Raw genomic sequence first — 55,016 nt, 5'->3', positions numbered from 1 at the left:
TGCCCACCACGCTGCCGAGGTTGCTGAAGGCCCAGGCCGCGGCGTCGGTCGACATCGGCGGCGGCAGCTTGACCGCGGCGGGCGCGGGCGCCGGTGCCGCGGGACTGGGCGCAGGCGCCGGAGCCGGCGCAGGAGTCGGCGCTGGAGCTGGTGCGGGCGCCGGTGCGCCGCCGCCTCCGCCGCCCTTGCCGGACTCGATGTGCGCGGTGGTCGACATGCCGATCTCCGGGCGCGGCATGTCGGACTGCGGCTCTCCGCCGCCGCAACCAACGAGTGACAGCAGTGCCAGTGTCGTGGCGATGGACGATTTCATCGGGCCTCCTGAATCCGTGGCATCGACGCGAGGGCGCGCGCGGGTTCGATGCCGAGGGCCCGTCGCGTGCTGGATCCGCGTGGATGCCGCGCGATGCGCGTGCGGTTCAGGTCAAGCTAGGGGCCGTGGACTAAGCGAGTGTCCAGTCGACGGCCCGCGCGCCGCCGATGTTGGCGCCGGTGGACGTGGCCTTCGGATGATGGTCGACCAGCGTCGCCATCAGCGGCGTCCCCTTCGCGAGCGCCTCGCGAACCTGGGCCGACGTGATGTTGAACAGCGGCAGCTTGAGCCGCTGCGCGAAACCCCCGGCGGTATTGGCCCAGCCGAGGTAGAGGAAGCGCTCGGCGGGGCTGCCGTGCGCGAAGTCGCCAGTCAGCACGGCGATCTCCGAGTCCAGCGACTTCACCTGCAGCGTGAAGTCGAAGACGACGGCGCCGGCCGCGGCCGCCTTGCCCACGTGCAGCGCGCCGGCCTTGTCCTGCAGGCCGAAGGCGCCGGGCGCGGGCGTCCAGAGGGCCGGGCCCTTGCCGTCGTAGATCAGCTGCAGGGTGATGGCGTGCACCGCAGCCTCCGGCTCAGGCCTTCTTGCCTTGCGCGGCGACGGCCGCGGCGGCCCTGGCGGCGGCCTCGGCGTCGCCGAGGTAGTAGCTCTTGATCGGCTTGAGGTCGGCGTCGAGCTCGTAGACCAGCGGGATGCCGTTGGGGATGTTGACGCCCACGATGTCGGCGTCGCCGATGTTGTCGAGGTACTTCACCAGCGCGCGGATCGAGTTGCCGTGCGCGGCGACGACGATGCGCTGGCCCGACCTGATCGCCGGCGCCAGCACCTCGTTCCAGCACGGCAGCACGCGGGCGACGGTGTCCTTCAGGCATTCGGTGAGCGGGATCTGCGCCGGGTCGAGCCTGGCGTAGCGCAGGTCGTGGCGCTGGCCGCGCGGGTCGTCGGCCTCGAGCGCGGGCGGCGGCGTGTCGTAGCTGCGGCGCCAGATCAGCACCTGCTCGTCGCCGTACTCCTTGGCCATGTCGGCCTTGTTCAGGCCCTGCAGGCCGCCGTAGTGACGTTCGTTCAGCCGCCAGTCGTTGACGATGGGCAGCCAGGTGCGGTCCATCGTGTCCAGGCAGTGCCACAGCGTCCAGATCGCGCGCTTGAGCACCGAGGTGTAGGCGACGTCGAACTCGTAGCCGGCTTCCTTCAGCAGCTCGCCCGCGGTGCGCGCCTGCGCGACGCCCGTGGCGGTGAGCTCGACATCGGTCCAGCCGGTGAAGCGGTTCTCGAGGTTCCAGGTGGATTCGCCGTGGCGGATCAGGACGAGCTTGTACATGGATGAAGGCCTCGCGCCGTGTGGCGCATTCAGTCGTGTCGGATGAGCGGTGAATTCTATAATCGCGTCTTTCCCCCGAACCTCCTGCGAACGGCGACCCGTGACCTTCTTTTCCGATCCCACCGTCTGGCTCCTGATCCTGGCCGTCCTCGTCGCCGGCGGCCTGCTGCTGTGGCCGACGATCAACGGGGCGCGCAACGCGGGCGTCTCGCCGACCGAGGCGGTGCGCCTGATGAATCGCGAGAAGGCCAGCGTGATCGACGTCAGCGAGCCGGGCGAGTTCGCCGCCGGCCACATCGTCGGCTCGAGGAACATCCCGATCGGCCGCCTCGAGGTCGCGCCCGAGCTGCCGAAGAACAAGACGCTGCCGGTCGTCCTGGTGTGCGCGAGCGGCAAGCGCGCCGCGAAGGCGGCCAAGGCGCTGGAGGCCAAGGGCTATGCCAAGCCGGTCGTGCTGGCCGGCGGGTTGACCGCCTGGAAGGCCGCGAACATGCCCATCGAGACCTCGGCCGCGCCGACTTGACCCGCTCAACCGCGCGATTCCGTCACGCGGATCGCCACGGACTTGTCACCTGGCCATGCAAGGTTGAACGCGCTGCGCGAAAATCGGGCACATCAGCAGTTCTTCCTCGATCGCCGAGGCGCACGTCCCCATGAATCCGGTCCGCATGTTCACCACCCAGGTCTGCCCGTACTGCATCCGCGCGAAGCAGTTGCTCAAGCAGCGCGGCGTCGAGGCGATCGACGAGATCCGAGTCGACCTGAACCCGTCGCAGCGCGACGAGATGATCGCCAGGACGGGCCGCCGCACGGTGCCGCAGATCTTCATCGGCGAGACGTGGGTGGGCGGCTGCGACGACCTGATCGCGCTCGACCAGAAAGGCGGCCTGGTTCCGCTGCTCAACGGCTGAGGACTATTCCTCACCGGCTCGTCACGAGCCCTGCGACATAATGCGCGCTGCAGCCCGCACCGTCCCGGTTTGCGGGCTTCGTTTTTTTCGAGACATCCATGGCTGAACAAGACCAATCCCCCGTTTTCCAGATCCAGCGCATCTACCTGAAGGATCTGTCGCTCGAGCAACCGAACTCGCCGCAGGTGCTGCTCGAGCAGACGCAGCCGGCGGTCGACATCCAGCTGAGCATGTCGGCCGAGGCCGTCGCCCAGAGCCTGTTCGAGGTCACGGTCACCGCCACGGTCACGACCAAGGTCGGCGAGCGCGTGCTGTTCCTGGTCGAGGCCAAGCAGGCCGGCATCTTCGAGATCCGCAACGTGCCGGCCGAGCAGCAGCAGGGCATCCTGGGCGTCGTCTGCCCGCAGATGCTCTACCCGTACCTGCGCGCCATCGTCTCCGACGTCTGCACGCGCGCCGGCTTCCCGCCGATCCTGCTGGCCGAAGTCAACTTCCAGGCGATGTTCGAGGCGCAGCAGCAGGCCCAGCTCGCGCAGGCCGCGTCGGCCAACGGCGCACCGAACTGAGGTCGACCCGGCACGGGGCCTGCTCCGTGCCGATTGATCCGTCTTCCTGCCGAGACCCGCTCCCATGCGCATCTCCGTCATTGGCGCCGGTGCCTGGGGCACCGCCCTCGCGATCGCCGCGGCGCGGCGCCATCGCGTGCTGCTGTGGGCGCGCGACGCCGCGCAGGCGCAGCAGATGGCGGCCGAGCGCCGCAACGCGCGCTACCTGCCGCACGCCGTGTGGCCGGACCAGTTGGCCGTCACGTCCGACCACGCCGCGGCGCTCGCGCATGCCGAGGGCGGCCTGGTGATCGTCGCGACGCCGATGGCCTCGCTGCGCGAGCGGCTGGCCGCGCTGCCGGGCCACGCCTGCGTGTTCTGGCTCTGCAAGGGTGTCGAATCCGCCACCGGATCGCTGGGCCACCAGATCGCGGCCAGCGTGCTCCCGCGGGCGTCGGTGGGCGTGCTGTCGGGCCCCAGCTTCGCGCAGGAAGTGGCCGGCGGCAGCCCGACGGCGCTCGTCGCCGCCAGCGGCGACCCGGCCTTGTGCGACCTCGCTGTCAACGCGTTCCACAGCGAGACGCTGCGTATCTATCGCTCGACCGACGTCGTCGGCGTGGAAGTGGGCGGTGCCGTCAAGAACGTGCTCGCCATCGCCACCGGCATCGCCGATGGCCTGAACCTGGGCCTCAACGCGCGCGCCGCGCTGATCACGCGCGGGCTGGCCGAGATGACGCGGCTGGGTGTCGCGCTGGGCGCGCATGCCGACACCTTCATGGGCCTGTCCGGCCTCGGCGACCTGGTGCTCACCGCCACCGGCGACCTGTCGCGCAATCGCAAGGTCGGGCTGATGCTGGCGCAGGGCCTGGCGCTGAAGGACATCCTCGAACGCCTGGGCCACGTGGCCGAAGGCGTCTACTGCGCCGAGACCGTCACGCGGCTCGCGCACGACAACGGCGTGGCGATGCCGATCGCCGACATGGTGTCGGCCGTGATCCACCGGCGCATCGCGGCGCGGGACGCGGTGTCGTCGCTGATGCGGCGCGATTCCCGCGACGAGGGGCTGTAGGGCGGGTTACGCCTGCGGCTAACCCGCCCTACACGCTTCCGGCGTAGCCGTTGACGCGCCACGCCTCGAACACCGCCACCGCCACGGCGTTGCTCAGGTTGAGGCTGCGCTGGCCCGGCAGCAGCGGCAGGCGAACCAGTCGCTCAGGCGGAAACTGCTCGCGCAGCGCGGGCGGCAGTCCGGCCGATTCGCTGCCGAAGACCAGGCTGTCGCCGGCCTTCCAGTCGACGCTCGCCAGCGTGCCGGTGCCGCGCGTGGAGAACGCGAAGCAGCGCGACGGGTCGACGGTGGCGGCGTAGTCCTCCCAGCGCGCGTGGCGGCGGACGTCGGCGAACTCGTGATAGTCGAGGCCGGCGCGGCGCAGCAGCTTGTCCTCCATCGAGAAGCCCAGCGGCTCGATCAGGTGCAGCTCGCAGCCGGTGTTGGCCGCGAGGCGGATCACGTTGCCGGTGTTGGGCGGGATCTCGGGATGGACGAGGACGATCTTGAACATGGCCACATTGTCCGCTGGCTCAGGACTCCGGCGTGCGCGCGACCACCCACACGTGCACCTCGCGGGCGCCCGCCGCGCGCAGCGTGCGCGTGGCTGCCTGCGCGGTGGCGCCGGTGGTGAGCACGTCGTCGACCAGCGCGATGCGCGCGCCGCGCACCCAGGCCGCGTGGCGCGGCGTGACGACGAAGGCGCCCTGCAGGTTCCTCGCGCGCTCCGACCGGTGCAGGCCCAGCTGGTGGCCGGTGTCGCGCACGCGAAACAGCGCGTCGGCGCGCGCGTCGAGCGACAGCGCGCGGGCGAGGCGGCGCGCGAGCTCCCACGACTGGTTGTAGCCGCGTTCGCGCAGGCGTTCGCGCGACAGCGGCACGCAGGCGACGCGCACGTCGCTGCCGCGTAGGTCGTCCAGCCGTGCCAGCAGCGGCCGCAGCAGCGCGTCCGCGGGTTCGAGGCGCTGGTGGAACTTGAGGTCGGCGAGCGGGCGATCCCACGGATAGCCGTAGTCGACGCCGGTCACCACGCGCGACCACGGCGGCGGCGCCAGGCGGCAGCGGACGCAGCGCGCGTTGTCGCCATCCGTCGGCGGGACCACGAACGGCAGCCCGCAGCCGTCGCAGCGCTCGCGGGCGAACGCGAAGCGCGCGTCGCAGTGGCGGCACAGCCCGCCGTCGCACCAGCCGCGGCACACCAGGCAGCGGCCGCCGGCCGCGGCGCGCCAGCGGGCCAGCAGGTTGCGGGCGTTCGTCAAGCGGGGCGCGCTTGGCCCGGCGCCGCCTGCGGCCATGGCGGAGGGGTCGGGCCGCGAAGTCATCGGCTCAATATACTGCCGCATGGCTGCGTCACCCATCGTCGAATCCCGCCCGGAACGCCTCGATCCGCGCGCGCTGGACCGCGCGTGGGCCCGGCTCGCCGCGCAGTCGGCGCCGCCGTGGCTGCACGGGGAGATCGCGCGCCGGCTGGCCGAGCGGCTGTCCATCGTCAAGCAGGTGCCGCACCACGTGTTCGACTGGTGGAGCGAACTGGGCGCCGGCGCGGCGCAGCTGGCGCAGGCCTATCCGAAGGCGACGGTCACCGGCGTGCTGCGGCCGGAGGCTGCGACGGCGTCCGCGCCGGCCGGCTCGGCCACGATCGCCGCGACGCCCGCGTGGCGGCGCTGGCTTGGCCTGGGCGCGAGCGGCCCGCGCGCGATCGCGCAGTCGGCGGTGCCGCCGGCGCAGGCGCAGCTCGTCTGGTCGAACATGAGCCTGCACTGGGCGCAAGACGCTCCCACGCTGATGCGCGAGTGGCAGCGCGCGCTGGTGGTCGACGGCTTCCTGATGTTCACGACGCTGGGCCCCGGCACGCTGGTCGCCCTGCGCGACCTCTATCGCACCCACGGATGGGGCACGCCGTATGCGCCCTGGACCGACATGCACGACCTCGGCGACATGCTGGTCGAGGCCGGCTTCGCCGATCCCGTCATGGACCAGGAGACGCTGCGGCTGACCTGGAGCAGCCCGCAGGCCGCGCTGGAGGAATTGCGCAGCCTCGGCGCGAACAACGACGCCGCGCGCTTCGCGGGCCTGCGCACGCCGCGCTGGCGCGACCGCCTGCTCGCGGCGCTCGGCGCGCACGTCGACGCGCAGGGCCGCGTGGTGCTCGAGTTCGAGATCGTCTATGGCCACGCGTTCAAGCCGGGGCCGCGCGCGAAGCTGTCCGAGCAGACGCAGGTGGGCCTCGACGACATGAAGGCCATGCTGAGCCGAGGCCGTCAACCTCGTTGAACCGAGGCGTGGGGCAGGGCTTACGCTGAGTCCCCCAGGCACTTTTTTGGCATGAACAGGCCCTAGAATCGATTGGGTCTTGTGTCTGAAGTGCACCTCTCCTGTGCGCGCCCTTCCGGAAGGGGCTTGCACGCGACCTCTGATCAAGCCGAACTCGGGCCACGCATAGGCCCAGGCCCGACAAGAAGGATCGAACTACGTGACGACGATGATGACGATTCGCAAGCTGGGACACCGCGCGGCGCACGCCGCCCTGGCGCTGTCCGCATTGGCGACCACCAGCGCGGCGCTGGCCTTCGGTGACAAATCGGTGACCGACCTTCCCGGCGGCCCCAAGGTGCTGGGCCTCGACTTCCAGCCCGCCGTCACCGAGATCGCGCGCCAGCAGAAGGAACTGCACTATTGGATGCTCATCGTCTGCACGATCATCTTCGTGGTCGTGTTCGGCTTCATGTTCTATTCGATCATCAAGCATCGCAAGAGCGTGGGCCACAAGGCGGCCAACTTCCACGAAAGCACCGCGGTCGAGATCGCCTGGACGGTGGTGCCGTTCATCATCGTCATCCTGATGGGCGCGTTCGCGACGCGCACCGTCGTCGCGATGAAGGACACGACGGGCGCCGACCTCACGATCAAGGCCACGGGCTACCAGTGGAAGTGGGGCTACGACTACGTCAAGGGCGAGGGCGAGGGCCTGGCCTTCATCTCCACGCTCGACACCGCGCAGCGCAACCTGTCCGAGGAAGGACAGCCGGCCGGCAACGACTACCTGCTCAAGGTCGACAACCCGCTGGTGGTGCCCGTCAACAAGAAGGTGCGCGTCATCACCACCGCCGACGACGTGATCCACTCGTGGAGCGTGCCGGCCTTCGGCGTCAAGCAGGACGCGATCCCCGGCTTCGTGCGCGACACCTGGTTCCTGGCCGACAAGGTCGGCACCTACTACGGCATGTGCTCGGAGCTGTGCGGCAAGGAGCATGCGTTCATGCCGATCCGCGTCGACGTGCTGTCCGCCGCCGACTACACGGCCTGGGTCGACAAGCAGAAGAAGGCGCTGGCCGCCGCGGCCGACGATCCGAAGAAGGTCTGGGAGATGGCCCCGCTGATGGCCCGCGGCGAGAAGGTCTACCTCGCCAACTGCGCCGTCTGCCACAAGCCGGACGGCACGGGCGCCGGCCCGGTCAAGCCGCTGGACAAGTCGCCCACGGTGCTCGATGCCGACAAGAACGCGCAGATCCTCACCGTGCTGCACGGCCGCCTGAACGGCGCCATGCCGGCGTGGCAGGGCAAGCTGTCGGAGACCGACATCGCCGCCGCGATCACGTACACGAAGAACTCGTGGAGCAACCACACGGGCCAGCTCGTCGAGCCGTCCGACGTGGTGGCTGCCGAAGCCAAGTAAGCCGCCGTTCGATCACGCCATCGACCGACTCAAGCGTTCGCTGAAGGATTTCCTCTCATGAGTGCTGTTCTGCCCCATCCGATCGACCACGGCCACGATCACGATCATGACCACGCGCACGGCCACCCGGTGGGCTGGCGCCGCTGGGTGTTCGCGACCAACCACAAGGACATCGGCACGCTGTACCTGCTGTTCGCGTTCACGATGTTCCTCGTGGGCGGCACGCTGGCACTGCTGATCCGCCTCGAGCTGTTCCAGCCCGGCCTGCAGTTCTTCAACCCCGAGCTGTTCAACCAGTTCACCACGATGCACGGCCTGATCATGGTGTTCGGCGCGATCATGCCGGCGTTCGTCGGCTTCGCGAACTGGATGATCCCGATGCAGATCGGCGCGGCCGACATGGCGTTCGCGCGCATGAACAACCTCAGCTTCTGGCTGCTGATCCCGGCGGCGCTGATGCTCGTGGGCTCGTTCTTCCTGCCCGGCGGCGCGCCCGCCGCGGGCTGGACGCTCTACGCGCCGCTGACGCTGCAGATGGGCCCGTCGATGGACGGCGGCATCTTCGCGATGCACCTGATGGGCGCCAGCTCCATCATGGGCTCGATCAACATCATCGTCACCATCCTCAACATGCGCGCCCCGGGCATGACGCTGATGAAGATGCCGATGTTCGTCTGGACCTGGCTGATCACGGCCTACCTGCTGATCGCCGTGATGCCCGTGCTCGCCGGCGCCATCACGATGACGCTGACCGACCGCCACTTCCACACCAGCTTCTTCAACCCGGCCGGCGGCGGCGACCCGGTGATGTACCAGCACGTGTTCTGGTTCTTCGGTCACCCCGAGGTCTACATCATGATCCTGCCGGCCTTCGGCATCGTCAGCCAGGTCGTGCCGGCGTTCTCGCGCAAGCGCCTGTTCGGCTACACGTCGATGGTCTACGCGACGTCGTCGATCGCCATCCTGTCGTTCATCGTGTGGGCGCACCACATGTACACGACGGGCATGCCGGTCACCGGCCAGCTGTTCTTCATGTATGCCACGATGCTGATCTCCGTGCCCACGGGCGTGAAGGTCTTCAACTGGCTGGCCACGATGTGGCGCGGCTCGATGACCTTCGAGGCCCCGATGCTGTGGGCCGTCGGCTTCATCTTCGTGTTCACGATGGGCGGCTTCACGGGCCTGATCTGCTCGATGGCGCCGATCGACATCCAGCTGCAGGACACCTACTACGTCGTCGCGCACTTCCACTACGTGCTCGTGGCCGGCTCGCTGTTCGGCATGTTCTCCGGCTACTACTACTGGGCGCCGAAGTGGACGGGCGTGATGTACAGCGAGACGCGCGGCAAGTTCCACTTCTGGTCGTCGCTGGTGTTCTTCAACATCACCTTCTTCCCGATGCACTTCCTGGGCCTGGCCGGCATGCCGCGCCGCGTGGCCGACTACCCGATGCAGTTCGCCGACTTCAACGCCGTCGCCTCCATCGGCGCGCTGGGCTTCGGCCTGACGCAGGTCTACTTCCTGCTGTTCGTCGTCGTCCCTGGGATGCGCGGCAAGGGCGAGCCGGCGCCGCAGCGTCCGTGGGAAGGCGCCGAGGGCCTCGAGTGGGAAGTGCCGTCGCCGGCGCCGTGGCACACCTACGAAACGCCGCCCAAGCTCGATCGCACGGCCACCAAGGTCATCGGTTGAAGCCCGCCGCGCAGGTTCCCATGGCTCAGTCTCCCGAGCAACGCCGCAAGAACGCGCGCCTGGGCATCGTGCTGTTCACGGTGGCGCTGGCATTCGGCCTGGGCTTCTTCGCCAAGGCCATGCTGTTCGGACTATGAGCGACGACCTCAACGACGAGCGCGACTCGCGGCGCAAGAAGAAGCAGAAGCGGCTCAACCGCGACATGCTCTTCAAGCTGACGCTGGTCGTCTTCGTCATGGGCGGCTTCGCCTACGCCATGGTGCCGCTGTACAAGTCGATCTGCGAAGCGCTGAACATCAACGTGATCGCGCGCACCGACCTCGGCGCGGCGCCCGGTGAGAAGAGCGCGCCGATCAACTCGCAGGTCGACCTGACTCGCAGCGTCACGGTGGAATTCGACGCCAACGTGCACGGGGGCCCGTGGGAATTCCACCCGGCGCAGAACGCCGTCACCGTGCATCCGGGCGAGATGACGACCGTGATGTACGAGTTCAGGAACACGCAGTCGCGAACGATGACGGCGCAGGCGATCCCGAGCTACGCGCCGGGCGTCGCGCAGTCGCACTTCACGAAGGTGGAATGCTTCTGCTTCACGCAGCACACGCTGGCGCCGGGCGAGTCCAAGACCTGGCCCGTGGTCTTCTACGTCGACGACAAGCTGCCCAGGGACGTCAAGACGATCACGCTGTCTTACACCTTCTTCGAGGTCGGCGGCACGACGCCGCCGGCGCCGGTCGGCCAGCTCGAAGCCAAGCCGCATGTCTGAGCTCGTCATGACCGCGCCCACCGACCCGCGCGACGAGCCGTCGCCGACCGCCCGCAAGGCGCGTTTCGGCCAGACGTTGCGCGCCGTGGCCTGGTCCTTCTTCGGCATCCGCAAGTCCGCCGATCACGAGCAGGACGTCAAGAACCTGAACCCGATCCACGTGGTGATCGCCGCCGTCATCGGCGCCGCGGTCTTCGTCGTCTTCCTGGTGGTGCTGGTGCATTTCGTCATCGGCTTCGCTACAAGTCACTGAGTCTGGAGAACTGAAACCATGTCCGCCGCCGCGACTCCCCACGGAACCACCCCGCATTACTTCATCCCCGCGCCGTCCCGTTATCCGGTGTGCGTGGCGATCGGCCTGTTCCTGATGATCATCGGCGGCAGCCAGTGGGTCAACGGACACGAATGGGGCTCGTGGTGCGTGCTCACCGGCGTCGTCGTGTGGCTGGCCACGTTGGCGCAATGGTTCACCACGGCCATCGGCGAAAGCGAGGGCGGGCTGTACTCCGATCACGTCGATGTGTCCTTCCGGTGGAGCATGAGCTGGTTCATCTTCTCGGAGGTGATGTTCTTCGCGTCGTTCTTCGGCGCGCTGTTCTGGGCCCGCTCGATCGCGCTGCCGATGCTGGGCAACCTCGACCACCAGTTGCTGTGGCCCGACTTCCACGCGATCTGGCCCAGCGCGCAGGCCGGCATCACCGGCTCGCCGGCCGACACCATCGCCCCGTTCCGCACGATGGGCCCGTGGCCGATCCCGACCTTCAACACGGCCATCCTGCTGACCTCGGGCGTCACGCTGACGATCGCGCACCACGCGCTGATCGCCGACCATCGCTCGAAGGCGATCCTGTGGATGTGGATCACCGTGGCGCTGGGCCTGAGCTTCATCTGCTGCCAGGCCTACGAATACCACGAGGCCTATACCGAGATGAACCTGAAGCTGTCCTCGGGCATCTACGGCTCGACCTTCTTCATGCTCACCGGCTTCCACGGCTTCCACGTGTTCGTCGGCATGCTGATGCTGTTCTTCATCACGCTGCGCATCCAGAAGGGCCACTTCACGCCGCAGCGCCACTTCGGCTTCGAGGGCGCGGCCTGGTACTGGCACTTCGTCGACGTCGTCTGGCTGGGCCTCTACGTCGTGGTGTATTGGCTTTGACGGACGAGGCGAGCATCGAGCTCGCCGCCTGAAAGCAGCAACGCCGCCTCGAACTTCGGGCGGCGTTGTCGCTTGAAGTGGAACCGCGCGACGCTCGCCGCATCGAACTTCAGGTGCCGACGGGGATGCCGGACGGGTGGATCCAGCCGAGACTCCAGGCCAGGAGGATCAGCAGGAACAGCGTGACCGACAATCCGACGCGAACCGCCAGCGTGCGGGCCATGCGCTTGTCCGCCGAGCCGTCGTCGGGCCCGCGGCGCAGCATGAAGAAGCCGGCGCCCGCGAGCGCGGCCAGCACGAGCACCAGGAACGCGACGATCACGATTTTCATGAAGAACGATTATTCCACCGACCCCGCGGCAGCGTCCGCGGGTTCCTCCCCTCCCGACGGCGAGCGGCGCCGTGGCGCGGGGTCGACGCGTTCGCGTGTCGTCTGGTTTGTCGTCGCCCTCGGCTGCGCCTTGCTGACGGCGCGCTTCGGCGTCTGGCAGCTGTCGCGGGCCCACACCAAGCTGGCCAACGAGGCCATGATCGCCGAGCGCGGCGCGATGCCCGCGCTCGCCGCCGGCGAGCTCGCGCGCGACCCGGCGACGGCTCAGCAGCAGTGGCAGCGCCACATCGACGTGACGGGCGAATGGGACGCGGCGCACACCGTGTACCTGATGAACCGCACGATGGACGAGCGCTCGGGCTTCTACGTGATGACGCCGCTGCGGCTGCCGGACGGCGGCGCGGTCGTCGTGCAGCGCGGCTGGATCGCGCGCGACGACGCCGACCCGATGAAGGCGCCGCCGGTGGCCATGCCCATCGGAACCGTGAAGCTTCATGGCCACGTCGCGCCGTGGCCCTCGCACTGGATCGACATCGGCCATGGCGCCGGCGGCCCGGTGCGGCAGAATATCGAGCTGGAGGCGCTCGCGGCGGAGAGCGGCCTGGCCCTGCGTCCGGAGACGGTCGTCGAGGACGCCACTGCCGACAATGCGCACGACGGCCTGCGCCGCGACTGGCCGCCGCCCACCGGCGGGGTCAGCGTCACCACCAACTACGGCTACGCGGTGCAATGGTTCGCGATGAGCATCGCGTTCCTCGGCTTGTACGTGTGGCTGCAGTTCATCCGTCCGCGCAGGCTGGCGCCGGCCGATTCCGAATCCCCGCTCGACGACCGCGTCGACGACAACGCTTCCCGATGAAACCGACTCCGTCCGACGACCCCAAGGCCACCGGCCCGGAATCCCTGACCTTCACGCTGCACGACACGCCGGCGCCGATGCGCGACTACTCGGCCGCGCAGAGCCGGCGCGGCCGCATCACGATGCTGGTGATCCTGTTCGCGTGCGCGCTGCCGGTGATCGCGTCGTACTTCACCTATTACGTGATCCGTCCGGGCGGCCGCACCAACTACGCGACGCTGATCGAGCCGCAGCGCCCGCTGCCGTCGCTGGACGCCGTGCCCGCGCAGGACATGAACGGCCACTCGGTGCCGCTGACCACGTTGAAGGGGCAGTGGCTGATGATCGTCGTGGCGCCGGCGGGCTGCGGCAAGCTGTGCGAGAGCAACCTGTTCCTGCAGCGCCAGCTGCGCGAGATGATGGGCGCGGAGCGCGACCGCATCCAGAAGGTCTGGCTCGTCGACAGCTCCGAGGCGGTCGAGCCGGCGCTCGCCGCGGCCGTCGCGGCACCGCCGGCCGTGGCGACCTACCGCGTCGAGCGGTCCGCGCTCGCGGGCTGGCTCGAGCCCGAGGCTCATCACCAGCTCGAGGAGTCGCTCTACATCGTCGACCCGCTGGGCAACTGGATGATGCGCACGCCGGCCAATCCGGATCCGGTCAAGCTGAAGAAGGACGTCGACAAGCTGTTGCGCGCATCGGCGTGGTGGAACCGCGCCAAGGACACGCCGTGACTTCCGGCGTGGCGTATGACTGGACATCGCTGACCGGCCTCGCGCTGATCGCGCTGGCCATCGTGTCGGTCGTGCTGATGATCGCGTGGTGGCGCGGCGGGCTGCGCCGGAAGTCGCGCACGCAGCGCGTCGCCGCGCTCGCGGTGCTGACGCTGTTCCTGTGCTTCGACCTCGTCGTGTTCGGCGCCTACACGCGGCTGAGCGACTCGGGGCTGGGCTGTCCGGACTGGCCGGGCTGCTATGCGACCGCGAGCCCGGTGGCTGCATCGCAGGACATCGCGCAGGCGCAGGCGCTCGCGCCCGAGGGGCCGGTCAGCGAGCGCAAGGCGTGGATCGAGATGATCCACCGCTACTTCGCGATGGCGCTCGGTACGCTGATCATCCTGATGCTCGCGGCCGCCGCGCACGCGCGTGACGCGCGCGCGGGGGCGCTCGCGGGCGTGACGCTCGCGTGGGTCATCGCGCAGGGCGTGTTCGGCGCGCTGACGGTCACGTGGAAGCTCTATCCGGCGATCGTCACCGGGCACCTGCTGGGCGGCATGGGACTGCTCGCGCTGCTGTCGCTGCAGGCGCCCGCGCGCGCGGGCGACGCGCCGCGCGGCGCGCGCGACCGCTGGGCGCTGGCCCTGGCCGCGCTCGCGCTGCTGCTGCAGCTCGCGCTCGGCGGCTGGGTCTCGACCAACTACGCCGTGCTCGCCTGCACCGGCTTTCCGCAATGCAACGGCCAGTGGTGGCCGGCGATGAACTGGTCGGAAGGTTTCACGTTCGCGCGCGAGCTGGGCAAGCGGGCCGACGGCGCGCCGATCGCCATGACCGCGCTGGTGGCGATCCAATGGACGCACCGGCTGTTCGCGCTCGTGTTCGCCGCCGCGATGGGCTGGCTCGTCGCACGGCTTTGGCGCCGCGGCGAGGCGGCGCGGCGGCGAGCTGTCATCATCGGCGGCCTGGTGGTGATCCAATTGGCGACCGGGCTGTCCAACGTCGTGCTCGGCTGGCCGCTGGTGGCCGCGCTGGCGCACACTGCCGGGGCCGCGGCGCTGGTGATCTGCATCGGCTTCGAGGCCGCCGCCGCCCTGAATTCCAGAAATCGAGTCCTCTCGTCATGAGCTCCGCTGTCCCCGTTCCCTCGCCCGCGTCGGCGCAGCCGTCGCGCTGGCGCCAGTACTACGCGCTCACCAAGCCGCGCGTCGTGCAGCTCATCGTGTTCTGCGCGGTGATCGGCATGTTCCTGGCCGTGCCGGGCTGGCCGCCGCTGGTGCCCACGCTGGCCGCCACCGCGGGCATCTGGCTCGTGGCGGCCGCGGCCGCCGCGTTCAACTGCCTGGTCGAGCAGCAGATCGACAAGCGCATGACGCGCACCGCCTGGCGCCCGACCGCCAAGGGCGAGCTGACGAACACGCAGGCGCTGTTGTTCTCGATGGTGCTGTGCGCGATCGGCGCGGCCGTGCTGCTGACCTGGGTCAACGCGATCACGCTGTGGCTGACGCTGGCCACCTTCATCGGCTACGCCGTGATCTACACGCTGATCCTCAAGCCGATGACGCCGCAGAACATCGTCATCGGCGGCGCCTCGGGCGCGATGCCGCCCGTGCTGGGCTGGGCCGCGATGACCGGCAGCGCCGACGCCGACGCCTGGCTGCTGTGCCTGATCATCTTCCTGTGGACGCCGCCGCACTTCTGGGCGCTGGCGCTTTACCGCACCGAGGACTACCGCAAGGCCGGACTGCCGATGCTGCCCGTCACGCACGGTCCCGACTTCACCAAGCTGCACGTGTTCCTCTACACGCTGGTGCTGTTCGCGGGCACGCTGCTGCCCTTCGTCAGCGGCCTCAGCGGCTGGTTCTACCTCGCCTGCGCCGTGGTGCTGGGCTTCCTGTTCTGCGCCTACGCGTTCAGGCTCTGGCGCCACTACAGCGACGAGCTGGCGCGCCGCACGTTCCGCTTCTCGATCCTGTACCTGTCGCTGCTGTTCGCGGCGCTGCTGATCGACCACTACATCCGCTGATGACGACCCGCCGATTCCTTCTCTCGCTGGCCGCCGTCGGCGCGCTGGCCCTCGCCGGCTGCGACCGCGCCGCCCCGCCGCACCACTTCAACGCCATCGACCTGACCGGCGCCAGCTACGCGCACGGCTTCAGCCTGCCCGACTTCGACGGCAAGCCGCGCACGCTGGCCGATTTCGCGGGCAAGGTGACGGTCGTCTTCTTCGGCTACACGCAATGCCCCGACGCCTGCCCGACGACGATGGCCGAGCTGAGCGGCATCCTCAAGACGCTGGGCCCCGATGCGAAGCGGGTGCAGGTCGTCTTCATCACGGTCGACCCGTCGCGCGACACGCCCGCGCTGCTGAAGAACTACGTCACCAACTTCCGCCCCGACTTCCTGGCGCTGCGCGGCGACGAAGCGCAGACGCAGGCGATCATCAAGGACTTCAAGCTGGTGGTCGAGAAGGTGCCGGGCAAGACGGCCGACAGCTACACGATCGACCACACCGCGGGCACCTACATCTTCGACCCGCAGGGCCGCATCCGGCTGTTCGCGTCGCAGAGCCTGGATCCGACGCTGCTGACGGCCGACCTGCAGGCGCTGCTCGCCGAGAAGGCGACCTGAGTCAGCGCGCGGCCGACTGTTCGGCCAGGCGCGCAGCGAGCCAGTCGCGCAGGCGCGGCTCGACGGTCAAGGCCAGCGCGCGCCCGTAGGCCGCCGCCGCATCGGCGTGCGCCCCGTCCATCGCCAGCAGGTGCGCCCGCGCCGCCCACCAAGGCTGGTGCGACGCGACGCGTTCTGCCTCGATGTCGTCGAGCAGCCGCAGCCCCGCGCGCGCGTCACGCGCGTGCGCGACCGCGACCGCGTGCGCGATGCGCGCGCCGACCGTCGGCGCGATGGCCAGCAGCTGTTCGTAGAGTCCGGCGATGCCTTCCCACGGCACCTCGCCCTCGATTCGGCCGTGCACGTGCGCCGCCTGGATCGCGGCCTCGAGCTGGTACGGGCCCGTCGAGCGATGGGACGCCGCGCGCAGCAAGGCGTCGTTGGCGCGGGCGATGAGCGCGGCGTCCCAGCGCCGCGCGTCCTGTTCGTGCAGCGGCTGGAAGACCTCGCTGCGCGCCGGACGCCGTGCCTCGCACAGCGACAGCAGCGCGAGCAGCCCCAGCGCCTCGGGCTCGTCGGGCAGGTGGGCCGCGACGAGTTCGGCGAGGAACATCGCCTCGGCGGCGAGCTCGCCCGCCACGGCATCGTCGACCTGGCCCCAGTGCAGCGTGTAGGCGCCGTAGATCGCCTCCAGCACGGACGCGAGGCGCTCCGGCAGCTCGCGCGGCTCGGGCTCCTCGAAGCGCAGGCCGGTGGCGCGGATCCTGGACTTGGCGCGCACCAGGCGCTTGGTCATCGCCTCCGGCTTGACGAGGAAGGCGCTGGCGATGCGGGCGGCGTCCAGGCCCAGCACGGTCTGCAGCATCAGCGCGCTGTGCACGCCGGCGTCGATCGCCGGGTGGGCGCAGACGAACATCAGGCGCAGCCGCGTGTCGGGCAGCGCGGTCGCCTCGGGCGCGGGGGCGTGCTCGTCCGGCCACAGCACCGTCAGCGTCGGGTCGTCGGCCAGGCGCTGTCGGCGCGCGGCGACCAGCAGCTGGCGGCGCGCGGCGGTCAGCAGCCAGGCTTCGGGCGACGCCGGCACGCCGTCGCGCGGCCAGCGGGCCAGCGCGCTGGCGAAGGCCTCGGCCAGCGCGTCCTCGGCGGCCGCGACGTCGCGCCATTGCCAGGCCAGCCACGCGAGCAGCCGGCCGTAGCTGCGCCGCGCGGCGGTCTCGGCTGCCGCCGCGGCGTCGATCACTTCGGCTCGGGCATCGGGCGCACGGGCCACGCGAAGGTCGTGCCCACGGCCGAGCCAGGGCAGCGCTCGGCCCACTTGAGCGCCTCGTCGAGCGAGTCGACCTCGATCAGCGCATAGCCGCCCAGCAGCTCCTTGGTGTCGGCGAACGGGCCGTCCTGCACGTGGCGCTTGCCGTTGCGCACGCTGACCGCGGTGCCGCCGTCGTGCTCCAGCCGTTTCGCGCCGCGCAGCACGCCGGCCGCGGCCATCGCTTCCATGTAGAGCTTCCAGGCCTGCATCGGGGCGACGCCGCGCACGGGGTCGTCGTTGACCTCGAAGACTTCGGCGGGCTGGTGGAAGGTGAGGACGAATTCCATGAAGGTCTCCTGCGCCATCGCGGCGCTCAGGGTGCAGCACCGCGCCGCACCTGAGCATAGATGCGCGAGCGCGCCGCGAACGGACAGCGGCGCCAAAAAAAACGGACGCCGAGGCGTCCGCTTCTTGAGGAGGCAGGGCGTTTACACGCGCTGCGGTTCCAGGGTCTTGCGCATCTTCTTCAGCGCGGCGACCTCGATCTGGCGGATGCGCTCGGCGCTGACGCCGTATTCGGCCGCCAGCTCGTGCAGCGTCATGCCGCCGGACGAGTCGTCGTTGACCTTCAGGTAGCGCTCCTCGACGATGCGGCGGCTGCGCGGATCGAGCGTCTCCAGCGCCTCGCCGATGCCGACGCCGGCCAGGCGGTCGTGCGCGGCGTTCTCGATGACGCGGGTGGGCTCGTCGCGGTCGTCGGCCAGGTAGGCGATCGGCGCGTAGGCTTCCTCGCCGTCGTCGTTCTGGGACTCCATCGCGACGTCGCCGCCGGACATGCGCGTCTCCATCTCGAGGACTTCTTCCGGCTTGACGTTGAGGTCGCGCGCGACGCGCTCGACCTGGTCGCGGGTCAGCGTGTTGCGGTGGACGTCGGTGTCGGCGGCTTCTTCCTTGAGCCTGGACTTCATCGAGCGCAGGTTGAAGAACAGCTTGCGCTGGGACTTGGTCGTCGCGACCTTGACCATGCGCCAGTTCTTCAGGATGTACTCGTGGATCTCGGCCTTGATCCAGTGCATCGCGTAGCTGACGAGACGCACGCCCTGGGTCGGGTCGAAGCGCTTGACGGCCTTCATCAGGCCGATGTTGCCTTCCTGGATCAGGTCGCCGTGCGGCAGGCCGTAGCCAAGATAATTGCGGGAGACGGACACGACGAGACGCAGGTGCGACATCACGAGCGCGCTGGCGGCCTTCAGGTCGTCATGCTCGCGCAGCTGGGTCGCCAGGCGCGTCTCTTCCTCCTGCGTGAGCAGGGGCAGGCGGTTGATGGACGAGATGTAGGCGTCGAGGTTGCCCAGCGGGGGAACCAGACTCCACGGATCACGGACGGACAGTGCGTTGGTTGCGGTAGTGGTCATGTGCTCAGTCTGATCGGGATTCGATCGTTCGGTTCCGCGAATATTAGCACTCTCGTCAAGGGAGTGCTGATCCCCTCCGTCGAGTGCGTGGATCCCAAGATCGTCCATGAGGTAGGCCTTTTCAGGGTAGCGAACGCTCACATTCGTTGTTGTTGCGTATCGCTCGCTATGAAAATATTTCGACTTGCTCGGGCAAAGCGCGCACCTGGACTCTGATACAAGGATGGGTTGCCCGCCAGACGACTGTTCAGCCGCCGGTCGCTACCCTGTCCTACGCGACTCGATCCTCATGTTGAGTTACGCTGCTCCACCTTCAAGGGGTTACCGCATGAAACAAGAGAACACGGCTTTCGACCAGGTGCTGCGGGCAGCGCCCGACGAGTTCCTGAAATCCTGGCTGGACGAAGTGTCCGGCAGCGGCGGCGCCAGTTCGTCGACCGCGCAGCACGACGCCCGCGAGCTGCTGGGCGCGCTGCAGGACGCCGTCACGTCGGACGCCGACCTGACGCAGGCCGATGGCCCCGCCTGGGCCCGCACGCGCTCGGTGCTGGCCGCGTTGTCGCAGTCGCGCGCCGCCCAGGGCGCGTCGGCGGGCGATACCAGCCAGTTCGTCATGGCCATCAAGAAGCCGCTGTTCACGGGCCTGCAGAAGCTGCTGGCCGGCGATCCCAAGGTCGCGTTCGACGCCGCCTGGACGGCCTCGACGCTGGTCGACAAGCTGGCCCAGTTCACGGTGACCACCTACCAGCGCACGCGCGAGGAAGTCATCAATCGCCAGCAGCAGGAGCTGCTCGAGCTGTCGACGCCGGTCGTCAAGCTGTGGGAAGGCGTGCTGGCGGTGCCGATGATCGGCACGCTGGATTCGAGCCGCACGCAGCTGGTGATGGAGTCGCTGCTGACGCGCATCGTCGAGACCGGCTCCGAGCTCGCGATCATCGACATCACCGGCGTGCCGACCGTCGACACGCTGGTGGCGCAGCATTTGCTCAAGACTGTCACGGCGATCCGCCTGATGGGCGCCGACTGCATCATCAGCGGCATCCGCCCGCAGATCGCGCAGACCATCGTGCACCTGGGCATCGACCTGCAGGGCATCACCACCAAGGCGTCCCTGGCCGATGCGTTGTCGCTGGCGATGAAGAAGGCGGGCTGGACGATCTCGCGCAACAAGGCCTGAGCCCGCGCCATGGAACGCATTCCTATCCTCAAGATGGGCAAGGTGCTGCTGGTGACCATCCAGGTCGACCTGCAGGACCAGGTGGCGCTCGCGCTGCAGGACGACCTCTCCGCCCAGATCGAGAAGACGGGCGCCCACGGCGTGCTGATCGACATCTCGGCGCTCGAGATCGTCGACTCGTTCGTCGGCCGCATGCTGGCCGGCATCTCGGGCATCGCCAGCGTGCTCGACGCCACGACGGTGGTGGTGGGCATGCAGCCTGCCGTGGCCATCACGCTCGTGGAACTCGGGCTGTCGCTCGAAGGCGTGCGCACCGCCCTCAACGTCGAACGCGGCATGGCCCTGCTGGCCGCGGACGATCGGAACCAAATTGACGACTGAACCCACCACCGGTTCGATGCCGCTGCTCGGCGAGCGCGACATCGTCATGAGCCGCCAGATGGTGCGCAAGCTGACGCAGCAGATCAAGCTGACGCTGGTCGACCAGACCAAGATGATCACCGCGGCCAGCGAGCTCTCGCGCAACACCGTCGTCTATGGCGGCGGCGGCGAGATGCGCTGGGAGATCGTCTCGCAAGGCATCAAGACCGGCCTCCGGCTGTGGTTCGAGGACAAGGGCCCCGGCATCCCCGACGTCGACCTCGCGCTGACCGACGGCTGGACCTCGGGCTCCGGCATGGGCGTGGGCCTGTCGGGCAGCAAGCGGCTCGTCAACGAGTTCGAGATCCGCACGGTCGTCGGCGAGGGCACCTGCGTCACCGTCACGCGCTGGAAGTAGCGCGTGATCCCGCACATCGACGTCCCGGTCTCCGAGCAGTCGCAGGTCGGAGAGGCGCGCCGCGCGGCGAACCGGCTCGCCACCGACCATGACCTCGACGAGACCGTGCGCGGCCGCGTCGCGATCGTCGTCACCGAGCTCGGCAACAACCTCTGGCGCCACGCGCAGAAGGGCCGCCTGCTGATCGGCTGCCGCAGGAGCGACGAGGGCTGCCAGCTGGAGGTGATCGCCATCGACAGCGGCCCGGGCATGGCCGACGTCGCGCGCTGCCTGCGCGACGGCTACTCGAGCGGCGGCACGCCCGGCACCGGCCTCGGCGCGGTTCAGCGGCTGTCGACCGACTTCTCGGTGTTCTCGAGCCCGGGCAAGGGCACCGCCATCCTCTCGCGCACCTGGGTGCCATCGCCCGGCACGCCGGCTTCGCCATCTTTTCGCGCGCGTTTCGCGCACGCGGGGATCTGCCTGGCCGCGCCCGGCGAGGTGATCAGCGGCGATGCCTGGGACGTCCGCATCGACGGCGACGGCAAGGCGACGGTGATCGTCGCCGACGGCCTGGGCCACGGACCGGTCGCGGCCGAGGCGGCGGCCGAGGCGCTGAAGGCCTTCGGCACGCTGCGCGGCTCGCCGGCCACCGTGCTCGAGCGCGCGCATCCGGCGCTGCGTTCGACGCGGGGCGCGGCGGTCTCCATCGTCGAGCTCGATGCCAACGCCGGCACCGTCGTCTACGCGGGGGCCGGCAACATCAGCGGCCGCATGATCTCGGGCATCGAGGATCGCTCTCTGATGTCGCAGCACGGCACGCTGGGCCTGGCGATCCGCAAGCTGCAGGACGTCAGCTATTCCTGGCCGGACCATTCGATCGTCGTGCTGCACTCCGACGGGCTGATCACGCGCTGGACTCTGAAGGACGTGGGCGGCCTGCTGCAATGCGACCCGGCCGTCATCGCCGGCTGGCTGCTGCGCGACTTCACGCGCGGCCATGACGATGTCACCATCGTCGTCCTGAAACGAGGCTGAGATGGCGCAAGACGAATCCGCAGCGAACGCCCGCATCGCCGAGCTGACCGAGCAGATCGAGGCGATGCAGATCGAGCTCGACGAGACCAACCGGGGCGTCGTCGCGCTGTATGCCGAGCTCGACACCCAGGCGCAGCAACTGCAGCGCGCCACCGACCTGAAGAGCCGCTTCCTGGCCTACATGAGCCATGAGTTCCGCACCCCGATCTCGGCGCTGCGCAGCCTGGCCCGGCTGCTGCTGGATCGCGTCGACGGCCCGCTGACGCCCGAGCAGGAAAAGCAGGTGCGCTTCATCGAGTCGACGGCCGAGGAGTTCGCCGAGATGGTCAACGACCTGCTCGACCTCGCCAAGGTGGAGGCCGGCCGCGTCGACATCTCGCCGGCGTGGTTCGAGATGGTGGACCTGTTCTCCGCGCTGCGCGGCATGTTCCGGCCGGTGCTGACCAATCCCGACGTGTCGCTGGTCTTCGAGGAGCCGCAGCGCTCGTCGCGGCTCTACACCGACAACAAGATGCTGTCGCAGATCCTGCGCAACTTCATCTCCAACGCGCTGAAGTTCACCGTCAAGGGCGAGGTGCGCGTGTCCGCGACGCAGAACAGCGACGAGACGATCACGTTCGCCGTCGCCGACAACGGCATCGGCATCGACCCGAAGTTCCACGCGGCGATGTTCCGCGACTTCACGCAGGTCGACTCGCCGATCCAGAAGCGGCTGCGCGGCACCGGGCTCGGTCTGTCGTTGAGCCGCCAGCTCGCCGAACTGCTGGGCGGCAAGGTAGGATTGACCAGCGAACTGGGCAGCGGCTCGACCTTCTTCGTCACCATTCCGCTGCACCTGCCGTCCGCAAGCGACGCCGCCCTCGAGGAAACGCCTGGCGAATGACTGACGCGAAGCCCGAATTCCGGCCGATCGATCGATCCGAGCACGAGCTGCTGATCATCGACGACAACCCGGCCACGCGCTATGCGACGGCGCGCCAGCTGCGCAGCGCGGGCTTCCGCACGCGCGAGGCGGCCACCGGCGCCGATGGCCTGGCCGCCGCCGACAATTCGATCTCCGCCGTCGTGCTGGACGTCCACCTGCCCGACATCGACGGCTTCGACCTGTGCGCGATGCTGCGCTCGCGCCCCGGCACCGCGCGCCTGCCCGTGCTGCACCTGACCGCGGCCTACGTCACCGACGAGGACAAGGTGCGCGGCCTCGATTCCGGCGCCGATGCCTATCTCACGCGCCCGGTCGAGCCCGCCGTGCTCGTGGCCACCGTGCAGGCGCTGGTGCGCACGCGCGTGGCCGAGGAGGCGATGCGGCGCAGCGAGTCCAAGTTCCGCGCGATCTACGCGCAGGCGCAGGCCGGCATCGCGCTGCTCGACGACCAGGGCCGCCTGGTCGACGCCAATCCGGCGATGCTGAAGATGATGGCGCGCGGCGATGGCGAGGTGATCGGCCATGCGCTGAGCGAATTCGCGCCGCGCGAATGGGCGCACAAGATCGTCAGTTCCTCGGTGGCCGCGGACGCGCCCTCGAGCTCGCTCGAGCTGCCGATGCAGCGGCCCGACGGCTCGCTGATCTACGTCGAGTGGAGCTTCTCGCCGCACATCGAGCCGGGCGTGACGATGGCCATCGCCACCGATGTCTCGCAGCGCGTCGCGCTCGAGCACCAGCGCCAGCAGCTGCTCGATCGCGAGCGCATCGCGCGCAGCGAGGCCGAGCAGGTGAGCCGCATGAAGGACGACTTCATCGCGGTGCTCTCGCACGAGCTGCGCACGCCGCTGAACGCGATCATGAGCTGGACCCACGTGCTGCGCCAGCGCGGCGGCTCCGCCGAGACGATGCGCGGGCTGGCCGCCATCGAGCGCAACGGCACGACGCAGGCGCGCATGATCTCCGACCTGCTGGACATGTCGCGCCTGAACCTCGGCAAGCTGCCGCTGACCTTCGTGACGATCGATCCGGTCGACGAGATCGTCGCCTCGGTCAACGCGATGCGGCCGGCCGACGGCGGCGGCCCGGTCATCGACGTGCAGGCGAGCCCGCCGTACCGGCCGATCCGCGTCGACGCGTCGCGGCTGCAGCAGGTGATCTGGAACCTGCTGAGCAACGCGATCAAGTTCTCGCCGCCGGGCGGCCGCATCGTCGTCGCGCTCGAACAGGACGAGCGTGGCCTGCGCATCCGCGTGGCCGACGAGGGCCAGGGCATCGCGCCCGAGTTCCTGCCCTTCGTGTTCGACCGCTTCGCGCAGAGCGACGCCGCGAGCAACCGCCAGCGCGGCGGGCTCGGGCTGGGGCTGTCCATCGTCAAGCAGCTGGTGGAGGCGCACGGCGGCACGGTGTCGGCGGCGAGCGCCGGGGTCGGGCGCGGCGCGACCTTCGAGGTCTGGCTGCCGGCCGATCCCGTGCACGCCGACAATCCCGACTACCCCGATTCCAGCCACGGCAGCGAGGCGCTCGACATGTCGCCGGCGTCGCTCGACGGCGTGCAGCTGCTGGTGGTCGACGACGATCCCGAGGCGAGCGCGATGCTGCGCATCATTCTGAGCGACCGGGGTGCCGTCGTGCACATGGCCCACGACGTGTCGTCGGCGCTGCAACTGCTGTCGGCGCGCGCCTTCGACGCGCTGATCAGCGACATCGGCATGGCCGGCCAGGACGGCTACGACCTGATCCGCGAAGTCCGCCACCAGGAGGCCACGCAGCCGACTCGGCGCCCGCGCCTGCCGGCGATCGCGCTGACCTCGTTCACACGCACGCAGGATCGCGACCAGGCGCTGGCCGCGGGCTTCGACCTGCATTGCGGCAAGCCGCTGCGGCCGCTGAACCTGTTGCAGCAGATCCGCTCGCTGCTCGACCTGCGCCACTGAGCCAGGCGGCCTGGCGCCCGATACAGTGGCGTCCATGAACGACCGCCACCCCGATCCCGACGACCTGCTCGCGGGCGACGACGCGGGTCGCGCGCGCGACTGGCGGGCGTATGCGAAAAGCGTCGCGGTGTGCGCGGCCGTCGTCCTCGGCACCGCGCCGCTGCTGCACGTTCTGGAGCCGTCCAGCGTCGTCATGCTGCTTCTGCTGGCGGTGGTGTTCTCGGCACTGCGCTACGGCCGCGGCCCGGCGGTGCTCGCGGCCTTCGTCAGCGTCGCCGCGTTCGACTTCTTCGACGTCGCGCCGCGCTTCACGTTCGTGGTGGCGGACGTGCAGTATCTCGTCACCTTCGTGGTGATGCTGATCGTGGCGCTGGTGGTCGGCCAGCTGACGGCCGGCCTCACCGCGCAGGCCCGCGTGGCCACGCTGCGCGAGGGTCGCGTGCGGGCGCTGTACGAGCTGTCGCGCGATCTCGCCGCCGCGCTGATGCCGGGGCAGATCGTCGAGATCGGCACGCGCATGCTGCAGGCCGAGTTCGAGGCGCGCGCGGTCTTCCTGCTGCTCGATGGCAACGACGGCCTCGTCGTGCCCGAGGCGAGCGGCGTCGATGCCGGGCTCGCGCACTGGACGCTCGCCCACGCCGAGGCCGCGGGGCAGGGCACCGCGACCGCGCCCGCCAGCGCGATGCGCTACGTGCCGCTCAAGGCGCCCATGCGCGTGCGCGGCGTCGTCGCGCTGGCCCTGCGCGATCCGCGGCGGCTGGAACTGCCGGAGCAGCGCCGGCTGCTCGACACCTTCGCCTCGCTGCTGGCGATCGCGCTGGAGCGCATCCACTATGTCGACGTCGCGCAGCACACGACGGTGCAGGTGGAGACCGAGCGGCTGCGCAACGCGCTGCTGGGCGCGATCTCGCACGACCTGCGCACGCCGCTGGCGGCGCTCGCCGGCATGGCCGATTCGCTGCAGCTCACGCCGCCCGCGCTCGCGCCGGCGCAGGCCGAGATCGCGCAGTCGCTGCGCGAGGCCGCCGTGCGCATGAACGCGCTGGTCAGCAACCTGCTGGACATGGCCCGCCTCGAGTCGGGCCGCATCGCGCTGAACCTGCAGTGGCAGCCGCTCGAGGAGGTGGTCGGCAGCGCGCTGCGCAGCCTCGGCGCGCTGTTCGCCGGCCGCCATCCGATCCGCGTCGCGCTGCCGCCCGGGCTGCCGCTGCTGCGTTTCGACGCCGTGCTGATCGAGCGCGTGCTGGCCAACCTGCTGGAGAACGCCGCCAAGTACACGCCCGCCGGCAGCGCGGTCAGCGTGGGCGCGGCGACAGCGGGTGACGTGGTGCAGGTGTGGGTGGCCGACGAGGGCCCGGGCCTGCCGCCCGGCCGCGAGGCCTTGATGTTCGAGAAGTTCGAGCGCGGCCGCCGCGAGAGCGCGACCCCGGGCGTCGGGCTGGGGCTGGCGATCTGCCGCGCCATCGTCGCCGCGCATGGCGGCACGATCAGGGGCGAGACGCGGCCGGAGGGCGGCGCGCGCTTCGCCTTCACGTTGCCGCGCGGAGAGCCCCCGCGCATCGACGAGCCGGCCGACGACGTCGACAATGCCGGCATGGACGTGAAGCAATGAGCGCGAGCGAGACCCCGGGCCGGGTGCTGGTCGTCGAGGACGAGGCCGAGATCCGCCGCTTCATCCGGCTGTCGCTGCAGGCCGAGTCGCTGGAGGTCGCCGAGGCCGACGGCGTGCAGCGCGGGCTGATCGAGGCCGGCACGCGGCGGCCGGACCTCGTGGTGCTCGATCTCGGGCTGCCGGACGGCGACGGCATCGACTTCATCCGCGGGCTGCGCGCGTGGTCGGAGATCCCGATCATCGTGCTGTCGGCGCGCACGATGGAGGCCGACAAGATCGCCGCGCTCGATGCCGGCGCCGACGACTACCTCGTCAAGCCCTTCGGCACCGGCGAGCTGCTCGCCCGCGTGCGCGCCCAGCTGCGCCGGCACCCGCGCGCGAGCGCCGAGGCCGCCAGCGTGCTGGAGTTCGGCGACGTGCGCATCGACCTGGCGCACCGCACGGTGGAACGCGCCGGCGCCGCGCTGCACCTGACGCCCATCGAATACCGCCTGCTGACGCACCTGGCCTCGCATCCGAACCGAGTGCTCACTCACCCGCAACTCCTTCGCGCCGTATGGGGGCCGTCCCATTCACAGGACACGCACTACGTGCGCATCTACATGGGCCACCTGCGCGCGAAGCTGGAGGCCGACCCGTCGCAGCCGCAGCACCTGATCACCGAGCTCGGTGTCGGCTATAGGTTCGTTCCCTGAGTCATTCCCCCTAGAGACAGCTCATCGGTGCACCGATAATTGCGGGTTCCGGCGCGGCGCCGGTCAGGGAGTGTCCAAGGTGATTGCAGTTCGACGTCTCGCCCTCGCGGCGATGGCCGGCGCGGCCTTCGTGCTGTCCGGTTGCGCGAGCCCCGCCCGCGAATCGGCACCGGCGCCCGCTCGGGAACAGCACTACACCGAGACGATCTCGTCGGTGCTGGTGTCGGGCGACGACAAGCGCATCGCCGCGATCGGCAGCGGCCACCACTACATCTTCACCGCGCCCGAGGTGCTGGTGAAGGCGTTGCGCTCGCCGGTGCATCCGCAGCTGACAGCCACGTTCACCACCTTCCACATCGACCAGCGCGGCATCGTCACCGGCGACTGGCTGCTGACGCTGGTCCCGGACGCCTCGCCCGCGGCCCGGGCGCAGGCGAGCGAGGTCGGCCTCGTTGCCGGGCCGGACGGCGTGATGGCCGCCGGCGGCATCCTCAAGGGCCAGCGCTTCACGGGCTGGACCTACGCGCTGCGCGGCCCGCATGACAAGCTGAACAAGCCCACCACCATCGACATCACGATCGATGCCAGCACCGCCGACAACGCCGTCGACGAGGCGGCCACGCCGATCCGCATGGCCGCCGACGGCGTGCAGCTGATCTACTGGGCGCCGCTCGCGCCGGTCATCGTGCCGGTGCTGTTCCTGGGCCGCGCGAAGGATCATTGAACCCGCGCTGCCCGCCATGTCCGCCGCCGAAATCGACCACCTGGCGCTGACCGCGCTGCGCCTGTTGCCCGACGAGCCCGATCGCGCGATGCGCCTCTGGGACGAGGCCTGGGCGCGCGCGAGCGCCGGCGGCCTGGAGCGCACGCAGCTGCGGCTGCGCATCGTCAGGATGCACCACCAGGCGCGCTTCGGCGACCGCGAGGCGCTCGGCTCGCCGATGCTCGCGGCCACGGCCGAGGCGCGTGCGCACGGCTGGCGCGTGGAGTCGCTGCTGGTCGACCTGCTGGAGGTGTTCCTCGCGACGCTGCGCACGAATCCGGACGACGGCATGGGCGACGTCGAGGCGATCCGCGAGGAGGCCGAGGCCCATCTCGACCCGATCGAGCTGAGCTGGATGGAGCTGATGGCCGGCCATTTCCGCGGCTACATGCTGGGCTGGGCGCAGGAGCCCGAGCGCACCTACCGCGCGCTGAACCGGCTGGTCGCGAGCGCCGACGCGCCGGCGGGGCTGATCGCCAACGTGCAGATGAACATCGGCCACAGCCACCTGCTGGTGGGCAACGTCGACCTCGCCTCCACCTACCTGCAGGAGGCCTGGCGCCTCTACCAGCCGCTGCCGCTGACGCCGCGCAAGCTCGGCGCGGCGCGCGCCTGGGCGCAGTGCCTGCTGGCCAAGAACGAGGTCCGGCGCGCCGACGCCGTGCTGCAGGCGGCGCTCGACGCGCGCGCGGAGCTCGCCTCGCCGCTGTTCCTCGCCGGCGCGCTGCTGGTCGCGGCGGAGGCCCGGCTGAAGCTGGGCGACGCCGCCGGCGCCGCGGCGCTGCTGGAGGACGCCGCCGCCCACGCCGACGCCGGCTCCGAGCCCGGCGTGCTGGTGCACGTGGCCTACGTGCGCGCGCTGCTGCTGGCCGAGCAGGGCGACATCCCGTCGGCGGCGCAGGTCGGCGAGGCCGGCTGCCGCCAGATCCCGCGCAACACGCACAAGCTGGGCGTGCAGGCCTGCCTCGACCTGACGGCGCGGCTGCAGGCGCAGGTCGGCAACTACCAGCGCGCCTACGAGCTGCAGTGCCAGGTCGTGTCGATGCGCAACGACCTCGCCAAGAAGTCGGCCGAGGTGCGCCACATCGACCTGCACGTCGACCACCAGACGCACCTGGCGCGCATGGAGATCGAGCACGCGCGCCGCGAGCGCACCCTCGCCGAGAATGCCGAGGCGGCCATCGCGCAGAAGAACCAGCTGCTGGAGCAGCGGCTGCGCGAGGTCGAGCGGCTGCAGGAATCGCTGCGCGAGCTCGCCAACCGCGATGCGTTGACCGGCCTCTACAACCGGCGCTATCTCGGCGAGGCGCTGCCGGGGTTGGTGTCGATGGCCTCGCGCCGCGGCGACCGCATCGTCGTGATCCTGATCGACCTCGACCACTTCAAGAAGGTCAACGACGCCTACGGCCACCAGATGGGCGACCTCGTGCTCGAGGGCTTCGCCGACCTGGTGCGCGACGCCTTCCGCGCGCACGACCTGTGCTGCCGCTACGGCGGCGAGGAGTTCTGCGTCGTGATGGCCGACACCGACGACATCGCCGCGCACGAGCGCGTCGAGGAGCTGCAGGAACGGCTGGGCGCGCGCGTGTTCAGGAGCGGCGAGCACGAGCTCACGCGCGTGGGCTTCTCGGCCGGGATCGTCACGTTCATGGCCGATCCGCGCATGGATCTCGACCTGGTGTTCCGCCGCGCCGACCAGGCGCTCTACGCGTCCAAGGACGCCGGCCGGCGCCGGATTTCCGCGCTCGAGCTGGCCTGATCCGCCGGCACCGGGGCGACACGGACCGCCGCGCGGCGTGACGGATTTCGCGCGCGGGTGTCCACGCGTCACCAGGCGCTTCAGCGCGCGACCGCTTCTGCCGATACCCTGGCAGCACGACTCCGCCTCGCGTCGCCCGGACGCGGCCGGCGTGCGCAACCCTGGAACCGCTGCCAATGTTCGCCCGTCTCGCGTTGATCGTTGCCCTGTCGTCCGCCGCTGTCGCGCAGGCCGCCGGCGTGAGCATCGTCGTGACGGATCCGGCCGGCCACGCGCTCGCCGATGCGGTGGTGATGCTGGAGCCGGTGGGCGCGCCGCTGCCGGTCAAGCCGATGGCCGGGGCCCAGATCGCCCAGAAGGATCTCGAGTTCCACCCGGCCGTGACGGTCGTGACCGTGGGCACGCCCGTGCTGTTCCCGAACCAGGACACCGTCAAGCACCACGTCTATTCCTACTCCGCGGCCAAGACCTTCCAGATCAAGCTCTATGCCGGCGTGCCGCACACGCCGATCGTGTTCGACAAGCCTGGCGTCGCCGTGCTCGGCTGCAACATCCACGACGGCATGATCGCGTGGGTCGTCGTCACCGACACGCCGCTGTGGGCCCGCAGCGCGGCCTCCGGCGCCGCCAGGGTGCTCGACGTGCCGCCCGGCAACTACCAGATGCACGTGTGGCATTCCTCGCTGGCCGAGACGACGCCGCCGCAGCTGCTGCCGCTGACCGTGGCGGCCGGCGACGTCGAGCAGCGCATCAGGCTGGGCACGGGTGGATTGATCAAGTGAACGCGCAGGACCGCTCCTGGCGGAAATCCCTCGGCGCCCGCATCATCGGGCTGTTCCTGGCGCTGCTGCTGGCGGTGCAGCTCGTCAGCTTCGCCTCGCTGCGCATCAGTCTGTCGCGCCACGCGCACAGCGAGCTGCCGGCTCGCCTGGTCGAGGGCGAACAGCTGCTGCAGACGCTGCTCGAGCGCCGGGTGCACGCGGTGTCCGACGTGGCCGAGGTGACGGCCGCCGACTTCGGCTTCCGCACGACGCTGTTCGAGGGCGACGAGAACACCATCGTCTCGGCGCTGGACAACCTGCGCCGCCGCGTCGGTGCGACGGAGGTCGGCTACCTGGGGCTTGACGGCACGGTGCTGCACCGCGCGTCCGCCCGCAGCGGCACCGACATCGCGCCGGTCGCCGCGCACCTCAAGTCGCAGAACCCGGCCAGCTCGGCCAGCGAGATCATGCTGGTCGGCGGCCAGCCCTACCAGGCCGTGCTGGTGCCGGTGAAGGCGCCGCGCCTGATCGGCTGGATCCTGATCGCGTTCCCGCTGGACGACGCGCTCAAGACCGACATGAAGCGCCTGTCCGGCCTCGACCTGACGCTGCTGTCGCGCGCCACCGGGCGCGAGCCCTGGGCGGTCAGCATGACGGCGTTGACGAAGTCCAGCGCCATCGATCTCGCCGAGAGCGCGTGGGGTGCCGGCGCGCCGGGCGACACGATGGTTTCGGTGCCGACCCAGGGCGACGAGCTCGGCGTGCACGCCGTGCCGCTCAGCGCCGACCACAGCCTGTCCGCGGGCGTGCTCGCGCTGATCTCGCTGTCGGTGGGCGACGCCGTGCGGCTGCCGGCCGACCTGCAATGGCGGCTGATCCTCATCACGCTGACGGCCATCGGCGTCTTCGCGATCGGCAGCGTGCTGACCGCGCGCCGCGTGACCACGCCGCTGCGCGGCCTCGCCGACGCCGCCGAGCGCCTGGGCGCCGGCGACTACGCGACGCCGATGCGCGGGCTCAACCGCGAGGACGAGATCGGCGCGCTGTCGCACTCGTTCGAGCGCATGCGCGTGAGCATCGCCGAGAACCAGGCGCAGATCCTGCGGCTGGCCTACTGGGACGGGCTCACCGCGCTGCCCAACCGCGCGCGCTTCCGCGAGCTGGCGGGCACGGCGATCCGCGATGCGGGCGACGCGCTGCTGGCACACGGCATCGAGACGTCGGTGGCCGTGCTGATGCTGGACCTGACGCGCTTCAAGCACGTCAACGACGTGCTGGGCTACGGCGTCGGCGACCAGGTGCTGGTGTCGGTCGCCGAACGCCTCGGCCGCGCGCTTGCGCGCGACGGCGACGTCGTCGCGCGCCTGAGCGGCGACGAGTTCGGCGTCCTGCTGCGCCGGGCCGATGCGGCACAGGCGCACGCCGTCGCCCTGCGCATCGAGCAGGCGCTGGAGCAGCCGCTGACGCTGGGCGAGCACAAGGTCGACATCGGCGCGAGCATCGGCGTGGCGTGCTGGCCGCAGCATGCCGACACCGCCGACGCGCTGCTGGTGCGCGCCGAGATGGCGATGCATGCCGCCAAGCAGCGCGGCAACGGCCCCGCGACCTACGACCCGTCGATCGACGCCACCAGCGCGCAGACGCTGACGCTGATCTCCGAGCTGCGCCAGGCCGTCGACCGCAACGAGCTGCGCCTGTACCTGCAGCCCAAGCTGGCGCTGGAGGACCGCGCCGTCGTCGGCGCCGAGGCGCTGGTGCGTTGGCAGCATCCGCAGCGCGGCCTCGTGCCGCCGGTCCAGTTCATCCCGTTCGCCGAGCAGACCGGCTTCATCCGCCACCTGACGATGTGGGTGTTCGAGGAGGCCGCGCGCCACTGGCAGACGCTCGCCGACGAGGGGCTGCAGCTGCGGCTGTCGGTCAACCTGTCCACGCGCGACCTGCTGGACATGGACCTGCCGCAGAAGTTCGGCGCGCTGCTGGTCAGGCACGGCGTGCCGGCCGCGGCGTTCTGCCTCGAGATCACCGAGAGCGCGATCATGGACGACCCGCAGCGCGCGCTCGCCACGCTGGACGCGCTGAACGCGATGGGCTTCAAGTTGTCGATCGACGACTTCGGCACCGGCTACTCGTCGCTGGCCTACCTCAAGCGCCTGCCCGTCGACGAACTCAAGATCGACCAGTCCTTCGTGCGCAACATGCAGAGCGACCGCGACGACGAGATGATCGTGCGCTCGACGATCGACCTGGCGCACAACCTGGGCATTACCGTCGTCGCCGAGGGCGTCGAGACCGCCGAGGCGTGGAACCTGCTGCGCGAGCTCAAGTGCGACCAGGCGCAGGGCTATCACATGGGCCGCCCGATGCCGGTCGGCGAGTTCTCGGCCTGGTCGACGAGCTGGGGCATGCGCCGCGCGGCCGGCGAGACCGACAGCCTGCACCTGCTGCACTGACCCCGATCAGAACTCGTGCTCGAGGCGCAGCCGGATCGTGTTGCGCGGCGAGCCGTCGCCGATGCCGAACAGCCACGCCGCGTCGACGCGGATCGGGCCGCCGAACGCGTTGGTCTTGAGGAAGATCGCGGGGCCGACGCTGTGCTGCTGTCCGGACGCCGGCGACCAGTGGTTCCACGTGCCGAACGAGCCGAAGCCCTGCGCACCCAGCTCGACGCCCTGCGCGACCATGCCCTTGACCTGCCACTGGTAGCCGAGCGCGAGCTTCTCGGGCTCCTCGGCGCCGATGTGCTTGCCCAGCAGCGGATTGACGTTGACCTGCAGATCGTCGGTGTCCATCTGCAGCGTCGGGCCGCAGCTGACGCCGAGGCGGCCCTCGTCGCGGTCGTGCGGGCGCGAGAGTTCGCACAGCAGGCCGACGTCGACCGGGCCGGCGCCGGGCGTGGTCACCTGCAGGTGGTTGGTCCACGACCATTCATCGGTCTGGAAGCGGCCGCCGTCGTCCGCGGCCCAGGCCGCGTAGACCGAGGTGTACCAGCGCGCGGTGGGCGCGCCGCCGATGGCCAGCGTCTGCTGCGTCTCGCGCGAGCCGTCGCGGTCGTGCTCGGTGCCCAGGCCGTACGCGAGCTGCCACTTGCCGGCGTCGTTGTACGGCGTGAAGACGTAGGCGGCCGGATCGGCCCCGGCGGACGAGACCGCGGACGCCAGCAGCGCGCACGTCAGGACGCGACGCATGTCCATGGCCGCGGTACTTTTCTGGAAGGGCATGGTTCATATATCGACCGTTGCCCGGATCTCATTGAGCGCGGCAGGACAGGGCATCCACCGAACGGGCGGCCGCCGTTCGCGACGAATGTCTCGATTCGGCCGGCCATGTGGGCTGGACGGCCATCCAGCCACGCTCAGATCTGCACGCGCGTGCCCAGCTCGATCACCGCGTTGTTGGGGATCTTGAAGAACTCGACGACGCTGCCCGCGTTGCGCGACATCGCCGCGAACAGGCGTTCGCGCCACTGCCACATGCCGTCGCCGCGCGTGGGCACGACCGTCTCGCGGCTGACGAAGTAGCTGGTGCGCATCGGCTCGAGGTCGATGCCGTGCGATTCGCAGATCTTCAGCGCCTCGGGGATGTCGGGCAGGTTCATGAAGCCGTAGTTGATGCCCACGCGCCAGAAGCCCTCGGCCAGCGGCGTGACGACGACGACCTCGTCGCCCTCGACGTACGCGCGCTCGTGGAAGATCACCGACAGGATCACGTTCTGCTCGTGCAGCACGCAGTTGTGCTTGAGGTTGTGCATCAACGCCTGCGGCACGGTGTCGGGGTTGGCCACCATGAAGACGGCCGTGCGCGGCGCACGCTGTTCGACGTGCTCGGCCAGCGACTGGATGAACGGCAGCAGCTCGGGGTCGTCCTGGCGGATCGAGTCGATCAGCAGCTCACGGCCGCGCTTCCACGTGGACATCACCGTGAAGATCGCCAGGCCCAGCACGATGGGGAACCAGCCGCCCTGCACGAACTTGATCGAGCACGACGTGACCAGCAGCAGGTCGAACGCGAAGAAGACGCCCGTGCCCGACCATGCCAGCCAGCGCGGCAGTCCCCACAGGTTTCGCACGACGAAGAACGTCAGCATCGTCGTGATCAGCATCGTCACCGTCACGGCGATGCCGTAGGCCGACGCCATCGCCGCGGAACTGCCGAATCCGAGGGCCGCCATGATCACGGCGAACAGCAGGATCCAGTTGACGCGCGGCAGGTAGATCTGGCCGGCCTCCCTGGCCGAGGTGTAGATGACCTGCATGCGCGGCAGGAATCCCAGCTGGATCGCCTGGCGCGTCATCGAGAACGCACCGGAGATCACGGCCTGCGAGGCGATCACGGTGGCCATGGTCGCGAGGACCACGATGGGAAGCAGCCAGCCCTGCGGGAAAAGGTGGAAGAACGGGTTGTCCAGCGCCTTCGGATCGCGGATCAGCAGCGCCGCCTGGCCCAGGTAGTTCAGCGTCAACGCGGGCAGCACCAGCCCCAGCCAGGCGAGCTGGATCGGCTTGCTGCCGAAATGACCCATGTCGGCGTAGAGCGCCTCGGCGCCGGTCAGCGCCAGCACGATCGCCCCCACGGCCGCGAACACGAGCGGGCCGCGTTCGACGAGGAAATGCAGCGCGAGCAGCGGATTGAAGGCCTGCAGGATCGCGGGGTAGGCGCTGATCTGCTGGATGCCGGTGCCGGCCAGCAGGAGGAACCACAGCACGATGATCGGCCCGAACAGCTTGCCGACGACCGCGGTGCCCTTGCGCTGCATGAGGAACAGCCCGATCAGCACGCCGACGGCGATCGGCAGCACGAAGCGCTTCAGGCCGGGCTCGACGACCTCAAGCCCCTCGACCGCGCTCACCACCGACATCGCCGGCGTGATCACGCTGTCCCCGTAGAACAGCGCGGCGCCGAACAGTCCCAGCAACAGCAGGAACGCGCGCCGCCGGGCCGTGCCGCCGGCGGCCTGCGTCGCCAATGCGGTGAGCGCCATGATGCCGCCCTCGCCGCGGTTGTCGGCGCGCAGGATCAGGATCACGTACTTGAGCGTGACGACCAGCATCAGCGCCCAGAAGATCGTCGACGCCGCGCCGGCGAGGTGCCTGGCGTCCAGCGGAACGCCCCCCTCCGGGCCGAAGATGGTCGACATCGTGTACAGCGGACTCGTGCCGATGTCGCCGTAGACGACGCCGATGGCGCCGAGGGTGAGCGGCAGGAGGGCTTGCCGGCGATGTGCTGTATCCATGGAAAAGAGTCGATGCCTGGCGAACAGGGGAGTGCAGTGTCGCCGCGCGGGCGTAAAAAACGCATAAAGGCCCACGCACCAAGACGGTTCATCCATGCGCTTTCGGAATGGACGTGATGCCAATTGAACGTTGGATTCTTATCCGGGAAAGCCCGATGATTCTCCTACCCTGAAGCGACAGGCAATCTCCTCCGAATGAGCGGAGACGGATGCGGTTGCGGAATAGGGAGACGACCTTAGAACCGGAGAACGATCATGCTGCTCAACGCCCAACGCGCTCAACTGAACCTGGCCGACGACGAAGTCGCCCGCCTGCGCGACGCCTGCGATTCGCGCCTGGAAGTGACCCAGGGCTTCGTCTGGGTGACGGTGGATGGCGACCGCAACGACGTGGTGCTGGGCGCCGGCGAGTCCTACCTGATCGACTCGCGCGACGTCGTGACCGTCAGCGCCATCCGCGGCGCCGCGTCGCTGCGGGTGCGTGCGAACGCCGGCGCCAGCCAGTGCCGCCAGGCCGCCGCCGTCCGCGGCACGGCCCCGAGCCGCTTCCAGCAGATGCTGGCCGGCATCTCGCTGAGCTCGGTCGCCGTCGCCTGACGCTCGCGCGCCGGAGCCGGTTCGCGCATACTCCCCCTGGTACCGGCTTTCGCCGGGCGGGGAGACATGCAGTGAACCGTTTCTGGCCGAAAGGCCTTGCAGCGATCGCGTTGATCGCCAGCACGTTGTCGCATGCCGACGTCCTGATCGGCCAGACCGCCGACTTCAGCGGCCCCGTCGCCTCCGGCGTCAAGGAGACGGCGGCGGGCGCCAAGCTCTGGATCGACCACGTCAACGCCGGCGGCGGCATCAACGGCGAGCCGATCACGCTCGTCTCGATGGACGACAAGTTCGAGCCGGCCAACGCCGCGGCCAACGCGCGCACGCTGATCGTCGACAAGAAGGTGCTGGCGCTGTTCCTGACGCGCGGCACGCCGCACAACCAGGCCATCCTGCCGCTGCTATCGGAATTCGGCGTGCCGCTGATCGCGCCGTCCACCGGCGCCATGGCGCTGCACAAGCCCGTGAACCCGTGGGTGTTCAACGTGCGCGCCAGCTACCAGCACGAGGCCAACCGGGCGATCCGCCACCTGAGCCTGGTCGGCCTCGCGCACATCGGCATCGTGCAGGTCAACGACTCGTTCGGCTCCGATGCGGTCAAGGGCGCGCTCGACGCGTTCGCGCAGGTCAACGGCGCGCCGCTGTTCACCGAGAGCTACGACCGCGAGAAGCCGGACTTCACCAGGATCCAGCACGCGGTCACGACGCTCAATCCGCAGGCGATCCTGTTCCTCGGCTCCGGCAGCGCGGTGGTCAACGGCGTCAAGGCCATTCGTGCCACGGGTTCGCATGCGCAGATCGTCACGCTGTCCAACAACGCGTCCGACGGCTTCATCAAGGCGCTCGGCGACAACGCCACGGGCACCATCGTCACGCAGGTGTTCCCGTACGAACGCTCGCTCGCCTCGCCCATGGTCAAGGAGGCGCGCCAGCTGCAGAAGGCGGCCACCGGCGACGACAAGGTGACGCCCGCCATGCTGGAAGGCTTCGCCGGCGCCAAGGTGCTGGTCGAGGGCCTGCGCCGCGCCGGCAAGAACCCGACGCGCGAGAAGCTGCGCGCCGCGCTGGAGACGCTGCACCACTACGACATCGGCGGCCTGGAAGTCTCGTTCAGCCCGACGAGCCACACGGGCCTGGACTACACCGACCTGTCCATCATCGGCTCGGACGGCAAGTTCACGCGCTGAGGGCCGCCAACGAAAAAGCCCGCCGGGCGGCGGGCTTCGTTCGGGCAGGCAGGCGCTTCAGCTGCTGAAGAGGAAGTTGAGCACGTCGCCGTCCTTGACGACGTACTCCTTGCCTTCCGCGCGCATCTTGCCGGCATCCTTGGCGCCCTGCTCGCCCTTGAAGGCGACGTAGTCGTCGTAGGCGATCGTCTGGGCGCGGATGAAGCCCTTCTCGAAGTCGGTGTGGATCACGCCCGCGGCCTGCGGCGCCGTGGCGCCGACGGCCACCGTCCAGGCGCGCACTTCCTTGACGCCCGCGGTGAAGTAGGTCTGCAGGCCCAGCAGCGTGAACGCCGCGCGGATCAGGCGGTTCAGGCCCGGCTCGGTCTGGCCCATCTCGGCCAGGAACATCTCGGCGTCGGCGGCGTCCATGTCGGCCAGCTCGGCCTCGGTCTTGGCGCAGATCGCCACGACCGGCGCCTTCTGCTTCGCCGCGAACTCGCGCAGGCGATCGAGGTACGGGTTGTTCTCGAAGCCGTTGTCCGACACGTTGCCCACGAACATCGCCGGCTTGGCGGTGATCAGGAACAGCGACTTGACGATGACCATCTCGTCCTTCGTGAACTCCAGGCTGCGCACCGGCTGCGCCTGGTCGAGCGCGGCGCGGCAGCGCTCGAGGATGGCGCTCAGCTTGACCGCTTCCTTGTCGCCCGCGCGGCCCAGCTTGTTGGTGCGGTGGATCTGCTTTTCCACGCTCGCCAGGTCGGCCAGGCACAGCTCGGTCTGGATCACCTCGATGTCGGAGATCGGGTCGACCTTGCCGTTGACGTGGATGACGTTGTCGTCCTCGAAGCAGCGCACGACGTTGACGATCGCGTCGGTCTCGCGGATGTGCGACAGGAACTGGTTGCCCAGGCCCTCGCCCTTGGACGCGCCGGCCACGAGGCCCGCGATGTCGACGAACTCGACGATCGCCGGCACGATCTTCTGCGCGGAGACGATGTCCGACAGCACCTGCAGGCGCGCGTCGGGCAGCTCGACGATGCCCACGTTGGGCTCGATCGTGCAGAAGGGATAGTTCTCGGCGGCGATGCCGGCCTTGGTCAGGGCATTGAACAGGGTGGACTTGCCGACGTTGGGCAGGCCGACGATGCCGCACTTGAGGCTCATGGCGCGTTCTTTCTGTGCCGCGACGGGAATCGGGCGTTCGGAGAGGGGGAAACCGGGCATTTTAGACGGTGTCCCCGCTTCGGAGCGGGTTCACGTTCCTCTCCCTACAATGCGGAATGTCCAAGATCGACGTACGAATCCACGGCAGCGGCATCGTCGGCCGCGCGCTGGCCCTGAAGCTGGCCCGCCAGGGCCTGGCGATCGGCATCGACGCCCGACCCGCGGCGCCCGCCGGCGGCGAGCAGCGGGCCGACGTGCGCGCCTATGCGCTCAACGCCGCCTCGGTCGACCTGCTGCGCGAGCTCAAGGTGTGGGACGGCATGGCGCCGGACGCCCGCACCGCCGTCTACGACATGCGCATCGCCGGCGACGCCGAGGGGTCGCTCGCGTTCTCGGCCTGGCAGCAGACGGTGCCGGCGCTGGCCTGGATCGTCGACGCCGCCGAGCTGGAGCAGGTGCTCGAGACGGCGATCCGCTTCGCGCCGGCGGTCTCGACGGTCGACGCCGGCGCGAAGGCCGCGCTCACGGTGATCGCCGAAGGCAAGGCCGCGGCCGCGCGCGACAAGTTGGGCGTGCGCTTCGAACGGCATTCGTATGGCCACAGCGCGCTGGCGGCCCGCGTCGTGTCCGACGTCGCCCACGCCGGCGTCGCGCGCCAGTGGTTCCGCGCGCCCGACGTCCTGGCATTGCTGCCGTTCGATCGCCCGCGGCCGGAGTGTTCGTACGGCATCGTCTGGTCGATGCCGCAGGCCGAGGCCGAGCGGCTCGTGCAGGCGAGCGATGCGGATTTCGACGACGCACTGAACGCCGCGACGAACGGCGCCGCGGGCACGTTGAAGGTGCAGGGCCCGCGCGCGACCTGGCCGCTGATGCAGGCCAGCGCCGGCGAGATCGTCGGCCCCGGCTGGGCGCTGGTCGGCGACGCCGCCCACGTCATCCATCCGCTGGCCGGCCAGGGCCTGAACCTCGGCCTGGCCGACGTCGCCGCGCTGGCCAAGGTCATCGCCGAGCGCGAATCCTGGCGCGCGCTGGGCGACGAGGCGCTGCTGCGCCGCTACGCGCGGGCGCGGCTCTGGCCGGTCCGCGCGATGGCCGGCGCCGTCGACGGCCTGTGGCAACTCTTCTCCGCCCCGGCGCCCGGCCTGCGCGAGCTGCGCAACCACGGCCTGTCGCTGGTCGACCAGCTCAGTCCCCTGAAGCGATTCCTCGTCTCGCGCGCCCTCGGCTCGTGAGCTTGCCAACCGAGACCTCCATGAACACGACCGCCCGCGCATTGCGCACCTTCCTCGCCGGCCTGTTGGCGCTCGCCTGCGCGGCCGCCTGGTCGGACGACGCCGCCATCCGCAAGACCTGGAACCAGCAGCATCCGAACGGCCCGGCGATCGACGAGATCACGAAGACGCCCATCGCCGGCCTCTACGAGCTGCGCATCGGCAAGGACATCGTCTATTCCGACGACCAGGGCGTCTACCAGATCTATCCGTCGCCCGACCACATCGACGGCCACATCGTCGACGCCGGCAAGAAGGTCGACGTCACCGAGCAGCGGCTCGCGAAGATCATGGCCGCCGACCTGCCCAAGCTGCCGTACGGCGACGCGCTCGTGTTCAAGCAGGGCACCGGCGCGCGCCGCATGATCGTGTTCGAGGATCCGAACTGCCACTTCTGCAAGGACGCCGAGAAGAACTTCGCGGCGCTGAAGAACGTGACGATCTACACCTTCCTGATCCCGATCCTGGGCGACGATTCGGTGGTCAAGGCGCGCGCGATCTGGTGCTCGAAGAACAACGCGCAGGTCTGGCGGACCTGGATGCTGGACGGCGTGATGCCGCCGCGGCCGATGGGCTCGTGCGATGTCAAGGCGCTGGAGCGCAACCTCGATCTCGCCACCCGCTACCACCTGAACTACACGCCGGCCATCATCTTCGACGACGGTTCGAAGTTCGCCGGCAATGCCGATCTCGATCACCTGACCAGGCGGCTCGACGAGGTCGCCGCCGCTTCGAAGAAGGGCTGAGCCCGAGTCGCGCTGCGGCCACGATGGTCCGCAGCCTCCCGCGTCCAACGCCGGCACGCCCGGCCTTCCCGCCACGATGATTCACTACCGAATCGAGGTCGCCGACCTGGCGACCCACCAGTTCAAGGTCACCCTGACCATCGCCGACCCGGCGCCCCGGCAGCAACTGAGCCTGCCCGCATGGATCCCGGGCAGCTACATGATCCGCGAGTTCGCGCGCCACCTCAGCCGGCTGGAGGCGCGCCAGGGTTCGCAGCCGCGGCCGCTGGTGCAGCTGGCCAAGGATCGGTGGAGCGTCGAGACCTCGGGCCGCGGCGCCCTGGTCGTCACGTACTTCGCCTACGCGTTCGATCCCTCGGTGCGCACGGCCTGGCTCAGCGACGACCGCGGCTTCTTCAACACCACCAGCCTGTGCCTGGCAGTCGAGGGCCGCACCGACGAACCGCATCGCGTCGAGCTGGCCCGGCTGCCCGCGGGCTGGGACGTCGCGACGGCCATGGCACGCGTCGACGCGGCCGCCAAGGGCGCGAAGTCGAAGCCGGCGCGCACGCAGGTCTTCGAGTCCGCCGACTACGACGAGCTCGCCGACCACCCGTTCGAACTCGGGCCGTTCTGGCGCGGCTCGTTCACGTCGGGCGGCGTGGTGCACGAGTTCGTCGTCAGCGGCGCCTGGCCGCAGTTCGACGGTGCGCGCCTGCTGGCCGACACCAAGCGCATCTGCGACGAGGAGATCCGCTTCTGGCACGGCGGCGACAAGCCGCCGTTCGCGCGCTACGTGTTCATGCTTTACGCGACCGAGGACGGCTACGGCGGCCTCGAGCATCGCGCGAGCACCGCGCTGATCGCTGCCCGCAAGGACCTGCCGCGCCTGGGCGTGGCCGGCACCAGCGACGGCTACGTCACGCTGCTGGGGCTGATCAGCCACGAGTACTTCCACACCTGGAACGTCAAGCGCCTGAAGCCGGCCGAGTTCCTGCCCTACGACTTCTCGCAGGAGAACTACACCGAGCTGCTGTGGTTCTTCGAAGGCTTCACGTCCTACTACGACGACCTGTTCCTGCTGCGCGCCGGGCTGATCGACCCGGCGCGCTACGTCAAGCTGGTGGGTCGCGCGATGAACGGCGTGCGCCAGGCCCCGGGGCAGCACGTGCAGAGCGTGGCCGAGGCGAGCTTCGACGCCTGGGTCAAGTACTACCGCACCGACGAGAACACGCCGAATTCGACCATCAGCTACTACACCAAGGGTTCGCTGGTGGCGCTGCGCCTCGACCTCGCGCTGCGCGCCGGCGGCAAGGCGACGCTGGACGACGTGATGCGCGCGCTGTGGCGCGACGCACCCGGTGGCGGCGTCACCGAGGAGCTGATCCTGAAGACGGTGGCCCGCCTCGGCGGCAAGGCCGTCGCCGCGGAGCTGCGCGACTGGGTGCACCAGCGCGGCGAGCTCGACGTGCTGCCGGCGCTCGCGCGCGTGGGCGTCGAGCCCGAGGTCGAGACGTTGACGCTGGCCTTCGAGCTGGGCATCCGCGTCGCCGAAGGCCCGGTCACGGGCATCCAGGTCAAGCACGTGCTGGCGGGGGGCGCCGGCGCGGCGGCGGGGCTGTCGGCCGGCGACGAGATCCTGGCCGTCGACGGCTGGCGCGTGCGACGGCTGGACGACGCGCTGTCGTGGATCCGCACCGGCGCGGCGTTCGAGCTGCTGGTCGTGCGCCAGCAGCGCGTGCGCACGCTGCGTGTGGCCGACCGCCTCAGCGAGCGCCGCAATGACGCCGCGTCGCGCAGCCTGAAGCTGAGCGCCTCGCCGAACGCGGCGACCCTCGCACGTCGCAACGGCTGGCTGGGCAAGTAGCGTGCGGTCGCCGTGGCGCGAGTCCAGGCGGCGCCGCGCCGCCTGGTTCGCGTTGATCGTCGCGGTGCTGCTCGTGCATGCGCTGTTCGGACTGCGCGTGCTGTCCGGCGTCATCGGCTGGAACACGTCGAAGCGGCCCAAGGCCATCGAGGTGACGTTCTCGAAGCGCGTGCAGCCGACGGCGCCGCCGCCCGCGACGGCGCCCGCACCGACGCCGCCGGCCCCGCGCCCGCGCGCGTCACGCGTCGCGCGCGCGAGCTCGGCGCCGGTGCCCGCGAGCGCGCCGGAGCCGGCACAGCCGCCTGCGAGCGCGGTCGCCACGGCATCGACCGAGGCCCTACCGGACGCCGCCGGATCGGCCGAGCCGGACATGCTCCAGCGCGCCCAGATGCAGCGCGCGGCGATCCAGGACGCGATGCGGCGTGCCGCGCAGGCTGCCGCCGCCGCGGCGTCGGCCAGCGAGGCGGCCTCCGCCGCGGCGGTGGCCGGCCCCGGGCGCCCGCCCTTCGACTGGCCGCCGGCCACGCGGCTGACCTACACGCTGACCGGCGAGCGCGGCGAAGGCGTGCACATCTACGGCAAGTCGACCGTCGAATGGCGGCGCGAGGGCTCGCGCTACGAGGTGGACTTCAACGTCCACATCTCGCCGCTGATCGACCAGCACATGTACAGCAACGGCACGCTGGGCCCCGACGGCCTCAGCCCGCAGCACTACGACGAGTCGTTCAGCTTCCTGTTCGCGACGCCGCGCACGCGCCACATCGAGTTCGGCGACAGCGACGTGACGCTCAACAACGGCAACCGCGTCATCAAGCTGCCGCAGACGCAGGACGGCGCGAGCCAGTTCGTGCAGTTCGTCTGGATGTTCTACAACCACCCGGAGTGGCTGACGCCGGGCCATGTCGTGCAGATACCGCTCGCGCTGCCCAACAACCTCCGGCGCTGGCACTACCAGGTGCTGGGCACGGAGCACCTGGACCTCGCGTTCGGCGCGATCGACGCCGTGCACCTCAAGCCCCTGCTCGACGGCCCGCGGCGGCCGAACGAATATCCTTTCGACATCTGGACGGCGCCGTCGCTGCAGTACCTGCCCGTGCAGATCCTCGTCAAGGTCGACGACCATACGTGGGCGCTGCTGGCGCTCGACGACCTGCCGATGCAGGCGGCCGGCGAACGGCCCGCGCCGCCGCCGCCGAAAGTGCAGGCCTTCCCGCCGCCGCCGCCCGTGGGCGAGCGCTGAACCCGAGAACTTCAAGGAGACCATCATGACCTACGAAACCATCCTCACCGAGACCGTCGGCGCCGGCCCGCTCAAGACCGGCGTGATCCGCCTGAACCGCCCCAAGCAGATGAACGCGCTCAGCGACCAGCTGATGGACGAGCTCGGCGCCGCGCTGCTCGCCTTCGACGCCGACGACGGCATCGGCGCGATCGTCGTCACCGGCAACGAGCGCGCGTTCGCGGCCGGGGCCGACATCTCGATCATGGCCAAGTACGACTACATGGACGCCTTCAAGAAGGGCCACATCTCGCGCAACTGGGAGACGATGCGCCAGGTGCGCAAGCCCGTGATCGCCGCGGTGGCCGGCTTCGCGCTGGGCGGCGGCTGCGAGGTGGCGATGATGTGCGACATGCTGATCGCCGCCGACACCGCGAAGTTCGGCCAGCCCGAGATCAAGCTGGGCATCGTGCCCGGCGCCGGCGGCACGCAGCGCCTGCCGCGCGCCATCGGCAAGGCCAAGGCGATGGACATGGTGCTCACCGGCCGCATGATGGACGCCGCCGAGGCCGAGCGCTCGGGCCTGGTCTCGCGCGTCGTGCCGGCCGACCAGCTGATGACCGAGGCGCTCGCCGTCGCCGAGCAGCTGTGCGGCCTGGGCATGCCCAGCGTGATGATGGCCAAGGACGCCGTCAACCGCTCGTTCGAGACGGGCCTGACCGACGGCATCGCCTACGAGCGCCGCCTGTTCCATTCGCTGTTCGGCACCGAGGACCAGCGCGAAGGCATGGGCGCGTTCCTCGAGAAGCGCAAGCCCGAGTTCAAGAACCGCTGATCACGGCGCGAAGTCCCGCCGGGTTTCCGCGTCGAGCTTGGACGGATCGAACGCGAAGCCTGCCAGCAGGATCGGCGGCCGGGCGACGATCTTGCTCGCGTGCTCGACGCGGTTGCGATGGCCGTGCGCGACCTCCTCGACCACGTCGAGCTTGTCGCCGGTGACGAGGTTGGCGGTGTTGACGTAGCGGCGGCTGTCGCCCGCGCTGTCGTGGCTCGCAAGCACCGTGCGCACGCCGACCAGGCGCAGCGCGCCGGCCTTGGCGGTCGCCATGAACTGGTAGCCGACGACGTGCGTGCCCGAGCTGTCGTTGGCCGTGGTCTGCACGACCAGTGCCTTGTGCGCGATGAGCACCTGCACCTCGCAGGCGCGGCAGTTGTGGGTCAGCGGGCCGCTCGTCGCGCCCAGCCGGAAGCTGCCGTCGGCCTGCGCGAGCAGCAGCGCGAGCACGGGGTCGCCGTCGGCGCCGGGCGGAGGCGCGAGCACGGCCGCGATGTCGCGCGGGCCGTCCCCGCGCAGCACGCCGGCGCTGTGCGACTGCACCGTCGCGCCCGCAAAGCGCGCATGCAGCAGCGCCGCGGCCGAGGCGGGCAGCGACTCCGCCGGCTCGAACGCCGACGCCGGCCGGCGCTGCAGTTCCGGCCCCAGCGCCTGCGGCGTGAAGGCGAAGGCGTCGAACGCGATCGCCGGCCGCAGCGACACGCTGGAGCGGAGCTCGCGCCGGCGCGCCGGGTCGCTCTGCGTCGGGTCGAGCGTGTCGACCTTGCTGCCGTTGACCAGGTTGGTGCTGATCGCGTAGCCGTGCGCGATCGGGTCGTCGCCGGCCGGCTGCGCCGCGGTGACGCCGACCAGGCGCAGCGCGTCGTCGGTGTCGCGGTAGCCGAACTGGTAGGTGACGCGCTCGAAGTCCGGATCCGACGGCCGCATCACGTGCACCGACAACAGGTGGTGCGCGATGTCCACCGTGGTCGTGCAGGGCTCGCAGCCGGGCGCGACCACCTTGCTGGACGTCGCGACGCGGTAGTCGCCGCCGGCGCCCGTCACCAGCACGGCGACGATGGCGTCATGCGATTGCCCGATCGGGGCCAGCACGACGGCCAGGTCGTCCGCGTCGTCCACCTGCAGGTGGCCGGCGCCGTGGCCGATCGGGTGCATGTACGGGAAGCGCAGGCTCAGCGCGCGCGCCGCCGAGGCGGGCAGGCCGGTGTCGTTGGCCGGCTCGACACGGTGCGGCGCCGGCGCCGGCGGGGGCGGCGCGGGCCGGAACAGGCCGCAGCCGGAGAGCAGCGTGGCGAGGACGGCAGTGACGACGAGGAGGCGAGCGGCCCGCGCTTGGCCACTCTGCAGGAAACCCGGAAGACGCATGCCGCGATCATGCCCTTTCGAGCGACATGCTTCGCGTAACGGCTCGTATCGGTCGCCGGAGAAAACCCGTACGCCGGGATCTACGGCGGGGACGGCGCGAAGCGGGCGTCGATGTAGACCCAGGCCTGCCGGCCCGATTCGAGCGTCACCGGAACGCGGCGGTAGGCTGCCACCTCGTAGACGTCGGCCTGCGCCAGCTCGGCGTCGCTGATCTCGAACACGGTTCCCGCGACCCGATCCGCCGCATCGCCGCCCGGCCGGACGATCGGGTGGTGCGTCTTGCCGCTGGTGGCGACGACCTCCGGATCGTCGATCTCGTGCATCTCCTGCAAGTACCCCGGCAGGGTATCGGGCTGCCCGGTCAGCAGGCGGCCGAAGGTGGCGCGCTGGACGTCGTCCTGTTGCAGCGTCCCGTACGAGAAAAGCAGTGGCATGGACGCGAGCCTGCAGCGTGGCTAGGGCTGCAGCCAGCGCGACGCGTGGCCGCCGAGCAAGGCGCGTCGATGGCCCTCGGGATGCAACTCCACCCAGTCGACCGTCTCCGCCATTGCCTCGATCATCGCGAAGTGGCCGCGCACGCCCAGGTCGGACAGCGGCGCATCGAGCGGACGGCCCGGGGCGGCGACGGCCAGGTAGTCGCGCGCGCCGGCGGAGGTCTGCAGCCTGGCCCAGCGCGACGAGACGGCCAGCCCGGTGGTCTGGACGTGCAGCCGCACCTGCATGCGCAGCTGCTGGCCCAGCTTGCGGCTGTAGAAGATCAGCGTGCCCTGCGGCGACTGCTCGATCTGGCGCACCTTGGGCGAGCGCGCGTCGGTGTAGAAGACCAGGCGGCGCTCGGCCGCGTCCACCTCTCGCAGCACGAGGCTGCGCGCGTCGGCCTGCCCGTCGTCGACGGTGGCCAGCACGGCCACGCGCCACTCGTGCGGCGGCTCGTCGGCGTCCGGCTCGCCGCGCTCGGCGCGCGGCCGCTGAGCCACGCATTGCTCGAGCTCGCTCCAGATGCTCGCCTCGATCTCGTCGAGTTCCTGCAGTCGTGTGGACACGGCAGACCTCCGGGCGGGATGTGAGGACCAACACTATCCGCAGGTCCGGCGGCGGTCAATCGCCGGTCGGTAAATTTTCTTGATCGGTTTGCGAGGATCGCTAACCGATCGGATGAGCAGGCTCAGCCCTCATGCCGCAGCGCCGGGAACAGGATCACGTCGCGGATGCTGGCGCTGTCGGTCAGCAGCATCATCAGGCGGTCGATGCCGATGCCGCAGCCGCCGGTCGGGGGCATGCCGTATTCGAGCGCGCGGATGAAGTCGGCGTCGTAGAACATCGCCTCCTCGTCGCCGGCGTCCTTGTTGGCGACCTGGGCCTGGAAGCGGGCGGCCTGGTCCTCGGCGTCGTTCAGCTCGGAGAACCCGTTGGCGTATTCGCGGCCGGTGATGAACAGTTCGAAGCGCTCGGTGATGGCCGGGTTGGTGTCGGACGCGCGCGCCAGCGGGCTCACCTCGACCGGGTAGTCAATGATGAAGGTCGGCTGCCACAGCTTGGCCTCGACCTCGGCCTCGAACAGGCCGAACTGCAGCTCGGCGAGCGTCCAGTGCGCCGGCGCCTTCTCGTGCGCGGCCAGGATGCGGGCGCGCAGCAGGTCCTTGTCCTCGGTCTGCGCGAGCGTCAGGCCGCAGTGCTCGACCAGCGAGTCGCGAACCGTCAGGCGGGCGAAGGGCTTGTCCAGGTGCACTTCCCTGCCGGCGTAGGTCAGCGCGGCGGAGCCGGTGGCGGCGACCGCGGCGTGGCGCAGCACCTGCTCGGTGAAGTCCATCAGGTCGTGGTGGTTCCAGTACGCCGCGTAGAACTCCATCATCGTGAATTCGGGGTTGTGCCGAACCGAGATGCCTTCGTTGCGGAAGCTGCGATTGATCTCGAACACGCGCTCGAAGCCGCCGACGATCAGGCGCTTCAGGTAGAGCTCCGGCGCGATGCGCAGGTACATCGCCTGGTCGAGCGCGTTGTGATGCGTGACGAAGGGCTTCGCGTTGGCGCCGCCGGGGATCGGGTGCAGCATCGGCGTCTCGACTTCCATGAAGCCGTTGGCCACCATGAAGGCGCGGATCTCGCCGAGCGCCGCGCTGCGGGCGCGAAAGCGCTTGCGGGCCTCCTCGTCGGTGATCAGGTCGACATACCGCTGGCGGTATTTCACTTCCTGGTCGGAAACGCCGTGGAACTTGTCGGGCAGCGGGCGCAGCGACTTGGTCAGCAGGCGCAGCGTCGTGACCTTGATCGTGAGCTCGCCGGTCTTGGTGATGAACAGCGTGCCCTCGGCGGCGAGGATGTCGCCGAGGTCCCAGTGCTTGAACTGGCTGTAGACCTCCTCGCCGACGTTGTCGATCGCCACGCGCAGCTGGATGCGGCCGGTGGCGTCCTGCAGCGAGCAGAACGCGGCCTTGCCCATCGTGCGCTTGAGCATCATGCGGCCGCCGACGCTGACGGCGATCTCCTGCGGCTCCAGTTCCTCGTTGGTGAGCTGGCCGTACTTCGCGATGAGGTCGGCCGCGCGATTGGCCGGCTTGAAGTCGTTCGGGAACGCCACGCCCTCCTGGGCGCGGATCGCGGCCAGTTTCTCGCGACGCTCCGCAATCAGCTTGTTCTCGTCGAGCGGCGGGGTGGGCGAGGTGGTGTCCATGCGAGGAATTTCGGTGCGGGAAAGGAAGGAGGCAGCGCGGGCTGCCAGGGAGAACCCGCGATTTTACGTGGAAGCCCGGCCGGGAGCGCGACTGACCTAAAATCACGGATTGCCCCCGTTTGCCCACCAGCCCGCGTCACGCGCGGGCGCGAGCGCGCACGCCGCGCGCGCTGCCTCTTCACGACGCCCATGTCCCCGCACAGCCTCCGTCCCCAGACCCACGCTCCCGTCACCGACCGCAAGGTGCGCTTCGCGCTCGTGGGCTGCGGGCGCATCGCGGCCAACCACATGGAGTCGGTCAAGGTGCATGCCGAGCGCGCCGAGATGATCGCGGTGGTCGACACCGACCCGGCCAAGCTGGCGGCCGCCGTGGAGCGCACCGGCGCCCGCGGCTACCCGAGCCTGGAGGCGATGCTCGCCGCCGAGACGCCCGACTGCGTGATCATCACCACGCCCAGCGGCCTGCACTCGCAGCAGGTGATCCAGGTGGCGCGCGCCGGCTTCGACGTGATGACGGAGAAGCCCATGGCCACGCGCTGGCAGGACGGCCTCGCGATGGTGCGCGCCTGCGACGAGGCGGGCGTGCACCTGTTCGTCGTCAAGCAGAACCGCCGCAACAAGACGCTGCAGCTGCTGAAGAAGGCGATGGAGCTCGGGCGCTTCGGGCGCATCTACATGGTCAACGTCAACGTCTTCTGGACGCGGCCGCAGGAGTACTACGACTCGGCCTCGTGGCGCGGCACGTGGGAGTTCGACGGCGGCGCCTTCATGAACCAGGCGAGCCACTACGTCGACCTGCTGGACTGGATCGGCGGCCCGGTCGAGAGCGTGATGGCCTACACCGGCACGCTGGCGCGCAACATCGAGGTCGAGGACACCGGCGTCGCCGCGCTGAAGTGGCGCAACGGCGCGATGGGCACGATCAACGTGACGATGCTCACGTACCCGAAGAACATGGAAGGCTCGATCACCATCCTCGGCGAGAAGGGCTCGGTGCGCGTCGGCGGCCTGGCCGTCAACGAGATCAAGCACTGGGACTTCGCGGACAAGCACGAGATGGATGCCGAGGTCGAACAGGCCAGCTACCAGACGACCTCGGTCTACGGCTTCGGCCACCCGCTTTACTACGACAACGTCATCAACACGCTGCGCGGCGAGGCGATGCCCGAGACGGACGGCCGCGAGGGCCTGAAGTCGCTGGAGCTGCTGATCGCGATGTACCTCTCGTCGCGCGACGGCCGCCGCGTCAACCTTCCGCTCGAATACTGATGCCGACGACCATCCATCCGACGGCCATCGTCGACGACGGCGCCGTCCTCGGCGACAACTGCCGCGTCTGGCACTGGGTGCACATCAGCGGCGGCGCGCGCATCGGCGCGGGCTGCTCGTTCGGCCAGAACGTGTTCGTCGGCAACGACGTGGCGATCGGCAACAACGTCAAGATCCAGAACAACGTGTCGGTGTATGACGCCGTCACGCTGGAGGACGACGTGTTCTGCGGGCCGAGCATGGTGTTCACCAACGTCTACAACCCGCGCGCGGCGGTCGTGCGCAAGAACGAGTACCGCCGCACGCTGGTGCGCCAGGGCGCGACGCTGGGCGCCAACTCCACGCTCGTGTGCGGCATCACCGTCGGCCGCCACGCCTTCGTCGGTGCCGGCGCCGTCGTGCAGAAGGACGTGCCGGACTTCGCGCTGGTGGTGGGCGTGCCCGCGCGCCAGATCGGCTGGATGAGCCGGTTCGGCGAACGCCTGGAACTGCCGCTCGAAGGGCAGGGCGAAGCCGCCTGCCCGAACAGCAGCGATCGTTATCGACTCGATGGCCGCGTGCTGGCACTGATTTGAATTCAAGGAAAAGAGCGCCATGAACGCACCCCTCCCGCCGCAGAAGAAGATCGAGTTCATCGACCTCAAGGCCCAGTACGCCGTGCTGCGCGACGAGATCGCCGTCCGCATGCAGAAGGTGCTCGACCACGGCCAGTACATCATGGGCCCCGAGGTCAAGGAACTCGAGACCGCACTGGCCGCGCACACCGGCGCGAAGCACTGCATCACCGTCGCCAGCGGCACCGAGGCGCTGCTGATCGCGATGATGGCGCTCGATCTGAAGCCGGGCGACGAGGTCATCACCACGCCGTTCACGTTCGCGGCCACCGCCGAGACGATCGTGCTGCTGGGCGGCGTGCCGGTGTGGGTCGACATCGAGCCCGACACCTGCAACATCGACGCCGGAAAGATCGAAGCCGCGATCACGCCGCGCACCCGGGCCATCATGCCGGTGAGCCTGTACGGCCAGTGCGCCGACATGGACGAGATCAACGCGATCGGCGCGCGCCACGGCATCCCGGTGATCGAGGACGCGGCGCAGAGCTATGGCGCGAGCTACAAGGGCCGGCGCAGCAACAACCTGTCGACCTTCGGCTGCACCAGCTTCTTCCCGAGCAAGCCGCTGGGTTGCTACGGCGACGGCGGCGCCATCTTCACCAGCGACGACGCGCTGGCCCAGGCCGCGCGCGAGATCCGCGTGCACGGCCAGAGCGCGCGCTACACGCATACCCGGGTGGGTGTGGGCGGCCGCATGGACACGCTGCAGTGCGCGATCGTCCTGGCCAAGCTCGGCCGCCTCGACTGGGAGCTGCGGCGCCGCCACGAGATCGGCGCCGAGTACCACCGGCGCCTCGCCGCGCTGAACCTGACGACGCTGACGGTGCGTCCGGATCGCGACAGCGTCTGGGGCCAGTACACGGTGCGCGTCGCCAACCGCGCGCACGTGCAGGCGGTGCTGGCGGAGGCCGGCGTGCCGACCGCGGTGCACTATCCCCGGCCGCTGCATCGCCAGCCGGCCTACGAGAAGTACGGCGACCGCGACAGCTGCCCCAACAGCCTGGCCGCCGCCGAGGAAGTGATGAGCCTGCCGATGAGCGCCGACCTGTCCGATGCCGACCTCGACCGCGTGGTCGCCGCGCTGAGCGCCGCCGTCGGCGTCCGCGCGCAGTGACCTTGCCGTGACGGCGCCGTCATCGCGACACGGCGGCTTGCTGCGCGCCGTGCTGACGCTGGTGGCCGGCGGCGCCATCGCGCAGGCGCTGCCGCTGCTGCTGGGCCCGTGGCTGACGCGGCTTTATTCGCCGGAGCAGTTCGGCGTCTACCACCTGTTCGCGGCCGTCTCGGCCAACCTCGCCGTCGTCGCCTGCGCGCGCTACGAGTTCGCATTGCCGTTGGTGGGCGACGCCGTCGACGCCGCGGCCCTGCGCGCGCTGTGCCTGCGCGTGCTCGGGGGCGTGACGCTGGCCAGCGCGCTGGGCGCGGCCGCGTGGCTCGCGTGGTCGGCGCATGGCTGGACGGCCTGGCTGCCGGTGGCCGTCGCGGTGCTGGGGTGGCTGTCGCTGGCGACGCTGTGGGCCACGCGCGCGCAGGCGTACCGCGCACTCGCGATCGCGCGCGTCGTGCAGTACGGCGGCGCGTCGCTCGCGCAGGCCGGCGCGGCGCTGCTGGGCGCCGGCGTGCAGGGCCTGATCGTCGCGCCGATCGCCGCCGCCGCCGCCGCGGCCGCGGTGCTGCGCCTGCCCGTGAACGACGCTGTGCGACCGTCGCCGCAACGCTGGCGAGAACTCGCGCGGCGCTTTCGCGACTTCCCGCTGCTCAACACGCCGCATGCCTTCATGGGCGCGCTGCAGGACACGGTGTCGATCGCGATGATCGCCGCCTGGCAAGGCCCGGTGGCGGCCGGCTTCTGGGGCTTGTCGCTGCGCTACCTGAAGGCGCCAGCGACGCTCGTGGGCGGCGCGGTGTCGCAGGCGCTGTATCCGCAGCTGGCCGCGCATGGCGCGTCGGTCGACCACGACGCCGACGCGCACGCGCCCCTGCGCGTCACGCGCGAGGGACGCGCGGCCGTGCGGCGCGTGATGGCCGGCCTGGCCGCCATCGCGGCGCCGCTGGTGCTGCTGCTGTGGGCCTTCGCGCCGTGGGCCTTCGAGCGCCTGTTCGGGCCGCAGTGGCGCGGCGCCGGCGAGCTCGCGCGCACGCTGGGGCTCTACATCGGCGTGCACTTCGTGGCCGCCCCGCTGGCCGTCGTCACGCTCGCTTGGGGCGCGCAGGCCTGGGCCCTGCGGCTCGCGCTGGTCGGGCAGGTCGCCTTCGTCGCGGCGCTGGCCGCGGGCCTGAAGCTCGGCGGCCTGCCAGGCGCCGGCTGGGGCGTGTCGATCGCGATGACGCTTTATTTCGGCGTCTACTTCGTGCGCCTGGCCACCTGGCCGCTGACCCGGGAGGAACACGCATGACGATGCGCACCACGTTGAATCGCCTGCGCCGCAAGTGGCTGCGGCGCTGGATCTGGCAGCCCGTCTTCGGCGAGGCGCAGGGCGGGCGGCTGCTGCCGCACACGCGCATCTCGAGCGCCAGCGTGATCGAGCACGAGGACAAGCTGAAGCTCGGCGACAACGTCTTCATCGGCGCGTTCAACTTCATCGAGGCCAGCGGCGGCATCACGATCGAGGAGGGCGTGCAGATCACCAGCCACTCGGCGATTGTCACGCACAGCTCGCACCGCTCGCAGCGGCTGTTGGGCCCCGCGTATGTCACGTTCCCGGTGCCCGACGGCGGCGAGCGCCCGGGCTGGATCTCCGGCCCGATCCACATCGGCGCCTACAGCTTCGTCGGCCCGCACTGCCTGATCGAGGCCAACACGCGCATCGGCCGCGGCACGCTCGTGTGCGCGGGCAGCTTCGTGCGCGGCACCTTCCCCGACTTCGCGATCCTCGAAGGCCGCCCCGCGCGCGTGGTGGGCGACAGCCGGCGTGCCGACGAGCGCGCGCTCGTGCGCTTTCCCGAGCTGCAGGTGCTGTACGACGCGTGGGCCGTCGCGCCGGCGCCCATCGACCTGGAAGGGCCGCGGTGAAACCGTTGCGCGTCGTGCTGTTCGGCGACGGCGAGAGTCCGCACCTGCTGAAATGGGCGCGGGCGCTGGCGCCGCGCGTGGAGCTGTTCGTCGCGTCCAGCCGCGGGCTGGCGCCGGCGCTGGCGGCGCTGGTCGCGCCGGAGCGCACGCTGCTGCTCGGCCACGCGACGAAGTTCGAGGGCGGCAACGTCGCGCTATTGAAGACGCTGCCGACGCTGGCGCGCTGGCTGCGCGGCGTCGACGCCGACTGGATCAACGCGCATTACCTGAGCTCGCACGGCACGCTTGCATGGCTCGCGCGCAAGCTCGGCGTGCGCGCGCGGCTCGCGGCGTCGGCCTGGGGCTCGGACATCCTCGTCGCGCCCCGTAGTAGCGTGGTACTACGCTGGCTCACGTCGCGCGTGCTGCGCGACGCCGCGCTCTGCACCAGCGACTCCGCGCACATGGCGCAGCGCATGCGCGAGCTGGGCGCGCACGAGGTGATGACCTTCCCGTTCGGCCTCGACGCGTTGCCGGCCGCGCCGTCCGCCAAGGAGCCGCGGCTGTTCTTCGCCAACCGCGGCCTGGAAGACATCTACGACCCGCAACGCGTGCTGACGCTGTTCGCGGGCGTCGCGTCGACATGGCCCGACGCGCGCCTCGTCGTCGCCAACAGCGGTTCGCGGGGCGACGCGTTGCGCCAGCAGGCCGCGGCGCTGGGGCTGGCCGACCGCATCGACTTCGTCGGCCGCCTCGACGCCGCGACGCAGTCCGCGTTCTACGCCCGCGCCCGCTGGTACCTGAGCGTGCCGCGGAGCGACTCGGTCTCGGTGTCGGTGCTGGAGGCGATGGCGCACGGCTGCATCCCGCTGCTGTCCGACCTGCCGGCCAACCGCGAGCTGGTTCGCGACGGCGCCAACGGGCTGATCCTGCCCGACGCCCAGGCCGCGCTGTCGCCCGCCGCGCTCGAGCGCCTCGCGGCCGAGGCCGCGTCCATCGCCGTCGCCAACCGCGACTGGGTCGGCGCCAACGCGCTGTTCGGCCCCAGCGTCGACGCCTTCGTCGCGCGGCTGGAGAAAATCACGTCGTCTGCCAAGCCATGAACATCGTCTACATCAACCACTACGCCGGCACGCCCGCGCTCGGCATGGAGTTCCGGCCGTACTACCTGGCGCGCGAGTGGGTGCGCAGCGGGCATCGCGTGCAGATGCTCGCGGCCTCGTATTCGCACGTTCGCGCGCGCCAGCCCGAGGTCGGCGACAAGCCGAAGGGCGAGACGGTCGACGGCATCGCCTACCGCTGGTATCCGACCCGCGGCTACCAGGGCAACGGCCTGGGCCGCGTGCGCAACATCTGGGAGTTCCTGGGCCAGGTGTGGCGCGACACCGCCCGCATCGTGCGCGACGTGAAGCCCGACGTCGTGATCGCGTCCAGCACGTATCCGATGGACATCTGGGTCGCGCGCCGCATGGCGCGAAAGGCGAAGGCCAAGCTGGTGTTCGAGGTGCACGACCTGTGGCCGCTGTCGCCAATCGAGCTGTCCGGGATGTCGCCGAAGCATCCGTTCGCGCGCCTGTGCTTCAAGGCCGAGTCGGATGCGTACCGCGACGCGGATGTCGTCGTCTCGATGCTGCCGGTGGTGCACACCTACATGGCCTCGCGCGGGCTGGATCTCGACAAGCTCGCGATCGTGCCCAACGGCATCTCGCCCGACGACTGGGCCGCGAAGCCCCAGCCGTTGCGCGAGGACGTCGCCGGCACGCTGGCGACGGCGCGCACGGTCGGCGAGACGGTGGTCGGCTACGCCGGCTCGATGGGCGAGCCCAACGCGCTCGACACGCTGCTCGACGCGGCCGCGTTGCTGCGCGACGACCCGGCCGGCCGCAAGCTGCGCTTCGTGCTGGTGGGCGACGGCCACCTGCGCGCGCATTTGAAGGATCGCGTGCGCAACGAGGGCCTGACCAACGTCCGGATGCTCGCGCCGATCCCGAAGCTGCAGGTGCCCGCGATGCTGGCGCAGGT

At 70.1% G+C, this 55,016-nt stretch carries 58 protein-coding genes (2 of these 58 running past the window's edge); 42 read left to right on the top strand and 16 right to left on the bottom strand.

The window, feature by feature from the left end; all coding sequences use genetic code 11:
- The 3 genes from LPC04_RS22140 to gpmA all read right to left on the bottom strand — a co-directional run.
- A protein-coding gene (locus tag LPC04_RS22140; protein ID WP_275684464.1) for a choice-of-anchor D domain-containing protein crosses the window boundary here: on the bottom strand, nucleotides 1-313 show its start. 686 nt of this gene lie to the left of the window's left edge; the window shows 313 of its 999 coding nt (coding positions 1-313); its start codon is at nucleotides 311-313; the stop codon falls past the left edge of the window.
- Between the two features lie 130 nt (nucleotides 314-443).
- A complete protein-coding gene (locus LPC04_RS22135) occupies nucleotides 444-875 on the bottom strand; it encodes a DUF5990 family protein (RefSeq protein WP_275684463.1) in 432 nt (143 codons plus the stop codon).
- Nucleotides 876-888: 13 nt separating this feature from the next.
- Complete coding sequence (gene gpmA / locus LPC04_RS22130; RefSeq protein ID WP_275684462.1) at nucleotides 889-1,635, bottom strand: 2,3-diphosphoglycerate-dependent phosphoglycerate mutase; 747 nt, start codon at nucleotides 1,633-1,635, stop codon at nucleotides 889-891.
- Nucleotides 1,636-1,735: 100 nt separating this feature from the next.
- Here gpmA and LPC04_RS22125 point away from each other — a divergent pair, with 100 nt between their 5' ends.
- The 4 genes from LPC04_RS22125 to LPC04_RS22110 all read left to right on the top strand — a co-directional run bounded on the left by LPC04_RS22125 (nucleotide 1,736) and on the right by LPC04_RS22110 (nucleotide 4,160).
- Nucleotides 1,736-2,158 carry a rhodanese-like domain-containing protein gene (locus tag LPC04_RS22125; protein WP_275684461.1) on the top strand — a complete coding sequence of 141 codons (423 nt, stop codon included), beginning with the start codon at nucleotides 1,736-1,738 and terminating at the stop codon, nucleotides 2,156-2,158.
- A gap of 130 nt (nucleotides 2,159-2,288) precedes the next feature.
- On the top strand, nucleotides 2,289-2,546 hold the full coding sequence (grxC, locus tag LPC04_RS22120) for a glutaredoxin 3 (RefSeq protein ID WP_275684460.1): 258 nt from the start codon (nucleotides 2,289-2,291) through the stop codon (nucleotides 2,544-2,546).
- A 98-nt stretch (nucleotides 2,547-2,644) separates the two neighbouring features.
- On the top strand, nucleotides 2,645-3,112 hold the full coding sequence (secB, locus tag LPC04_RS22115; RefSeq protein WP_275684459.1) for a protein-export chaperone SecB: 468 nt from the start codon (nucleotides 2,645-2,647) through the stop codon (nucleotides 3,110-3,112).
- 64 nt (nucleotides 3,113-3,176) lie between these two features.
- Nucleotides 3,177-4,160 (top strand): NAD(P)H-dependent glycerol-3-phosphate dehydrogenase, encoded by a 984-nt coding sequence (locus LPC04_RS22110; protein ID WP_275684458.1) that lies wholly within the window; start codon nucleotides 3,177-3,179, stop codon nucleotides 4,158-4,160.
- 28 nt (nucleotides 4,161-4,188) lie between these two features.
- On the opposite strand, the gene LPC04_RS22105 is transcribed toward LPC04_RS22110, so the two are convergent.
- Both LPC04_RS22105 and LPC04_RS22100 read right to left on the bottom strand, forming a co-directional pair.
- Entirely contained in the window at nucleotides 4,189-4,653 is a 465-nt protein-coding gene (locus LPC04_RS22105) for a tRNA (cytidine(34)-2'-O)-methyltransferase (protein WP_275684457.1), read from the bottom strand.
- 19 nt (nucleotides 4,654-4,672) lie between these two features.
- Nucleotides 4,673-5,398 carry a phosphoribosyltransferase family protein gene (locus LPC04_RS22100; RefSeq protein ID WP_275684456.1) on the bottom strand — a complete coding sequence of 242 codons (726 nt, stop codon included), beginning with the start codon at nucleotides 5,396-5,398 and terminating at the stop codon, nucleotides 4,673-4,675.
- A gap of 82 nt (nucleotides 5,399-5,480) precedes the next feature.
- Here LPC04_RS22100 and LPC04_RS22095 point away from each other — a divergent pair, with 82 nt between their 5' ends.
- The 7 genes from LPC04_RS22095 to LPC04_RS22065 all read left to right on the top strand — a co-directional run bounded on the left by LPC04_RS22095 (nucleotide 5,481) and on the right by LPC04_RS22065 (nucleotide 11,429).
- Nucleotides 5,481-6,413, top strand: coding sequence for a methyltransferase domain-containing protein (locus LPC04_RS22095; RefSeq protein WP_275684455.1), 933 nt, complete (start codon nucleotides 5,481-5,483; stop codon nucleotides 6,411-6,413).
- A 208-nt stretch (nucleotides 6,414-6,621) separates the two neighbouring features.
- Nucleotides 6,622-7,815: a cytochrome c oxidase subunit II gene (coxB, locus tag LPC04_RS22090; protein ID WP_275684454.1), complete on the top strand. Its 1,194-nt coding sequence runs from the start codon at nucleotides 6,622-6,624 to the stop codon at nucleotides 7,813-7,815.
- Nucleotides 7,816-7,872: 57 nt separating this feature from the next.
- Nucleotides 7,873-9,504 carry a cytochrome c oxidase subunit I gene (gene ctaD, locus LPC04_RS22085; RefSeq protein WP_275684453.1) on the top strand — a complete coding sequence of 544 codons (1,632 nt, stop codon included), beginning with the start codon at nucleotides 7,873-7,875 and terminating at the stop codon, nucleotides 9,502-9,504.
- A 20-nt stretch (nucleotides 9,505-9,524) separates the two neighbouring features.
- Nucleotides 9,525-9,641 (top strand): cytochrome oxidase small assembly protein, encoded by a 117-nt coding sequence (locus LPC04_RS22080; protein ID WP_275684452.1) that lies wholly within the window; start codon nucleotides 9,525-9,527, stop codon nucleotides 9,639-9,641.
- Nucleotides 9,638-10,270 (top strand): cytochrome c oxidase assembly protein, encoded by a 633-nt coding sequence (locus tag LPC04_RS22075; RefSeq protein WP_275684451.1) that lies wholly within the window; start codon nucleotides 9,638-9,640, stop codon nucleotides 10,268-10,270. The genes LPC04_RS22080 and LPC04_RS22075 overlap by 4 nt, the downstream gene beginning before the upstream one ends.
- Nucleotides 10,271-10,277: 7 nt before the next feature.
- Nucleotides 10,278-10,523, top strand: a complete 246-nt coding sequence (locus LPC04_RS22070) for a DUF2970 domain-containing protein (protein ID WP_275684450.1) — start codon at nucleotides 10,278-10,280, stop codon at nucleotides 10,521-10,523.
- Nucleotides 10,524-10,541: 18 nt separating this feature from the next.
- Nucleotides 10,542-11,429, top strand: coding sequence for a cytochrome c oxidase subunit 3 (locus tag LPC04_RS22065; RefSeq protein ID WP_275684449.1), 888 nt, complete (start codon nucleotides 10,542-10,544; stop codon nucleotides 11,427-11,429).
- 109 nt (nucleotides 11,430-11,538) lie between these two features.
- Here the strand turns inward: LPC04_RS22065 and LPC04_RS22060 are convergent, their stop codons facing one another.
- A complete protein-coding gene (locus LPC04_RS22060) occupies nucleotides 11,539-11,760 on the bottom strand; it encodes a DUF2909 domain-containing protein (RefSeq protein ID WP_275684448.1) in 222 nt (73 codons plus the stop codon).
- On the opposite strand from LPC04_RS22060, the gene LPC04_RS22055 reads away from it, so the two are divergent.
- From LPC04_RS22055 to LPC04_RS22035, 5 genes are read left to right on the top strand one after another with little or no spacing between them, the layout of a single operon-like run.
- Nucleotides 11,759-12,619: an SURF1 family protein gene (locus LPC04_RS22055; protein ID WP_275684447.1), complete on the top strand. Its 861-nt coding sequence runs from the start codon at nucleotides 11,759-11,761 to the stop codon at nucleotides 12,617-12,619. The genes LPC04_RS22060 and LPC04_RS22055 overlap by 2 nt on opposite strands.
- Nucleotides 12,616-13,329 carry a hypothetical protein gene (locus LPC04_RS22050; RefSeq protein ID WP_275684446.1) on the top strand — a complete coding sequence of 238 codons (714 nt, stop codon included), beginning with the start codon at nucleotides 12,616-12,618 and terminating at the stop codon, nucleotides 13,327-13,329. Before LPC04_RS22055 ends, LPC04_RS22050 begins: the two co-directional genes overlap by 4 nt.
- A complete protein-coding gene (locus tag LPC04_RS22045) occupies nucleotides 13,326-14,435 on the top strand; it encodes a COX15/CtaA family protein (RefSeq protein WP_275684445.1) in 1,110 nt (369 codons plus the stop codon). The genes LPC04_RS22050 and LPC04_RS22045 overlap by 4 nt, the downstream gene beginning before the upstream one ends.
- A complete protein-coding gene (gene cyoE / locus LPC04_RS22040) occupies nucleotides 14,432-15,334 on the top strand; it encodes a heme o synthase (RefSeq protein ID WP_275684444.1) in 903 nt (300 codons plus the stop codon). The genes LPC04_RS22045 and cyoE overlap by 4 nt, the downstream gene beginning before the upstream one ends.
- Nucleotides 15,334-15,939: an SCO family protein gene (locus LPC04_RS22035; RefSeq protein ID WP_275684443.1), complete on the top strand. Its 606-nt coding sequence runs from the start codon at nucleotides 15,334-15,336 to the stop codon at nucleotides 15,937-15,939. The genes cyoE and LPC04_RS22035 overlap by 1 nt, the downstream gene beginning before the upstream one ends.
- Nucleotide 15,940: 1 nt before the next feature.
- Here LPC04_RS22035 and LPC04_RS22030 read toward each other — a convergent pair whose 3' ends face one another.
- From LPC04_RS22030 to rpoH, 3 genes are all read right to left on the bottom strand, one after another.
- Nucleotides 15,941-17,188, bottom strand: a complete 1,248-nt coding sequence (locus LPC04_RS22030) for an RNA polymerase sigma factor (RefSeq protein WP_275684442.1) — start codon at nucleotides 17,186-17,188, stop codon at nucleotides 15,941-15,943.
- Nucleotides 17,155-17,514, bottom strand: a complete 360-nt coding sequence (locus LPC04_RS22025; protein ID WP_275684441.1) for a YciI family protein — start codon at nucleotides 17,512-17,514, stop codon at nucleotides 17,155-17,157. The genes LPC04_RS22030 and LPC04_RS22025 overlap by 34 nt, the downstream gene beginning before the upstream one ends.
- Before the next feature lie 141 nt (nucleotides 17,515-17,655).
- Nucleotides 17,656-18,582: an RNA polymerase sigma factor RpoH gene (gene rpoH / locus LPC04_RS22020; RefSeq protein ID WP_275684440.1), complete on the bottom strand. Its 927-nt coding sequence runs from the start codon at nucleotides 18,580-18,582 to the stop codon at nucleotides 17,656-17,658.
- A gap of 328 nt (nucleotides 18,583-18,910) precedes the next feature.
- Between rpoH and LPC04_RS22015 the strand changes: the two genes are divergently transcribed.
- From LPC04_RS22015 to LPC04_RS21960, 12 genes are all read left to right on the top strand, one after another.
- A complete protein-coding gene (locus LPC04_RS22015; RefSeq protein ID WP_275684439.1) occupies nucleotides 18,911-19,759 on the top strand; it encodes an STAS domain-containing protein in 849 nt (282 codons plus the stop codon).
- Between the two features lie 9 nt (nucleotides 19,760-19,768).
- Nucleotides 19,769-20,140, top strand: coding sequence for an STAS domain-containing protein (locus tag LPC04_RS22010; RefSeq protein WP_275684438.1), 372 nt, complete (start codon nucleotides 19,769-19,771; stop codon nucleotides 20,138-20,140).
- A gap of 16 nt (nucleotides 20,141-20,156) precedes the next feature.
- Complete coding sequence (locus tag LPC04_RS22005) at nucleotides 20,157-20,537, top strand: anti-sigma regulatory factor (RefSeq protein WP_275684543.1); 381 nt, start codon at nucleotides 20,157-20,159, stop codon at nucleotides 20,535-20,537.
- 3 nt (nucleotides 20,538-20,540) lie between these two features.
- On the top strand, nucleotides 20,541-21,554 hold the full coding sequence (locus LPC04_RS22000; protein WP_275684437.1) for an ATP-binding SpoIIE family protein phosphatase: 1,014 nt from the start codon (nucleotides 20,541-20,543) through the stop codon (nucleotides 21,552-21,554).
- 1 nt (nucleotide 21,555) lies between these two features.
- Nucleotides 21,556-22,437 (top strand): sensor histidine kinase, encoded by an 882-nt coding sequence (locus LPC04_RS21995; RefSeq protein ID WP_275684436.1) that lies wholly within the window; start codon nucleotides 21,556-21,558, stop codon nucleotides 22,435-22,437.
- Nucleotides 22,434-24,413, top strand: a complete 1,980-nt coding sequence (locus LPC04_RS21990; RefSeq protein WP_275684435.1) for a hybrid sensor histidine kinase/response regulator — start codon at nucleotides 22,434-22,436, stop codon at nucleotides 24,411-24,413. The genes LPC04_RS21995 and LPC04_RS21990 overlap by 4 nt, the downstream gene beginning before the upstream one ends.
- A gap of 34 nt (nucleotides 24,414-24,447) precedes the next feature.
- Nucleotides 24,448-26,025 carry a DUF4118 domain-containing protein gene (locus tag LPC04_RS21985; protein ID WP_275684434.1) on the top strand — a complete coding sequence of 526 codons (1,578 nt, stop codon included), beginning with the start codon at nucleotides 24,448-24,450 and terminating at the stop codon, nucleotides 26,023-26,025.
- Nucleotides 26,022-26,720: a two-component system response regulator KdpE gene (kdpE, locus tag LPC04_RS21980; protein ID WP_275684433.1), complete on the top strand. Its 699-nt coding sequence runs from the start codon at nucleotides 26,022-26,024 to the stop codon at nucleotides 26,718-26,720. The genes LPC04_RS21985 and kdpE overlap by 4 nt, the downstream gene beginning before the upstream one ends.
- A gap of 79 nt (nucleotides 26,721-26,799) precedes the next feature.
- On the top strand, nucleotides 26,800-27,444 hold the full coding sequence (locus LPC04_RS21975; protein ID WP_275684432.1) for a hypothetical protein: 645 nt from the start codon (nucleotides 26,800-26,802) through the stop codon (nucleotides 27,442-27,444).
- Between the two features lie 16 nt (nucleotides 27,445-27,460).
- Nucleotides 27,461-29,242 carry a GGDEF domain-containing protein gene (locus LPC04_RS21970; RefSeq protein ID WP_275684431.1) on the top strand — a complete coding sequence of 594 codons (1,782 nt, stop codon included), beginning with the start codon at nucleotides 27,461-27,463 and terminating at the stop codon, nucleotides 29,240-29,242.
- A 176-nt stretch (nucleotides 29,243-29,418) separates the two neighbouring features.
- On the top strand, nucleotides 29,419-30,024 hold the full coding sequence (locus LPC04_RS21965; RefSeq protein ID WP_275684430.1) for a cupredoxin domain-containing protein: 606 nt from the start codon (nucleotides 29,419-29,421) through the stop codon (nucleotides 30,022-30,024).
- Entirely contained in the window at nucleotides 30,021-32,453 is a 2,433-nt protein-coding gene (locus tag LPC04_RS21960) for a putative bifunctional diguanylate cyclase/phosphodiesterase (RefSeq protein WP_275684429.1), read from the top strand. The genes LPC04_RS21965 and LPC04_RS21960 overlap by 4 nt, the downstream gene beginning before the upstream one ends.
- A gap of 6 nt (nucleotides 32,454-32,459) precedes the next feature.
- Here LPC04_RS21960 and LPC04_RS21955 read toward each other — a convergent pair whose 3' ends face one another.
- Nucleotides 32,460-33,194 (bottom strand): hypothetical protein, encoded by a 735-nt coding sequence (locus LPC04_RS21955; RefSeq protein ID WP_275684428.1) that lies wholly within the window; start codon nucleotides 33,192-33,194, stop codon nucleotides 32,460-32,462.
- A 161-nt stretch (nucleotides 33,195-33,355) separates the two neighbouring features.
- On the bottom strand, nucleotides 33,356-35,233 hold the full coding sequence (locus tag LPC04_RS21950) for a potassium transporter Kup (RefSeq protein WP_275684427.1): 1,878 nt from the start codon (nucleotides 35,231-35,233) through the stop codon (nucleotides 33,356-33,358).
- A 255-nt stretch (nucleotides 35,234-35,488) separates the two neighbouring features.
- Here LPC04_RS21950 and LPC04_RS21945 point away from each other — a divergent pair, with 255 nt between their 5' ends.
- Entirely contained in the window at nucleotides 35,489-35,830 is a 342-nt protein-coding gene (locus LPC04_RS21945; protein WP_275684426.1) for a DUF2917 domain-containing protein, read from the top strand.
- A 71-nt stretch (nucleotides 35,831-35,901) separates the two neighbouring features.
- A complete protein-coding gene (locus LPC04_RS21940; protein WP_275684425.1) occupies nucleotides 35,902-37,017 on the top strand; it encodes an ABC transporter substrate-binding protein in 1,116 nt (371 codons plus the stop codon).
- Nucleotides 37,018-37,074: 57 nt separating this feature from the next.
- Here LPC04_RS21940 and ychF read toward each other — a convergent pair whose 3' ends face one another.
- A complete protein-coding gene (gene ychF, locus LPC04_RS21935; RefSeq protein WP_275684424.1) occupies nucleotides 37,075-38,166 on the bottom strand; it encodes a redox-regulated ATPase YchF in 1,092 nt (363 codons plus the stop codon).
- Nucleotides 38,167-38,282: 116 nt separating this feature from the next.
- Here ychF and LPC04_RS21930 point away from each other — a divergent pair, with 116 nt between their 5' ends.
- The 5 genes from LPC04_RS21930 to LPC04_RS21910 all read left to right on the top strand — a co-directional run bounded on the left by LPC04_RS21930 (nucleotide 38,283) and on the right by LPC04_RS21910 (nucleotide 44,083).
- Nucleotides 38,283-39,398: an FAD-dependent monooxygenase gene (locus LPC04_RS21930; protein ID WP_275684423.1), complete on the top strand. Its 1,116-nt coding sequence runs from the start codon at nucleotides 38,283-38,285 to the stop codon at nucleotides 39,396-39,398.
- Nucleotides 39,399-39,418: 20 nt separating this feature from the next.
- The gene (locus LPC04_RS21925; RefSeq protein ID WP_275684422.1) at nucleotides 39,419-40,183 is read left to right on the top strand and encodes a DsbC family protein; all 765 of its coding nucleotides are present in this window, start codon (nucleotides 39,419-39,421) and stop codon (nucleotides 40,181-40,183) included.
- 76 nt (nucleotides 40,184-40,259) lie between these two features.
- The gene (locus LPC04_RS21920) at nucleotides 40,260-42,029 is read left to right on the top strand and encodes a M61 family metallopeptidase (protein ID WP_275684421.1); all 1,770 of its coding nucleotides are present in this window, start codon (nucleotides 40,260-40,262) and stop codon (nucleotides 42,027-42,029) included.
- Nucleotide 42,030: 1 nt separating this feature from the next.
- The gene (locus LPC04_RS21915; RefSeq protein ID WP_275684420.1) at nucleotides 42,031-43,269 is read left to right on the top strand and encodes a DUF3108 domain-containing protein; all 1,239 of its coding nucleotides are present in this window, start codon (nucleotides 42,031-42,033) and stop codon (nucleotides 43,267-43,269) included.
- A gap of 25 nt (nucleotides 43,270-43,294) precedes the next feature.
- Nucleotides 43,295-44,083, top strand: coding sequence for an enoyl-CoA hydratase (locus tag LPC04_RS21910; RefSeq protein ID WP_275684419.1), 789 nt, complete (start codon nucleotides 43,295-43,297; stop codon nucleotides 44,081-44,083).
- Here the strand turns inward: LPC04_RS21910 and LPC04_RS21905 are convergent, their stop codons facing one another.
- The 4 genes from LPC04_RS21905 to lysS form a co-directional block, all read right to left on the bottom strand.
- Nucleotides 44,084-45,448, bottom strand: a complete 1,365-nt coding sequence (locus tag LPC04_RS21905) for a hypothetical protein (RefSeq protein WP_275684418.1) — start codon at nucleotides 45,446-45,448, stop codon at nucleotides 44,084-44,086. It abuts the gene before it with no gap.
- An 80-nt stretch (nucleotides 45,449-45,528) separates the two neighbouring features.
- Nucleotides 45,529-45,882, bottom strand: coding sequence for a gamma-glutamylcyclotransferase family protein (locus LPC04_RS21900; protein WP_275684417.1), 354 nt, complete (start codon nucleotides 45,880-45,882; stop codon nucleotides 45,529-45,531).
- A gap of 21 nt (nucleotides 45,883-45,903) precedes the next feature.
- Entirely contained in the window at nucleotides 45,904-46,491 is a 588-nt protein-coding gene (locus LPC04_RS21895) for a pyridoxamine 5'-phosphate oxidase family protein (RefSeq protein WP_275684416.1), read from the bottom strand.
- A gap of 122 nt (nucleotides 46,492-46,613) precedes the next feature.
- Nucleotides 46,614-48,119, bottom strand: a complete 1,506-nt coding sequence (gene lysS / locus LPC04_RS21890) for a lysine--tRNA ligase (protein ID WP_275684415.1) — start codon at nucleotides 48,117-48,119, stop codon at nucleotides 46,614-46,616.
- Between the two features lie 189 nt (nucleotides 48,120-48,308).
- On the opposite strand from lysS, the gene LPC04_RS21885 reads away from it, so the two are divergent.
- The 7 genes in view from LPC04_RS21885 to LPC04_RS21855 are tightly spaced (at most 49 nt apart) and all read left to right on the top strand, a layout consistent with a single transcriptional unit that may run on beyond the window.
- Nucleotides 48,309-49,388: a Gfo/Idh/MocA family protein gene (locus LPC04_RS21885; RefSeq protein WP_275684414.1), complete on the top strand. Its 1,080-nt coding sequence runs from the start codon at nucleotides 48,309-48,311 to the stop codon at nucleotides 49,386-49,388.
- A complete protein-coding gene (locus LPC04_RS21880; protein ID WP_275684413.1) occupies nucleotides 49,388-49,963 on the top strand; it encodes an acyltransferase in 576 nt (191 codons plus the stop codon). The genes LPC04_RS21885 and LPC04_RS21880 overlap by 1 nt, the downstream gene beginning before the upstream one ends.
- 49 nt (nucleotides 49,964-50,012) lie before the next feature.
- Entirely contained in the window at nucleotides 50,013-51,116 is a 1,104-nt protein-coding gene (locus LPC04_RS21875; RefSeq protein WP_275684542.1) for a DegT/DnrJ/EryC1/StrS family aminotransferase, read from the top strand.
- A 7-nt stretch (nucleotides 51,117-51,123) separates the two neighbouring features.
- Nucleotides 51,124-52,398 (top strand): lipopolysaccharide biosynthesis protein, encoded by a 1,275-nt coding sequence (locus tag LPC04_RS21870; RefSeq protein WP_275684412.1) that lies wholly within the window; start codon nucleotides 51,124-51,126, stop codon nucleotides 52,396-52,398.
- The gene (locus LPC04_RS21865) at nucleotides 52,395-53,015 is read left to right on the top strand and encodes an acyltransferase (RefSeq protein WP_275684411.1); all 621 of its coding nucleotides are present in this window, start codon (nucleotides 52,395-52,397) and stop codon (nucleotides 53,013-53,015) included. Before LPC04_RS21870 ends, LPC04_RS21865 begins: the two co-directional genes overlap by 4 nt.
- A complete protein-coding gene (locus LPC04_RS21860) occupies nucleotides 53,012-54,097 on the top strand; it encodes a glycosyltransferase (RefSeq protein ID WP_275684410.1) in 1,086 nt (361 codons plus the stop codon). The genes LPC04_RS21865 and LPC04_RS21860 overlap by 4 nt, the downstream gene beginning before the upstream one ends.
- Nucleotides 54,094-55,016 carry the 5' portion of a glycosyltransferase family 4 protein gene (locus LPC04_RS21855; RefSeq protein WP_275684409.1) on the top strand. 316 nt of this gene lie beyond the right edge of the window, so only the first 923 of its 1,239 coding nucleotides appear in the window; its start codon is at nucleotides 54,094-54,096; its stop codon lies beyond the right edge, outside the window. Before LPC04_RS21860 ends, LPC04_RS21855 begins: the two co-directional genes overlap by 4 nt.

Origin of the sequence: Scleromatobacter humisilvae (assembly GCF_023231945.1) — a bacterium.
GTDB classification, from domain to species: domain Bacteria; phylum Pseudomonadota; class Gammaproteobacteria; order Burkholderiales; family Burkholderiaceae_C; genus Scleromatobacter; species Scleromatobacter humisilvae.
The sequence above is the reverse complement of the archived record's forward strand: the minus strand, read 5'-3'. Positions and strand labels throughout refer to the sequence as shown.

Excerpts from the sequence above, each read along its gene's own strand:
- gpmA (WP_275684462.1), bottom strand. The coding sequence starts at position 1,635 with ATGTACAAGCTCGTCCTGATCCGCCACGGCGAATCCACCTGGAACCTC.
- grxC (WP_275684460.1), top strand. The coding sequence starts at position 2,289 with ATGAATCCGGTCCGCATGTTCACCACCCAGGTCTGCCCGTACTGCATC.
- secB (WP_275684459.1), top strand. The coding sequence starts at position 2,645 with ATGGCTGAACAAGACCAATCCCCCGTTTTCCAGATCCAGCGCATCTAC.
- LPC04_RS22110 (WP_275684458.1), top strand. The coding sequence starts at position 3,177 with ATGCGCATCTCCGTCATTGGCGCCGGTGCCTGGGGCACCGCCCTCGCG.
- LPC04_RS22105 (WP_275684457.1), bottom strand. The coding sequence starts at position 4,653 with ATGTTCAAGATCGTCCTCGTCCATCCCGAGATCCCGCCCAACACCGGC.
- LPC04_RS22095 (WP_275684455.1), top strand. The coding sequence starts at position 5,481 with ATGGCTGCGTCACCCATCGTCGAATCCCGCCCGGAACGCCTCGATCCG.
- coxB (WP_275684454.1), top strand. The coding sequence starts at position 6,622 with ATGATGACGATTCGCAAGCTGGGACACCGCGCGGCGCACGCCGCCCTG.
- ctaD (WP_275684453.1), top strand. The coding sequence starts at position 7,873 with ATGAGTGCTGTTCTGCCCCATCCGATCGACCACGGCCACGATCACGAT.
- LPC04_RS22080 (WP_275684452.1), top strand. The coding sequence starts at position 9,525 with ATGGCTCAGTCTCCCGAGCAACGCCGCAAGAACGCGCGCCTGGGCATC.
- LPC04_RS22075 (WP_275684451.1), top strand. The coding sequence starts at position 9,638 with ATGAGCGACGACCTCAACGACGAGCGCGACTCGCGGCGCAAGAAGAAG.
- LPC04_RS22070 (WP_275684450.1), top strand. The coding sequence starts at position 10,278 with ATGACCGCGCCCACCGACCCGCGCGACGAGCCGTCGCCGACCGCCCGC.
- LPC04_RS22065 (WP_275684449.1), top strand. The coding sequence starts at position 10,542 with ATGTCCGCCGCCGCGACTCCCCACGGAACCACCCCGCATTACTTCATC.
- LPC04_RS22055 (WP_275684447.1), top strand. The coding sequence starts at position 11,759 with ATGAAGAACGATTATTCCACCGACCCCGCGGCAGCGTCCGCGGGTTCC.
- LPC04_RS22060 (WP_275684448.1), bottom strand. The coding sequence starts at position 11,760 with ATGAAAATCGTGATCGTCGCGTTCCTGGTGCTCGTGCTGGCCGCGCTC.
- LPC04_RS22050 (WP_275684446.1), top strand. The coding sequence starts at position 12,616 with ATGAAACCGACTCCGTCCGACGACCCCAAGGCCACCGGCCCGGAATCC.
- cyoE (WP_275684444.1), top strand. The coding sequence starts at position 14,432 with ATGAGCTCCGCTGTCCCCGTTCCCTCGCCCGCGTCGGCGCAGCCGTCG.
- LPC04_RS22035 (WP_275684443.1), top strand. The coding sequence starts at position 15,334 with ATGACGACCCGCCGATTCCTTCTCTCGCTGGCCGCCGTCGGCGCGCTG.
- LPC04_RS22025 (WP_275684441.1), bottom strand. The coding sequence starts at position 17,514 with ATGGAATTCGTCCTCACCTTCCACCAGCCCGCCGAAGTCTTCGAGGTC.
- rpoH (WP_275684440.1), bottom strand. The coding sequence starts at position 18,582 with ATGACCACTACCGCAACCAACGCACTGTCCGTCCGTGATCCGTGGAGT.
- LPC04_RS22015 (WP_275684439.1), top strand. The coding sequence starts at position 18,911 with ATGAAACAAGAGAACACGGCTTTCGACCAGGTGCTGCGGGCAGCGCCC.
- LPC04_RS22010 (WP_275684438.1), top strand. The coding sequence starts at position 19,769 with ATGGAACGCATTCCTATCCTCAAGATGGGCAAGGTGCTGCTGGTGACC.
- LPC04_RS22005 (WP_275684543.1), top strand. The coding sequence starts at position 20,157 with ATGCCGCTGCTCGGCGAGCGCGACATCGTCATGAGCCGCCAGATGGTG.
- LPC04_RS21995 (WP_275684436.1), top strand. The coding sequence starts at position 21,556 with ATGGCGCAAGACGAATCCGCAGCGAACGCCCGCATCGCCGAGCTGACC.
- LPC04_RS21990 (WP_275684435.1), top strand. The coding sequence starts at position 22,434 with ATGACTGACGCGAAGCCCGAATTCCGGCCGATCGATCGATCCGAGCAC.
- LPC04_RS21985 (WP_275684434.1), top strand. The coding sequence starts at position 24,448 with ATGAACGACCGCCACCCCGATCCCGACGACCTGCTCGCGGGCGACGAC.
- kdpE (WP_275684433.1), top strand. The coding sequence starts at position 26,022 with ATGAGCGCGAGCGAGACCCCGGGCCGGGTGCTGGTCGTCGAGGACGAG.
- LPC04_RS21970 (WP_275684431.1), top strand. The coding sequence starts at position 27,461 with ATGTCCGCCGCCGAAATCGACCACCTGGCGCTGACCGCGCTGCGCCTG.
- LPC04_RS21965 (WP_275684430.1), top strand. The coding sequence starts at position 29,419 with ATGTTCGCCCGTCTCGCGTTGATCGTTGCCCTGTCGTCCGCCGCTGTC.
- LPC04_RS21955 (WP_275684428.1), bottom strand. The coding sequence starts at position 33,194 with ATGGACATGCGTCGCGTCCTGACGTGCGCGCTGCTGGCGTCCGCGGTC.
- LPC04_RS21950 (WP_275684427.1), bottom strand. The coding sequence starts at position 35,233 with ATGGATACAGCACATCGCCGGCAAGCCCTCCTGCCGCTCACCCTCGGC.
- LPC04_RS21945 (WP_275684426.1), top strand. The coding sequence starts at position 35,489 with ATGCTGCTCAACGCCCAACGCGCTCAACTGAACCTGGCCGACGACGAA.
- ychF (WP_275684424.1), bottom strand. The coding sequence starts at position 38,166 with ATGAGCCTCAAGTGCGGCATCGTCGGCCTGCCCAACGTCGGCAAGTCC.
- LPC04_RS21930 (WP_275684423.1), top strand. The coding sequence starts at position 38,283 with ATGTCCAAGATCGACGTACGAATCCACGGCAGCGGCATCGTCGGCCGC.
- LPC04_RS21925 (WP_275684422.1), top strand. The coding sequence starts at position 39,419 with ATGAACACGACCGCCCGCGCATTGCGCACCTTCCTCGCCGGCCTGTTG.
- LPC04_RS21920 (WP_275684421.1), top strand. The coding sequence starts at position 40,260 with ATGATTCACTACCGAATCGAGGTCGCCGACCTGGCGACCCACCAGTTC.
- LPC04_RS21910 (WP_275684419.1), top strand. The coding sequence starts at position 43,295 with ATGACCTACGAAACCATCCTCACCGAGACCGTCGGCGCCGGCCCGCTC.
- LPC04_RS21905 (WP_275684418.1), bottom strand. The coding sequence starts at position 45,448 with ATGCGTCTTCCGGGTTTCCTGCAGAGTGGCCAAGCGCGGGCCGCTCGC.
- LPC04_RS21900 (WP_275684417.1), bottom strand. The coding sequence starts at position 45,882 with ATGCCACTGCTTTTCTCGTACGGGACGCTGCAACAGGACGACGTCCAG.
- lysS (WP_275684415.1), bottom strand. The coding sequence starts at position 48,119 with ATGGACACCACCTCGCCCACCCCGCCGCTCGACGAGAACAAGCTGATT.
- LPC04_RS21885 (WP_275684414.1), top strand. The coding sequence starts at position 48,309 with ATGTCCCCGCACAGCCTCCGTCCCCAGACCCACGCTCCCGTCACCGAC.
- LPC04_RS21880 (WP_275684413.1), top strand. The coding sequence starts at position 49,388 with ATGCCGACGACCATCCATCCGACGGCCATCGTCGACGACGGCGCCGTC.
- LPC04_RS21865 (WP_275684411.1), top strand. The coding sequence starts at position 52,395 with ATGACGATGCGCACCACGTTGAATCGCCTGCGCCGCAAGTGGCTGCGG.